The organism is Mesorhizobium sp. M0136 (assembly GCF_040322515.1).
GTDB lineage: Bacteria > Pseudomonadota > Alphaproteobacteria > Rhizobiales > Rhizobiaceae > Mesorhizobium.
Map to the genome: position 1 here is coordinate 282695 of NZ_JAMYTP010000003.1, position 56933 is coordinate 339627.

At 62.8% G+C, this 56933-nt stretch carries 55 protein-coding genes (1 of these 55 cut by a window edge); 24 read left to right on the plus strand and 31 right to left on the minus strand.

What is annotated here, in order from left to right; translation table 11 throughout:
• Positions 1-448: the final stretch of a M20 aminoacylase family protein gene (locus tag NKJ35_RS05095; protein ID WP_352645404.1), read on the plus strand. The gene continues 734 nt to the left of window position 1, outside the view; 448 of the gene's 1182 nt are visible here — the last part of the coding sequence; its start codon lies off the left edge, out of view; the stop codon is at positions 446-448.
• A gap of 124 nt (positions 449-572) precedes the next feature.
• Here NKJ35_RS05095 and NKJ35_RS05100 read toward each other — a convergent pair whose 3' ends face one another.
• The 9 genes from NKJ35_RS05100 to NKJ35_RS05140 form a co-directional block, all read right to left on the minus strand.
• On the minus strand, positions 573-2219 hold the full coding sequence (locus NKJ35_RS05100; protein WP_352645406.1) for a hypothetical protein: 1647 nt from the start codon (positions 2217-2219) through the stop codon (positions 573-575).
• Positions 2220-2377: 158 nt separating this feature from the next.
• Positions 2378-4360: an ABC transporter permease gene (locus tag NKJ35_RS05105; protein ID WP_352645408.1), complete on the minus strand. Its 1983-nt coding sequence runs from the start codon at positions 4358-4360 to the stop codon at positions 2378-2380.
• Positions 4357-5433, minus strand: a complete 1077-nt coding sequence (locus tag NKJ35_RS05110) for a quaternary amine ABC transporter ATP-binding protein (RefSeq protein ID WP_352645410.1) — start codon at positions 5431-5433, stop codon at positions 4357-4359. Before NKJ35_RS05110 ends, NKJ35_RS05105 begins: the two co-directional genes overlap by 4 nt.
• 74 nt (positions 5434-5507) lie before the next feature.
• Complete coding sequence (locus tag NKJ35_RS05115; protein WP_352645412.1) at positions 5508-6479, minus strand: ABC transporter substrate-binding protein; 972 nt, start codon at positions 6477-6479, stop codon at positions 5508-5510.
• A gap of 414 nt (positions 6480-6893) precedes the next feature.
• The gene (locus NKJ35_RS05120; protein WP_352476591.1) at positions 6894-7679 is read right to left on the minus strand and encodes an SDR family oxidoreductase; all 786 of its coding nucleotides are present in this window, start codon (positions 7677-7679) and stop codon (positions 6894-6896) included.
• A gap of 8 nt (positions 7680-7687) precedes the next feature.
• A complete protein-coding gene (locus tag NKJ35_RS05125; protein ID WP_352645414.1) occupies positions 7688-8452 on the minus strand; it encodes an SDR family oxidoreductase in 765 nt (254 codons plus the stop codon).
• 126 nt (positions 8453-8578) lie between these two features.
• On the minus strand, positions 8579-10087 hold the full coding sequence (locus tag NKJ35_RS05130) for a sugar ABC transporter ATP-binding protein (RefSeq protein ID WP_352645416.1): 1509 nt from the start codon (positions 10085-10087) through the stop codon (positions 8579-8581).
• Between the two features lie 33 nt (positions 10088-10120).
• The gene (locus NKJ35_RS05135; RefSeq protein ID WP_254820381.1) at positions 10121-11059 is read right to left on the minus strand and encodes a sugar ABC transporter substrate-binding protein; all 939 of its coding nucleotides are present in this window, start codon (positions 11057-11059) and stop codon (positions 10121-10123) included.
• Between the two features lie 148 nt (positions 11060-11207).
• The gene (locus tag NKJ35_RS05140; RefSeq protein ID WP_302897181.1) at positions 11208-12191 is read right to left on the minus strand and encodes an ABC transporter permease; all 984 of its coding nucleotides are present in this window, start codon (positions 12189-12191) and stop codon (positions 11208-11210) included.
• A 308-nt stretch (positions 12192-12499) separates the two neighbouring features.
• Between NKJ35_RS05140 and NKJ35_RS05145 the strand changes: the two genes are divergently transcribed.
• The gene (locus NKJ35_RS05145; protein ID WP_352645418.1) at positions 12500-13462 is read left to right on the plus strand and encodes a sugar-binding transcriptional regulator; all 963 of its coding nucleotides are present in this window, start codon (positions 12500-12502) and stop codon (positions 13460-13462) included.
• Here the strand turns inward: NKJ35_RS05145 and NKJ35_RS05150 are convergent.
• From NKJ35_RS05150 to NKJ35_RS05180, 7 genes are all read right to left on the minus strand, one after another.
• The gene (locus tag NKJ35_RS05150) at positions 13459-14952 is read right to left on the minus strand and encodes a xylulokinase (RefSeq protein ID WP_352645420.1); all 1494 of its coding nucleotides are present in this window, start codon (positions 14950-14952) and stop codon (positions 13459-13461) included. The two genes, NKJ35_RS05145 and NKJ35_RS05150, sit on opposite strands and share 4 nt — an antisense overlap.
• A 20-nt stretch (positions 14953-14972) precedes the next feature.
• A complete protein-coding gene (locus NKJ35_RS05155) occupies positions 14973-16295 on the minus strand; it encodes an NAD(P)H-dependent oxidoreductase (protein ID WP_254820384.1) in 1323 nt (440 codons plus the stop codon).
• Positions 16296-16509: 214 nt separating this feature from the next.
• Positions 16510-17616, minus strand: a complete 1107-nt coding sequence (locus NKJ35_RS05160; protein WP_352645422.1) for a mandelate racemase/muconate lactonizing enzyme family protein — start codon at positions 17614-17616, stop codon at positions 16510-16512.
• A 56-nt stretch (positions 17617-17672) separates the two neighbouring features.
• A complete protein-coding gene (locus NKJ35_RS05165; RefSeq protein ID WP_352645424.1) occupies positions 17673-18404 on the minus strand; it encodes a GntR family transcriptional regulator in 732 nt (243 codons plus the stop codon).
• A 282-nt stretch (positions 18405-18686) separates the two neighbouring features.
• Positions 18687-19841 (minus strand): efflux RND transporter periplasmic adaptor subunit, encoded by a 1155-nt coding sequence (locus NKJ35_RS05170; protein WP_254820387.1) that lies wholly within the window; start codon positions 19839-19841, stop codon positions 18687-18689.
• Between the two features lie 16 nt (positions 19842-19857).
• Positions 19858-23037 (minus strand): efflux RND transporter permease subunit, encoded by a 3180-nt coding sequence (locus NKJ35_RS05175; RefSeq protein WP_352645426.1) that lies wholly within the window; start codon positions 23035-23037, stop codon positions 19858-19860.
• On the minus strand, positions 23031-23306 hold the full coding sequence (locus NKJ35_RS05180; RefSeq protein ID WP_352476600.1) for a hypothetical protein: 276 nt from the start codon (positions 23304-23306) through the stop codon (positions 23031-23033). The genes NKJ35_RS05175 and NKJ35_RS05180 overlap by 7 nt, the downstream gene beginning before the upstream one ends.
• Before the next feature lie 251 nt (positions 23307-23557).
• Between NKJ35_RS05180 and NKJ35_RS05185 the strand changes: the two genes are divergently transcribed.
• Positions 23558-24139 (plus strand): TetR/AcrR family transcriptional regulator, encoded by a 582-nt coding sequence (locus NKJ35_RS05185; RefSeq protein WP_031211029.1) that lies wholly within the window; start codon positions 23558-23560, stop codon positions 24137-24139.
• Positions 24140-24674: 535 nt separating this feature from the next.
• Here the strand turns inward: NKJ35_RS05185 and NKJ35_RS05190 are convergent.
• From NKJ35_RS05190 to NKJ35_RS05215, 6 genes are all read right to left on the minus strand, one after another.
• Complete coding sequence (locus NKJ35_RS05190; RefSeq protein WP_352645428.1) at positions 24675-25697, minus strand: LacI family DNA-binding transcriptional regulator; 1023 nt, start codon at positions 25695-25697, stop codon at positions 24675-24677.
• A 57-nt stretch (positions 25698-25754) separates the two neighbouring features.
• The gene (locus NKJ35_RS05195) at positions 25755-26549 is read right to left on the minus strand and encodes an ATP-binding cassette domain-containing protein (protein ID WP_254820391.1); all 795 of its coding nucleotides are present in this window, start codon (positions 26547-26549) and stop codon (positions 25755-25757) included.
• Between the two features lie 3 nt (positions 26550-26552).
• Positions 26553-27539 carry an ABC transporter permease gene (locus NKJ35_RS05200; RefSeq protein WP_254820392.1) on the minus strand — a complete coding sequence of 329 codons (987 nt, stop codon included), beginning with the start codon at positions 27537-27539 and terminating at the stop codon, positions 26553-26555.
• Positions 27540-27645: 106 nt separating this feature from the next.
• Positions 27646-28578 carry a sugar ABC transporter substrate-binding protein gene (locus NKJ35_RS05205; protein WP_254820393.1) on the minus strand — a complete coding sequence of 311 codons (933 nt, stop codon included), beginning with the start codon at positions 28576-28578 and terminating at the stop codon, positions 27646-27648.
• A 252-nt stretch (positions 28579-28830) separates the two neighbouring features.
• Complete coding sequence (locus NKJ35_RS05210; protein WP_352645431.1) at positions 28831-29625, minus strand: SDR family oxidoreductase; 795 nt, start codon at positions 29623-29625, stop codon at positions 28831-28833.
• Positions 29626-29702: 77 nt separating this feature from the next.
• Positions 29703-30860 carry a fumarylacetoacetate hydrolase family protein gene (locus NKJ35_RS05215; RefSeq protein ID WP_352645433.1) on the minus strand — a complete coding sequence of 386 codons (1158 nt, stop codon included), beginning with the start codon at positions 30858-30860 and terminating at the stop codon, positions 29703-29705.
• Positions 30861-31082: 222 nt separating this feature from the next.
• Between NKJ35_RS05215 and NKJ35_RS05220 the strand changes: the two genes are divergently transcribed.
• The 8 genes from NKJ35_RS05220 to NKJ35_RS05255 all read left to right on the plus strand — a co-directional run bounded on the left by NKJ35_RS05220 (position 31083) and on the right by NKJ35_RS05255 (position 38449).
• Positions 31083-32366, plus strand: a complete 1284-nt coding sequence (locus NKJ35_RS05220) for an NAD(P)/FAD-dependent oxidoreductase (RefSeq protein ID WP_352645434.1) — start codon at positions 31083-31085, stop codon at positions 32364-32366.
• Between the two features lie 83 nt (positions 32367-32449).
• Positions 32450-33337 carry an ABC transporter permease gene (locus NKJ35_RS05225; protein ID WP_352645436.1) on the plus strand — a complete coding sequence of 296 codons (888 nt, stop codon included), beginning with the start codon at positions 32450-32452 and terminating at the stop codon, positions 33335-33337.
• Complete coding sequence (locus NKJ35_RS05230; protein WP_352645438.1) at positions 33334-34212, plus strand: ABC transporter permease; 879 nt, start codon at positions 33334-33336, stop codon at positions 34210-34212. Before NKJ35_RS05225 ends, NKJ35_RS05230 begins: the two co-directional genes overlap by 4 nt.
• A complete protein-coding gene (locus NKJ35_RS05235; protein ID WP_352645440.1) occupies positions 34197-35267 on the plus strand; it encodes an ABC transporter substrate-binding protein in 1071 nt (356 codons plus the stop codon). Before NKJ35_RS05230 ends, NKJ35_RS05235 begins: the two co-directional genes overlap by 16 nt.
• A 175-nt stretch (positions 35268-35442) precedes the next feature.
• On the plus strand, positions 35443-36051 hold the full coding sequence (locus tag NKJ35_RS05240; RefSeq protein ID WP_254820400.1) for a cupin domain-containing protein: 609 nt from the start codon (positions 35443-35445) through the stop codon (positions 36049-36051).
• Positions 36041-37126 (plus strand): ABC transporter ATP-binding protein, encoded by a 1086-nt coding sequence (locus NKJ35_RS05245; RefSeq protein ID WP_352645442.1) that lies wholly within the window; start codon positions 36041-36043, stop codon positions 37124-37126. Before NKJ35_RS05240 ends, NKJ35_RS05245 begins: the two co-directional genes overlap by 11 nt.
• Before the next feature lie 219 nt (positions 37127-37345).
• Positions 37346-37894 carry a 2'-5' RNA ligase family protein gene (locus NKJ35_RS05250; protein ID WP_352645444.1) on the plus strand — a complete coding sequence of 183 codons (549 nt, stop codon included), beginning with the start codon at positions 37346-37348 and terminating at the stop codon, positions 37892-37894.
• Positions 37895-38095: 201 nt separating this feature from the next.
• Positions 38096-38449, plus strand: a complete 354-nt coding sequence (locus NKJ35_RS05255) for a SnoaL-like domain-containing protein (RefSeq protein ID WP_352505266.1) — start codon at positions 38096-38098, stop codon at positions 38447-38449.
• A gap of 91 nt (positions 38450-38540) precedes the next feature.
• Here the strand turns inward: NKJ35_RS05255 and NKJ35_RS05260 are convergent, their stop codons facing one another.
• Both NKJ35_RS05260 and NKJ35_RS05265 read right to left on the minus strand, forming a co-directional pair.
• Entirely contained in the window at positions 38541-39020 is a 480-nt protein-coding gene (locus NKJ35_RS05260; protein ID WP_352645510.1) for an SRPBCC family protein, read from the minus strand.
• Between the two features lie 2 nt (positions 39021-39022).
• Positions 39023-39373, minus strand: a complete 351-nt coding sequence (locus NKJ35_RS05265) for an ArsR/SmtB family transcription factor (protein ID WP_254820403.1) — start codon at positions 39371-39373, stop codon at positions 39023-39025.
• A gap of 174 nt (positions 39374-39547) precedes the next feature.
• Between NKJ35_RS05265 and NKJ35_RS05270 the strand changes: the two genes are divergently transcribed.
• Positions 39548-39901, plus strand: a complete 354-nt coding sequence (locus NKJ35_RS05270) for an ArsC family reductase (protein ID WP_352645446.1) — start codon at positions 39548-39550, stop codon at positions 39899-39901.
• A gap of 62 nt (positions 39902-39963) precedes the next feature.
• Here the strand turns inward: NKJ35_RS05270 and NKJ35_RS05275 are convergent, their stop codons facing one another.
• The 3 genes from NKJ35_RS05275 to NKJ35_RS05285 form a co-directional block, all read right to left on the minus strand.
• Positions 39964-40329 (minus strand): DUF488 domain-containing protein, encoded by a 366-nt coding sequence (locus NKJ35_RS05275; protein WP_352645448.1) that lies wholly within the window; start codon positions 40327-40329, stop codon positions 39964-39966.
• 39 nt (positions 40330-40368) lie between these two features.
• Positions 40369-41625, minus strand: a complete 1257-nt coding sequence (locus NKJ35_RS05280) for an aminopeptidase (RefSeq protein ID WP_352645450.1) — start codon at positions 41623-41625, stop codon at positions 40369-40371.
• Between the two features lie 81 nt (positions 41626-41706).
• Positions 41707-42621, minus strand: coding sequence for a LysR substrate-binding domain-containing protein (locus NKJ35_RS05285; RefSeq protein ID WP_502904609.1), 915 nt, complete (start codon positions 42619-42621; stop codon positions 41707-41709).
• Between the two features lie 96 nt (positions 42622-42717).
• Between NKJ35_RS05285 and NKJ35_RS05290 the strand changes: the two genes are divergently transcribed.
• From NKJ35_RS05290 to sbmA, 3 genes are all read left to right on the plus strand, one after another.
• On the plus strand, positions 42718-42936 hold the full coding sequence (locus NKJ35_RS05290) for a hypothetical protein (RefSeq protein ID WP_352645452.1): 219 nt from the start codon (positions 42718-42720) through the stop codon (positions 42934-42936).
• A gap of 105 nt (positions 42937-43041) precedes the next feature.
• Positions 43042-44196 (plus strand): YbfB/YjiJ family MFS transporter, encoded by a 1155-nt coding sequence (locus NKJ35_RS05295; RefSeq protein ID WP_352645454.1) that lies wholly within the window; start codon positions 43042-43044, stop codon positions 44194-44196.
• Positions 44197-44311: 115 nt separating this feature from the next.
• Positions 44312-45589 (plus strand): peptide antibiotic transporter SbmA, encoded by a 1278-nt coding sequence (gene sbmA / locus NKJ35_RS05300; protein WP_352645455.1) that lies wholly within the window; start codon positions 44312-44314, stop codon positions 45587-45589.
• A gap of 28 nt (positions 45590-45617) precedes the next feature.
• Here the strand turns inward: sbmA and NKJ35_RS05305 are convergent, their stop codons facing one another.
• Positions 45618-46610: a polysaccharide deacetylase family protein gene (locus tag NKJ35_RS05305; protein WP_352645512.1), complete on the minus strand. Its 993-nt coding sequence runs from the start codon at positions 46608-46610 to the stop codon at positions 45618-45620.
• Between the two features lie 205 nt (positions 46611-46815).
• On the opposite strand from NKJ35_RS05305, the gene NKJ35_RS05310 reads away from it, so the two are divergent.
• Both NKJ35_RS05310 and der read left to right on the plus strand, forming a co-directional pair.
• Positions 46816-47481, plus strand: a complete 666-nt coding sequence (locus NKJ35_RS05310) for a tetratricopeptide repeat protein (protein ID WP_352645457.1) — start codon at positions 46816-46818, stop codon at positions 47479-47481.
• 6 nt (positions 47482-47487) lie between these two features.
• A complete protein-coding gene (gene der, locus NKJ35_RS05315) occupies positions 47488-48921 on the plus strand; it encodes a ribosome biogenesis GTPase Der (RefSeq protein ID WP_352645459.1) in 1434 nt (477 codons plus the stop codon).
• 14 nt (positions 48922-48935) lie between these two features.
• Here der and NKJ35_RS05320 read toward each other — a convergent pair whose 3' ends face one another.
• Complete coding sequence (locus NKJ35_RS05320) at positions 48936-49109, minus strand: hypothetical protein (protein ID WP_502904610.1); 174 nt, start codon at positions 49107-49109, stop codon at positions 48936-48938.
• A 42-nt stretch (positions 49110-49151) separates the two neighbouring features.
• Complete coding sequence (locus NKJ35_RS05325; protein WP_352476622.1) at positions 49152-49907, minus strand: SDR family NAD(P)-dependent oxidoreductase; 756 nt, start codon at positions 49905-49907, stop codon at positions 49152-49154.
• A 188-nt stretch (positions 49908-50095) separates the two neighbouring features.
• Here NKJ35_RS05325 and NKJ35_RS05330 point away from each other — a divergent pair, with 188 nt between their 5' ends.
• The 6 genes from NKJ35_RS05330 (at position 50096) to NKJ35_RS05355 (ending at position 54188) form a co-directional block, all read left to right on the plus strand.
• Positions 50096-50668, plus strand: coding sequence for a L,D-transpeptidase (locus NKJ35_RS05330; protein ID WP_352645461.1), 573 nt, complete (start codon positions 50096-50098; stop codon positions 50666-50668).
• A 199-nt stretch (positions 50669-50867) separates the two neighbouring features.
• Complete coding sequence (locus NKJ35_RS05335; RefSeq protein ID WP_254820414.1) at positions 50868-51002, plus strand: ABC transporter; 135 nt, start codon at positions 50868-50870, stop codon at positions 51000-51002.
• A gap of 148 nt (positions 51003-51150) precedes the next feature.
• Positions 51151-51723, plus strand: a complete 573-nt coding sequence (locus tag NKJ35_RS05340; RefSeq protein WP_254820425.1) for a hypothetical protein — start codon at positions 51151-51153, stop codon at positions 51721-51723.
• Between the two features lie 200 nt (positions 51724-51923).
• Positions 51924-52511: a protein-S-isoprenylcysteine O-methyltransferase gene (locus NKJ35_RS05345; protein WP_352645514.1), complete on the plus strand. Its 588-nt coding sequence runs from the start codon at positions 51924-51926 to the stop codon at positions 52509-52511.
• A gap of 10 nt (positions 52512-52521) precedes the next feature.
• Positions 52522-53301: a hypothetical protein gene (locus NKJ35_RS05350; protein ID WP_352645516.1), complete on the plus strand. Its 780-nt coding sequence runs from the start codon at positions 52522-52524 to the stop codon at positions 53299-53301.
• Positions 53301-54188 carry an SDR family NAD(P)-dependent oxidoreductase gene (locus NKJ35_RS05355; RefSeq protein WP_502904613.1) on the plus strand — a complete coding sequence of 296 codons (888 nt, stop codon included), beginning with the start codon at positions 53301-53303 and terminating at the stop codon, positions 54186-54188. The genes NKJ35_RS05350 and NKJ35_RS05355 overlap by 1 nt, the downstream gene beginning before the upstream one ends.
• Positions 54189-54556: 368 nt before the next feature.
• Here the strand turns inward: NKJ35_RS05355 and NKJ35_RS05360 are convergent, their stop codons facing one another.
• Complete coding sequence (locus NKJ35_RS05360; RefSeq protein WP_352645465.1) at positions 54557-55474, minus strand: LysR substrate-binding domain-containing protein; 918 nt, start codon at positions 55472-55474, stop codon at positions 54557-54559.
• Positions 55475-55595: 121 nt separating this feature from the next.
• On the opposite strand from NKJ35_RS05360, the gene NKJ35_RS05365 reads away from it, so the two are divergent.
• The gene (locus NKJ35_RS05365) at positions 55596-56915 is read left to right on the plus strand and encodes an MFS transporter (protein ID WP_352645467.1); all 1320 of its coding nucleotides are present in this window, start codon (positions 55596-55598) and stop codon (positions 56913-56915) included.
• Positions 56916-56933 lie beyond the last annotated feature (18 nt).

Genomic DNA, 56933 nt, shown 5'->3' on the forward strand with positions numbered 1-56933 from the left:
CATTCACGGCGGCACGGCCTCCAACGTCATCCCGGAACACGCCGAGATCACGCTGAGCGTCCGCTCTTTCTCGGCCGAGATTCGCGACACGCTTGAGCAGCGTATTCGCAGTATCGCAGCACTTGTGGCGCAGGCGCATGGCGCAACGGTCGAGATCGATTACGAGCGCGGCTACCCGGTGGTGATCAATTCCGAGGGCGAGACGTCCTTCGCGACAGACGTCGCTGTCGAGCTCGTCGGTCAGGACAAGGTATCCGTCTGCCCGTTGATCCCCGGCAGCGAAGATTTTTCTTATTTCCTCGAACACAAACCCGGTTGCTTCCTGCGCCTCGGAAACGGCGAGGATTCAGCCATCCTGCACAGCCCGAAATACGATTTCAACGACGGCAATCTGACCGTCGGCGCAGCGCTCTGGGCTCGACTGACCGAGAGATTCCTGGCCATTTGATTCACACCTGCGGCTTGGATTGTCGATCGGCCGGTCGAGCAGAATTGGGGCGACCGGCCGCGCGACTATCGTCAACGAACTCTCACCGCATTCCGCCTCTTCGAATTGGATAAGAGTTTCGCTCTCAGACGAACAAAAAGTCGCTCGTCGTCAGCGTGTTCGTAAAGTTTGCGAGAGTAACTTGATCGACTCCCGCGGTAATGATGGTGTCGGTTCCAGTTTGCGCAATAGTGAGATCATCGAACGATTGCACGCCCTCCACGCCGCTAAACACGATAGTGTCGCCTTGGGTCTGGCTGAAGTCGTAAATGGTGTTTTGGGTTCCGACCGTCATTGAACCATCGTCCTTGAATATGAATTGGTCTCTGCCGCCCTGAGCCAACTCGCTCAGATGCCCGTCGCCCCACATGTCATTGATGACCGTGCAGCCGGGTGCCGCGCTCCCGGCGTACAGGGTATCGTTTCCACCCTTGGCCGAACCGGACATTTGCAGGGCGTCGCCGCACAGCAAGTTACGGACTTGGCCGCTTTCGCTGTTCTGGCCCCCGGTAAGAATGTCGTTGCCGCCCTGGGCGGAACCGGACATAGCGCGCGCGTCGCCGTATAACTCGTTTAGAACATCAGGGAAGGCGCTTTTGTCCCCGCCAGTCAGGGTATCATTGCCGCCCACAGCGCTGCCGAGCATCGTGACCGCATCGCCATACCCCAAATTATGAGTGCCTTGCAACACGGCCACGTCGTCGCCCCCAAGCGCGTGATCGAACATACTGCCGCCCGCGTCGCCGTAGAACGTTATCTCCGAGCCACCCGCGCTCGTGAAAGTGTCGTTGCCGCCCGCGGCGAAACCGGAAAGATCACCGCCCGCATCGCCATAAAGAGTTTTGCTCCCGATCTCCCCACCCGTGTCCGTATAGTGGTCGTCGCCGCCCTGAGCATGGTCAGACATGTTGCCGCCGGCGTCACCGAAGAAGGTGTTGGTGGAAAAGAAGCTACCCGTGAAGGTATCGTTGCCACCCTTGCTGTAGGCCGACATATCGCCGCCGGCATCGCCGTAGAAAGTGTTGAAGGAGTCGGTCCTGCTCGTGAAATTATCGTCGCCGCCTTGCGCATTGCCGGACATGTTGCTGCCCGCGTCACCGTAGAAAATGTTATTGGCTTCTATCGAGCCCTGGAAGGTGTCGTTGCCGCCCTTGCCATGGTCGGACATCTCGCCGCCCGCGTCACCGTAAAAGGTGTGATCGGCTCCTTGTCGAGTGCTGGTCACGAAAATGTCGTCGCCGCCTTGAGCAAAGCCGAACATGTCGCCGCCGGCGTCACCGTAGAATGTGTTGTCTACCCGTCTACCCACTTCACTGCTCAACGTATCGTTGCCGCCCTTGCTGTGGTCCGACATATCGCCGCCGGCATCGCCGTAAAAAGTGTTGAAGGAGTCGCCCTCGGCCCTAAAACTGTCGTCTCCGCCCAGAGCATGAACGAACATGTTGCCGCCGACGTCACCGTAGAAGACGTAGGTGCCCAGCGAGGCGCCTGTGAAACTGTCGTCGCCGCCCTTGCTGTGGTCCGAGCCATCCTCGCCGGCATCTCCGTACGCAGTGGTGGTGGAGGATGGCGATCCCGTGAAGATGTCGTTGCCGCCCCTCGAGAAATCTAGCAGGCTGCCGCCAGCATCGCCGATTAAGATGTTTGTATTTAGATCGCCTGCGAGGACGTCATCGGTGCCCCGTTGACGATCTACTAGATCACCGGGAGTAAAGGGAACGCGTATAGCCATTGTTCGCTCTCCTGTTGAGCCTGCCCGTCCGATGACAGCCGTACGATTTGAGGTAACAGCGAGCAATCATCCCGAATGGCTATATCTTTAGGCGTAGGGATCGGTGCCTCGTTAACGGCGCGCTTGGCGGCAGCTTCCTGAGGCCGTCCTATTCCGGACTATCCCAGCCTTGCGCGAGCCTTCGCCGTCCAGGCGTTGAACAGCCGGTCTGCGACGATGCCAATGAAGGCAATGGCCAGGCCGGCGACGATGCCGCGGCCGGAATCGGCCTTGGACAGCGCTATGAACACCTCCTGGCCGAGATCGCGGGTGCCGACCATGGCGCAGATGATGATCATCCCCAGTGCCATCAGGATCGTCTGGTTGACGCCAAGCATGATCTCTGGAAGGGCCAGCGGCAGCTGCACGCGAAAGAAGGTCTGGCGCCTGGTGCAGCCCGAAACCTTCGCCGCCTCGATCAGCGCCGGCGGCACCTGCCGGATGCCGTGATTGGTGTAGCGGATCGCCGGCACCACGGCGAAGGCGACGGTGGCGATCATCGCGGTGACGTCGCCGACCCTGAACAGCATCACCACCGGAATGATGAAGCAGAACGACGGCAGCACCTGCAGCGTGTCGATGACCGGCGTGACGGTCTTTTCGAAGCGGTCGCTGCGCGATGCCATCAGCCCGATCGGAATGCCGATGAGGCAAGCGATAAAGGCCGAGATGCCGCACAAATAGACCGTCGCCATGGTCTTTTCCCAAAGGCCGGTGACGGCGCAGAACGCTGTCAATGCCGCGACCAGGGCGGCGAGGCGCAAGCCGCCGAGCTGGTATCCGGCAAGGCCAAGGAGACAAACCGCGCCCAGCCACGGAAAGCTCTCGCAGAAGGCGCGCACCGGGTTCAGCACGTTGAGGATCAGCGCCACGCGGAACGCTTCGATCGTGTCGAAGAAGTTGATGGTGATCCAGTTGACCGCCGCCTTCCACAAAGGCGCGGTGGTGAAGGTGATCGCTTTCGGCACCGCGGCGAAGGCCGGCACGAACAGGCCGAGCAGCGTGGTGACGGCGAGAATGGCGACGGCCACCGTCAGGTTGGGATAACGCCGCCAGAAGCTGGTGCCGGCCTGATGGCGGACATTGCCCTTGGCGTGATTGTGCGCGATCGCCTGGCTCAGCCGGTCGAGTGCAATCGCCAGTGCGACGATGGCGAGGCCAGCTTCCATCGCCTCGCCGACCTTGAGCGCGCGCAACGCCAAAAGCACGTCATAGCCGAGCCCACCGGCGCCGATCATCGAGGCGATGATCACCATATTGAGCGCCAGCATGATGACCTGGTTGACGCCGACCATCAATGTCGGCCGCGCCGACGGCAACAGCACCCGCCACAGCTTCTGCCGTGCCGTGCAGCCGGCCATCTCGCTGAAATCGTCGATCTCCGACGGCACCCGCGACAGGCCGAGCATCGTCGCCCGCACCATTGGCGGCGTCGCGAAAATTGCCGTCGCGATCATTGCCGAGACCGGGCTGTTGCCGAACAGAAGCAGCATCGGGATGAGATAGGCGAAGGTCGGGATCGTCTGCATCAGATCGAGGGCAGGGGAGATCAACAGCCTCTCCGCCCAGGGCTTGCGCCATGCCCAGATGCCGGCGAACAGCCCGGTGACGATGCAAAACGGCACAGCGATCGAGATTAAGCCCAGCGTCAGCATGGCGCTGGTCCACTGCCCGAACAGCGCGATGTAGAGAAAACAGCCGCCGGCCAGCGCACCCAGCTTCCAGCCGCCGGCGGCGCGTCCGGCAAGGTAGGCGGCAGCGCAGACGCCGACCCAGGACAGGCGCGGCAACACGACCATATCGGCGCCATGGCCGATCTTGAAATTCTTGGCCAGAAGAGCGAGCGCGAAATCGAGCGGCACGCCGAGCACCGCGGTGATCGAACGGGTCAGCCAGGAGAAATTCGACTTCACCCAGTTCATCAGTGCACCGACCCAGTCTGCGACAGGAACGATCGCGCCGGCCGGGTAATTGACCGCCCAGGGCAGGCTTTCCTGCAGCAGGAAGACGACAAGCACGGCGGCGAGCGCGCAGGCCCAGATCGCCAGCCAGGTTTGAACCGGCCGGGGCCTCGCTGTGCTGGCGCTTGCCGTGACCGTCATGCGCCGGCCCCACGACGTTCTATGCCGACGAGAAGATCGATCACCGCCTGCGGCGTGACCTCGCCGATCGGCTTGCCGGTGCCGTTGACCACCGCGAAGGGCTTGCCGGCAGAGACGATATCAGCCGAAAAACTTGATATCTTGGCATCCGGCGCCACCGTGCCGCCGTACTCGGCGCCGTCGCAGGCGCGCATCAGGCTGCGCGCCGATATCACTTTGGCGCGATCGACATCGCGGGTGAATTCGGCGACATAGTCGGTCGCCGGATTGACCACCAGCTCTTCCGGCGTGCCGATCTGGATGACCTCGCCGTCCTTCATGATGGCGATCCGGTCTGCCAGCCGGATGGCCTCGTCGAAATCATGGGTAATGAAGACGATCGTCTTGTGCAGCATGGTCTGCAGCCGCATCAGCTCGTCCTGCATCTCACGGCGGATCAGCGGATCGAGGGCCGAGAACGGCTCGTCGAGGAACCAGATTTCCGGCTTCGTGGCGAGGCTGCGGGCGATGCCGACACGCTGCTGTTGTCCGCCGGAAAGCTCGCGCGGATAGAAATGCTCGCGGCCGCGCAAGCCGACCAGCTCGATCACTTCCCGTGCGCGCGCCTCGCGCGTCGGCCGGTCCTGTCCCTGGATGCCCAAGGGAAAGGCGATGTTCTCCAGTACGTTGAGATGCGGCAGCAAGGCAAAATTCTGGAACACCATGCCCATACGGTGGCGTCGCAGCTCGATCAGCGCGGCATCGGAAATCTTGAGCAGGTCCTTGCCTTCAAACTCGACCTTGCCATGGGTCGGCTCGATCAGCCGCGACATGCAGCGCACCAGCGTCGACTTGCCTGACCCCGAAAGTCCCATGATGATGAAGATCTCGCCCTGGCGGATTTCGAGATCGACGGCGCGCACCGCCCCAACCAGTCCGGCCGCGGCGATGTCCGTCATGCTGGCCTTGCCGTCGCGCCGGCGGATGAAATTGGCCGCGTCCGCGCCAAACAGCTTCCAGACATTGCGACAGGCAAGTTTTATCGGGCGTGCATCGTTGCCCGCTTTCGCCGCCTGTTCAATCGTATCGCTCATTCAATCGTCCTTCTGGAATAGGGGATCGAGACCCGGCCCTGAGTGGCCGGGTCGTCGCGTTTCCAGTCAGACGGTCACTCGGCCCAGGCTTTCCAGTCGGCTTCGTGGGCGGCGATCCAGGCGGCGGCGACGTCTTCCGGCGTCTTGCCTTCGAGATCGATCTCGCCGCTCATCTTGTTGAGCTCGTCGGTATCGACCGTGTAGTTTTTCGCGACCTTGTAGGCGACCGGCCATTTGTCCTTCATGCCGGCCCAGGAATATTTCCAGATCTCGCCATGCGGCTTGCCGCAGTCATATTTGGCGTCGGGGTTCACGCCCCATTTCGGGTCGTTGTAGCATTCCGGCGTATAGTCGGGGAATTCGACCCATTCGCCCTTGTATTTAGCCGGCGCCCAATGCGGCGAATAGATCCACAGCATGATCGGCGCCTTGCGCTGATAGGCCGAGTCCAGTTCGGCGAACATCGCCGCATCAGTGCCGGCATGGATGACGGTGAAGGGCAGTTTCAGCGCCTCGACGCGTTCGTCGTCAAAACCTTCCCATGTCACGGGTCCGCCGAGATAACGCCCCTTCGGCGCGGTTTCGGCGGTCGAAAAGGCCTCGGCGCATTTCGGGTCTTTCAGCGCTTCCCAGTTAGGCAGGCCGGGGCATTTCTCTTTCATATATTCGGGAAACCACCATTCTTCCTTGGCCTTGGGTCCGAGCTTGCCGAGGCGTTCGGTCTGGCCGGTCGCGTCCGAGGCCTTCATCGCCTCGCCGGCCGTCGTGTCCCAGAATTCCAGGCCGACATCGATGTCGCCATTGGTCAGGCCGGTGGTCAGGCTGGAGAGATAGTCGGCGGTCGGATACTCGACGGTGTAGCCGAGCTTTTCGAGGATGCCGCCGAGGATCTTGGCGTTCAGATTGACGCTGGTCCAGTCGAACAGCGCGATCTTGATCGGGTCGTTGGATTCCGGCGCTGCCGCATAGGCCGAAGATGTCAGTGCGGCTGCGGCAAGTGTTAAGGCTCCCATTGAGAAACTCGAAATCATGTTCCGAAGTGACATGCTTGTTCTCCTGTCAAGCTCTGGTGAAGTTATCGTTCGTTCCCTTCTTGCGTCTTTTTTTGATTGTGTTGGAAAAGCTGGTCGTTGCGCAAGGGCGTTGGCGCCAGATTGCTGCCGGCGCTGAAGCGGCGCAGAGCGGATGGTGCCCAATTTTGTGAAAATGTGCCGGAGGGGACCGTGTCATGGCTGCCGATGGATTGCCGCCAAGGCAGTCCGCAGATCGATCGCCGGTCTGGCGGCGCTATGAAAGGTGCGAGCTATCAAGGTCCCATGATCTCAGCTGTCGGCCTGGCGAACCCATCTCGCCAGAGCCGTTTCATGGGATGAAATTATATATACCAACATTCATGTCTCGCAACGCGTAATGCCGTCACGGTCAGGCAATTCGGACCGGGCACTACCGCCCGAGTATCCTCAGGACATGATCAGGCCGCCATCGACATTGATGGTCTGCCCGGTGATGTAGGCCGCATCGTCGCTGGCGAGAAAGCTGACCAGGCCGGAGACATCCTCGCCGCTGCCGGCGCGGCCCATCGGGATGTTCTTCACCCATTCGGCCATCAGTTCGCCGGGCTTGTAATCGCCCATCAGCTTGCCCCACGCCGCGTCGTTATAGGCCCACATGTCGGTGTCGATGATGCCGGGGCAGATCGCGTTGACGGTGATCTTCTCCTTTGCCACTTCCTTGGCCAGGCTCTGGGTGATGCCGACGACGCCGAATTTCGAGGCCGCATAATGCGGCGTGTAGATAAAGCCCTGCCGCGCCTGGCCGGATGCGGTGTTGATCAGCCGGCCGCCGTCGCCGTGCTTGCGGATGCGCGCGATCGCCTCCTGGCAGCACAGGAACACGCCCTTGGTGTTGACCGCCATCACCTTGTCCCATTCGGCCTCTGTCATCGCCTCGACCCTGGCGATTGTGATGACACCGGCATTCTGTACGGAGATGTCGACGCGGCCGAACTGTTGCTCGGCCAGGTCATAGAGAGCGACGACCTCGTCCTTCCTGGTCACGTCCATGCGCAGCGATGCGACCCTGGCGCCCGCAGCCTTCAGGTCGGCGGCAACCTCATCGACGCGCGCGTCGATGGCGCTGACGACGACCGCCGCACCTTCCGCGGCGAAGCGCCTGGCCATTGCCGCCCCAATGCCGCCGCTGGCGCCGGTGATGACCGCCGTTTTTCCCTGGAATCGCTTCTGCATCTTTTCTCCTACCAGCAGACGAAGCCGCCATCGACGATCAGGTCGATGCCGGTGACGAAACTCGAGGCGCGGCTGGCCAGGAACACGGTCGGGCCGACCATCTCTTCCGGCGCCGCTATGCGGCCCATCGGGGTGTCGCGCTCGAAGATCTTGACCTGATCGGCGACCTCCGGCCGCTTGTTCATCGGCGTCAGCGTGTAGCCGGGGCTGACGACATTGACGCGCAGGCCGCGATCGGCCCATTCCATGGCCAGGCTCTTCGACATGTGGATGACCGCGGCCTTCGACGAATTGTAATGCGCCTGGGTCAGGCCGCGATTGACGATCGAGCCTGACATCGAGGCGATGTTGATGATCGAGCCTTTGCGCCGCGTCAGCATGGCGCGGGCCTCGGCCTGGCAGGACAGGAACACGCCGCTGACATTGACGTCGTAGAGCTTCTGCCATTTCTCCAGCGACAGCGTCTCCGCCGGCTCAGCTCCGGCGACGCCGGCATTGTTGACGGCGACCGTCAGCGCGCCGAGTTCCTTCTCCGTACGCTCGATCGCGGCCGCGAGATCGGCCTCTGACGTCACCGTGCCGTTCAGCACCAGCGCCTTGCGGCCAAGTGCCGTGATCCGGTGCGCGGTCTCCTCCAGCCCGCCTTTGGAGGCGTGGCCGAAGCAGGCTATGTCGGCGCCGGCCTCGGCCAAGCCGATGGCGATTGCTTGGCCGATGCCGCTGCCGGCGCCTGTAACAAGTGCCACGTCACCATGAAGTTCGAATAGTTTCATCGTCGGTCCCTCTGTTCCAACCGCCGTCCTCCGGAAATAAAGGGGCGCCAACTCTGTTGCTGGCGCCCCGCGCGGTCTGGTGCCCGGGAGGATACCACCTGCTGCGCTTTGTTTCGATGGGCCGTCCTAGCTCGTGGCGAGTTCCATCACGGCGACATTGCTCGCTTCGCTGCGGTCGAGAATGCCGCGTTGCCGGCCGCGGCTCAGCACCAGCACGCGATGCGACAGGCCGAGCACTTCCTCGAGATCGGAACTCACCACCACGACCGCCATGCCGGAACGGGCAAGGTCGGCGATGACATCATAGATCGCGGCGCGTGCACCGACGTCTATGCCGCGCGTCGGCTCGTCCAGGATGAACACCTTGGGCGGGCGCGACACCCATTTGGCGATGATCACCTTCTGCTGGTTGCCGCCGGAGAGCTTGCTGACCGCCTGGTTCGGCCGGCCCTTGACGCCGAGCCGGCGAATGCCGGCCTCGGCGAATTTCTGCACCGCCTTCGGGAACACCCAGCCATTCGGCGCGACATGGTCGAAATTGCCGATCGCCAGGTTCTCGCCGATCGTCTGGTCGAGCACCACGCCTTGCGCCTTGCGGTCTTCCGGTACGAGAACGACGCCGGCCTTGATCGCCGCCGCCGGGCCGTTGAGATGCACCGGCTTGCCGGCGACGCGCACCGAACCCGATGAGATCGGATCGGCACCGGCGATCGCCCGCACCAGCTCCGTGCGTCCGGCGCCGATCAGCCCGGCAATGCCGAGGATTTCGCCGGCCCGCACTGAAAAGCTGACATTTTGAAAGCTGCGTTCCGGCGAGGACAGGTTCTCGACTTCGAGCAGCGTGTCGTTGCCCGGCGCCGATACCGTAGGGAACATCCGCTCGACGCTGCGGCCGACCATCTGCTCGACCACGGTGCGGACCGGAATGTCGGCGCGCTCGTGCCGGGCGACGATGCGCCCGTCGCGCATCACCACCACGCGGTCGGCGATTTGGGCGATCTCGTCCAGCCGGTGGCTGATATAGATGAAGGACATGCCTTCCGCCTTGAGCTTGCGGATTTGCTGGAACAGGAGCTCCGTTTCCTCGCCGCCAAGGGCGGCCGTCGGTTCGTCGAAGATCAGCAGCTCGGCATTGAGCGTCAGCGCCTTGGCGATTTCGACCTGCTGCTGGGCGGCGATACGCAGCGTGCGCACTTTGCGCTCGGGCGAGACATCGAGGCCGAGGCGCTTCAACTGGGCCGATGCCCGTGCATTCATTGCCGCGCGGTCGATGCGGCCGCCGCGCATCGGCAGGCGCCCCACATAGACGTTTTCGGCGACCGACAGATCGGGCAAGAGCTTCAGCTCCTGGTGGATCATGCCGATGCCGGCGTCGATCGCCGCGGCAGGATTGGCGGGGGAATAAGGGTTCCCCCGCCAGGTGATGGTGCCGGCATCGGGTTTCGTCGACCCGGCGATGATGTTCGAGACGGTCGACTTGCCGGCGCCGTTTTCGCCAAGCAGCGCCACGACCTCGCCCGGCCGCACCTCGAAGCTCGCATCGGCCAGGACCTGCACGGGCCCGTAGCTCTTGCAGAGGCCGCTGACGACGAGCCCGTTATGGGGGCTGTGCGTGTGGCGAGGATCGGTGGACATCGTTGCGCTCGTTGACTGCCGGACTGGTCTTAATCAGGGATGCTTGGCGATGAACTGCTCGACATTGTCCTTGGTGGTCAAAGTCGCATCCTGCAGCTGTTCGGCGGGAATGGTCTCGCCGGCCACCAGCTTGATTGCCGCGTCGACGGCAAGCCGGCCCATGCCTTGCGTCTGCTGCGTTGCCGTCACGTCGAAGACGCCGTCCTTCAGTGCCTTGAGCGCCGCCACGTCGCCGTCGAAGCCGGCAACCCAGACCTTATGGCCGGGATTGGCGACCTTTACCGCCTGCGCCGCACCGAGCGCCAGCGCGTCGGCCTGGCCGATGACGATCGACACATCCGGATGCGACTGCAACAGATCCTGCGTCAGCTTGAAGCCTTCGTCCTGGTGCCAGCCTTCGCTCCACAATTCGCCGACCACCTTGATGTCGGGATAGCCCTTCAACGCTTCGCCGCAGCCCTTCGAGCGATCGACCTCGGGCGTCGTACCCTTCTGGCCGTGGATGATGATCAACTCGCCCTTGCCGCCGGCCTGCTTGGCGATGTAGTCGCAAACCGCCTTGGCAGATGCCACGCTGTTGGTGGCGATGAAGGTGTCGCCGGGTGCGCCGTCGGCGTTGCGATCGACATTGATGACAGGGATGCCGGCCGCCTTGGCCGTCTTGGTCGGCACGGTGGCGGCGGTGGCGCCCGCCGGAATGTAGATCAGCGCATCGATGTTCTGCGTGATCAGGTCCTGCACCTGGCTGACCTGGGTCGCCGAATCGCCCTTGGCATCGACGGTAACGACCTCGATGCCCTTTTCCTTGCCATAGGCTTCGACGGATTGCTTGATCTGGTTGAAGAAGTCGGCCTGCAGATTGGCGACGGCGAGGCCGAGCTTCTTGGCCTCCTTGGCCGAGGCCATATCGGACAGGCCAAGCAGCGGGATGACGGCCGCGGCGGCAAGCAGCAATGAACGTTTGGTCAGCATGTTATTCCTCCGTTGATGTTCGATCTGTCCTGCCCGCGCATCGCGGCGCCCCTTGGCCGAACAACTCCCAGTTTCGGATCACCGATCCGTTTTCGCCCGAATATCCGGGTGAATCTCATTGAGCCAATTCTTCATTGTGCCCCATTCTTCATTGTGCTCGGCGCCGCCAGGTGTCGGTGGCCACCGCCAGCGCGATCACCACGCCGATAACCACTTGCTGGATGAAGGGCGAGACACCGAGCAGGTTCAGCCCGTTGCGCAGCACGCCGATGATGAGGACGCCGATGGCGGTGCCGCCGATCGAGCCGACGCCGCCCGACAGGCTGGCGCCGCCGATCACTACCGCCGCGATGGTGTCGAGTTCGTAGCCGAGGCCGGAACTCGGCTGGACGGAATCGAGCCGCGCGGCAAGCACGATGCCGGCGAGACCGGCCAGCACGGCGCAGATCGCATAGACCCAGTTCGTCAGCGACTTGACCGGTATGCCGGACAGCCGGGCGACTTCGGCACTGCCGCCGATTGCGTACAGGCTACGGCCGGTGGCGCGGTAGTTGAGGAAGATTGCGAAAATGACGGCAAGCACGATCATCAGCCCGACGGTGACCGAGAGGAAGCCGAAATGCCGGATGATCGACAGGCTGGTGAACCAGTCGGGAAAGCCGACGATCTGCGAGCCGTCGGTGATCATGTTGGCGAGACCGCGCGCCACCGACATCATCGCCAACGTGGCGATGAAGGGCGGCAGCTTGGTGATCGTGACCAGCAGGCCCGAAACCAGGCCGCAAAGACCGGCGACGACGAGGGCCGCGGCGATGCCGGCGGGCAGGCCGAGATTGAGATAGTCCGGATGGGCGACGAAGCCCATCACCATGGAAGCCAGTGCCAGCACCGAGCCGACGGACAGGTCGATGCCGCCGATCAGGATGACCAGCGTCATGCCGATCGCCATGATGCCGAGCACGGTGACCTGGTCGAGCACGTTGAGGATGTTGCGGATGGTCAGGAACGTGTCGGTGGTCAGCGAGAGCGCCAGGCACAGCAGAACCAGCCCGATCAGCGGACCCATGGTTCCGGCAAAGACAGCTGAAAACCTTGCGCCCGCCGTAGCCTGCGCGCCAGAGCCTGCCTTCAACTCGCCTGCCTTCAAATTGCTTGTGTCGTTGCTCACAGCCACTTTGTCTCCTCCACAGCAATCCGGCGCTGCATCACCGGGCCACTTTGCTCACCAGGCTCCTCCCTGTGAACAATTTATCTTTAACATGCAATTTTGTTCAGCTAAACTGTTCGTCGGAAAATTGTCAAGGCCTGCCGCTTCATTCGAGGACGGGTTTGCGCTGTCCGCCGGTTTGCCTTACGCAAGGTCTCCGAAATCTTGGGCATTTCGAAGTCGCCGCATTGGAATTTCATGAGCAGAGCCGGCGGCTGCGGCAAGGCAAACAGATGACGATCGTAGAGAACGAAAGAGCCTCGCGCTTCCCCGACGCTGAACTCAAGGCCCGCGCCGCCTGGCACTATTACGTCGAGGGTCTTACACAGGAACGGATTTCCGAAATTCTCGGCATCGGCCGCATCAAGGTGCATCGCATTCTCTCCGCCGCCCGCGAAGAGGGGGTCGTCCAGTTTCGCATCCGCGACAGCGTCGTCGAATGCGTGATTTTGGAGGAAAGCCTGAAGCAGCGGTTCGGGCTCAGCCAAGCCGTGGTCGTGCCGTCGGCAGCCGACCGAAGCAATGCGCCGCTGATGATCGGCCACGCCGCTGCCGCCTACCTGGCCGACCATGTGAATGCCGGCGATGTCATCGCGCTGGGCTGGGGGCGGACACTGAAATTCGCCATCAATGAATTGCCGCGGCGGCCCATCGCCAGGACGACGGTGGTTTCGATGCTTGGCGGCCTCACCCATGCCCAGCCGCTCAACCCGACAGAAAGCGCCTGGGATTTCGCCGAAAAGATCGGTGCGGAGTGCTTCCTGCTGCCGGTGCCGGTCTATGCCGACAGGCCGGAGCAGCGCGACGCCTTCATGAGCCAACGCAGCGTTCAGGACGTCGTCTTCCGCGCACGCCGGGCAAACATCGCCGTGCTCAGCGTCGGCTCGTTTTCCAACGACAGCCCGATCGCCAATTATGGCTTCATCAAGCCAAGCGAACTGGAGGAATTGCAGGCGGCCGGTGCCGTCGGCGATATTCTGTGTCATTTCATCGACGCCGAGGGCCGCCCGGTCGACCACGAGGTCAACCGCCGCGTCTGCGCCTATCCGCTGCAGGATCTGTCAGATATCCCGAGCATCATCCTGGTGTCGGGAGGCAGCGAGAAGGTTGCGGTGATGCGGGCTGCGCTCGCCAACACCAAAGTATCGGTTCTGATCACCGACGAAGACGCGGCAAAGGGCCTGCTCAACCGCTAGATTTCGCCGAGAGCGCCGAGGCGGCTATGGATATCGCGCGTCGCTTGGTAAAGGTCGCGGTAGATTGCCTTGCGGTCGCGATAGGCGGCGACAAGCCCGTCGACCGGATCGACATGCCTGGTGGGAGCGGCAGCCATTACCTCTGCTGCGGCTTCCGGCGAGGCAAACCAGCCGATAGCCGCTGCCGCCAGCATCGCAGCGCCGAGTGCGGCGGCTTCGTTGACCGGCGAAACCGAGAGCGGCCGCTCGAGCACGCTTGCCATGATCTGCATGAGCAGCGCGCAATTGGTGCCGCCGCCGGCGGCAATCATCGCCGCCGGCCCGCCGGCCCGGGCTTCCATGGCCTCGGTGGCGACGGCCTGCTCGAAGGCGATGCCTTCCAGGACAGCGCGGAAGAGATGCTCCGGCCGGTGGTCCAGCGACAGGCCGACAATGGCGCCGCGCGCCGCACCGTCCCAATAGGGGCTCATGACGCCGGCCCAATAGGGCATGATGAGCAGGCCCTCGCTGCCCGCGGCAACATCCAGCGCAGCCTTCTCCAGCGCTGCCACCGACGGCGAACCGGTCGTGCGAACGATCCAGTCGACCAGCTGCATGCCCGAGCGCAGCACGGTCTCCAGCATGAAACCGGAGCCGGTCGGCGAGACCAGCGTTCGAAAGGCGTCCGAGGTTTTCACCTTGCCGGAATAGCAGCCGCTGACCACGCCGGAGCCGAGCGAGAGATAGCTCTTGCCTTCCCCGTAGACGCCCATGCCGAGGCCCATAGCTTGGCCGTCACCGGCGCCGGCAACGACCGGCGTGCCAGCCTTCAGGCCGGTCAGTTGCGCAGCGGTTGTGGAAAGCCCGCCGCAAATTGCGCCCGGCGCGGCCAGCTCGGGCAATTGCTCCATCTGCAGTCCGGCGGCCGCAACGAGGCGGGGATGCCAGGTACCTTTCTCGACGTCGAGCAGCCCGAGCGGATCCGCACTTGCGGTGCTGGTGACCAATCGCCCGGTCAGTCGCTGAACGAAGAATCCGTGCACGTCGACCAGCGCCGCTGCCTGGCGAAGCACTTCAGGCTGGTGCTCGGCAAGCCAAGCGACGGCGTAGAGTGCCGGCGTCGGGTCCGGCGGCTTGCCGCTCCAGTCGCGGATCGCTTCGCGGCCGAGTTCGGCCGAAAGCCTGATAACCTGCGGACGGGCGCGTTCGTCCAGCCACAGGATCGCCGGGATGAGTGCTTTGCCGGCGCTGTCCACCAAAGTGAAGGTCTCGCGCTGATGAGCGATGCAGATCGCCGCCACCCGCGCAGCGCCGACCGCCTCGGTGACCTGCTTCAATGCGCCAAGCAGCGCCCTCCACCAATGTTCGGCGTCCTGCTCGAAATGGCCGGGCTTCGGATTTGAAAGCGGGTACGGCTCGCGCGCCTGGAACAGCTCCTCGCCGTCGCGCGCGAAGGCAATTGCCTTCACGGCCGTGGTCGAGGCGTCGATCCCGATTACGACATCTTCCATCAGGCGGAGATCCGGCGGGGTCAGGCCGCGTTGGTGGCGAACCGTCCGTCTGACTGGTCGAGACGGCGGCGGATCTGGGTTATCACCATCGAATCGTCGGGTACACAATTTTCATAGGTCAGGAAGTCGCCGGTCTTGAGCGGCTTGACCACCTTGGCGCGTTCGGCAAGGCCGAGCGGCAGGGCGCCGCGGGCGCGCGCATCCTCCCAGGTCATGGCGAAGCCGCGATAGTCGTTCTCGCCGATCATGCCGAGAGATTGGCCAACGCCGAGATCGCTCTTGGCAACCGCCACCGCCTCGGCGACCGGATGGTCGAGCGGCTCCATGTCGGCACGCTTGTAGACCACCGCGCGCGCCGCCGACAGCGGCACTTCCAGGCTGGTCAGATGATAGGGCCGGAAGATCGTGAAATAGGGGCCTTGGCCGACCTTGAGGTCGATCATGCGCTCCAGCACACGCGGATGCCGGGTTTCGATGATGCAGAACACGCCGGGCGCCACACCCTTGCCGATCGAGTAATCGACAACGCCCTTGCGGTGCAGCACGCCGCCGTCCTCGCGCGGGCAAAGCACGCTTGCCAGCTCCTCCAGCGTCGCGGTCGGGCCGTGCATGCCCGGCACATCGGGCACCAGGCCGGTAGCATTGGCGATTGCCACCATTTCGATCGCCGTCTTCGAGCCGTCGACGAATTCGACCAGCATGCGCGCATTCATGTTGCGCTCGGCCGCCTCCTTCTCGTAGTCGGCCGGCATGGCGTCGATCTTCAGCGGATTGTTCTTGCCCTTGCCGGCGGCGATGATGTTGAAGCCGAGGCTTTTGGCAAAGCCGATGATCTCCAGCGTGCAGGCGGGCTCGTCGCCGGCGGCACCGGTATAGACGACGCCGGCCTTGCGTGCCTCCTCCTTGAGGAAGCGGCCGATGGTGATGTCGGCCTCGACATTGAGCATGACGATATGCTTGCCGTTCTTCATCACTTCGAGCGCAAACAGCGTCCCGATATTGGGATTGCCCGTTGCGTCGATGATGACGTCGATCCGGCCGGCCGCCGCCAGCGCATGCAAATCTTCGGTCACCGCGATCTTGCCCGCCTCGATGGCGCGGTCGATCGCCGCGGCATTGCCGGCCTGAACGATGTCGGAATGGTCATGGCCAGCGAGCAGCGCCGCGTCGATCGCTGCCTGCGGCCTGACTTCGGAAATGGCGCCGATCCGCATGCCCGGCATCAGCGCGACCTGGACGACGATGTCGGTGCCCATCTGCCCGGCGCCGGCAAGCCCGATGGTGATCGGCCCCTGCTGTTCAGCGCGCTGCAGAAGTTCCGCTGCAAATTGCGGATGGGACATGTCGCTTCCTCCAGTTCCTGACGCGCCGCAGCGTCCAAATCAACGTTTTGAACATTTCTATTTGCAAATGAAAAATATTTCAACCGGCAATTGGGCATTGCCGCTCTGCAATCGGTCGAAGACGATTGGATGAGCGGTCAATCCACACGGCCGTGCCTCCGCAGTCAGAAAGACGCGGCATATTCAGGTTGATTCGGTGCAGCCTTATTGCAGTTCAGCTGCCGATTTCGAAGAAGGGCGCACCGAGCAGGCCGGGAACGACATCGATGCCGAGGCCCGGCCCATCCGGAATGCCCATACGGCTTCCCGAAACCGGCGGCATGTTGGATGCGGTGCGCACCGTCACCCATTCGTGAAAGGCGATGGCGTGCAGCCGGCGCTCCTCCGGCGTCGACAGCGACAGATGCGCCATGGCCGATGTGTCGATCTCGGCGCCGCCAGTGTCCTCGACCGTGATCATGAAGCCGAGGTCGACGGCAAGGTCGCGGATCTGGCGCGTTTTGGTGACGCCGCCAAGGCGTGAGATCTTCAGCGTCAGCCCGTCGGCGGCCCCCTTGCGATGGATGTCGAGCATATCGTCCAGCGAGGCGACGGATTCGTCGAGCACCATCGGCTTGTCGAGCGAGCGGCGCACCGACAGGCATTCGTCGATCGTCGTGCAGGGCTGCTCGAACGTGTAGTCGATGTTGCGCGTCGCATCGGCGAACTGGCGCGCCTGGTAAGGCGTCCAGCCGGCATTGGCGTCGCAGAAGATGACGGTGCCCTTCGGCACGGCGGCGGCGACGGCTGTGACGCGTTCGATGTCGTCATGGACGTTGCCGCCGACCTTGACTTGCAGCCGGTGAAAGCCGTCGTTGAAGATGCGCTTGGCGAGTGCGGCCATCGCGTCGACGGTGCCGTGGGTGACGACCTTGTAGAGTTCGGCCGTCTCACTTTCGCGCCCACCGAGCAGGGTGACCAGCGGCACGTCGGCGGCGCGCGCCGCGAGATCCGAGCATGCCATGTCGAGCGCCGACTTGATGTAGGGATGGCCCTTGAACACCGTGTCCATCAGCCTGTTGATACTGGCAAGCCCGCGTGGGTCATGGCCAATGAGATGCGGTGCGATCTCGACGACGCCGGCGCGCGTGCCGGCGGCGAAGGCAGGCGAATAGAAGTTGCCGAGCGGCGCCATCTCGCCCCAGCCGGTGAGCCCGCTATCGGCGGTGACGGCGACGATCACCGCGTCGAACGCATCGGCGACGCGCCCCTTGGACATACGATAAGGCCCGTCAACGAAGGGCTGCACGACATGGTAGGCCTTGATGGTTTTGATCTGCACGTGTTCTGTCCGTTATCTTCGGTATTAAGGGTGGCCCGCCAAGCTTATCGGGCTCGTCACGCGGTTTCTGGCCGGCCGCGGGTCAGGCTTGCACGATCAGCGTCATTTGGGCGGCGTCGCTCCAGCCCGCGCGCATAGGCGAGCAATGCCTCGAAATCGAAATCGATGTGCTCCTTGGCGTGGCGCTGGGCAGCGCGCATGTCGCTGCCCTTGAGCAGCCGTACATAGGTCTCGTGAGCATCTTCGGCAGGCACCGGCTCGTTGCGCGCCCGCTGGTGCAGCGCGAAATACATCTGCAGCCGGCTGGTCAGCCGCTGCCACGTCTCGAGCAGCACCGAATTGTCGGCCCATTCGTGGATCAGGCCATGCAGTTGCAGCGCCGTTTCGATCTGCCGCGTCGTGTCCAGTTCGCGCGTCGCCTGCTTCACCGCCGCATGGCGCCGGTCGAGCTCGTCGAAGAAGCGCTGGTCGCGAAGCGGCCAGGTCCGCGCGATGGCGAATTCGTCGAGCACCTTGTTGAGCGAATAGGCATCGTCGATGTCCTTCGCGGTAACGTCGATGACGAAGGTTCCGGCGTAGGGGATGCTGGTCAGGATACCTTCCTGCACCAATTCGCGCATCGCCTCGCGCAGCGGCGCGCGGCTCACCCGCATCTGCTCGGAAATCCTGAGTTCGTTGAGCTTCTGCCCAGGTTCCAACTGGCCGGTCAGGATCGCCCGCCGGAGCAGCGCCACGATCTCGGCGCGTCTTGTGGTGTCGGCGATCGGACTGAAATCCAGCGTTGCCATTCCGGCTGCTCCAGCAAACCGGAAGGAAAAACAGATTGTCGACAATCTTACAAGAGGCGGGTCGTGGATTTCTTGACTTCCGCTTGGCCGGCGGCTTGCGGCGCAGGCAAGGCCGTCAGGCCGCACGGCCGCAAAAACCGACCCCGCTGAACATCACGCCGGCTTCTCGAAGCCGGCGTATGTAGCGCTTTCCCCAAGGAATTGCGTAAGACGGAACCTAGCAAAGCGGCGCCCTTGGCGTGGGAGCCGAGGGCGCCGCGGGACCGGACCTGATGGGGGTTATCAGGTGGCCGGTTTCTCGGGCAGCGGCGAGACCGGCATTCCCGGGCCGATCTTCTGCAGATTGCCGGTAATGACCCGGTCGCCTTCGGCCACACCGCTCAAGATGGCGACCTGATCGCCATTGGTCGGTCCGAGCGAAACGATACGCTGGTCGACCGTGTTGTCCTTGCCGACGACATAGAGGTATTTGCCGAGCTGGCCTGAGCCGAGTGCCGTCTGCGGTACCATCAGCGCATCGGGCTGCTCTTTGACGTGCAGCCGGACGCGGACATATTGGCCGGGGAGCAGCGTGAACTTGGCGTTGCCGATCGTCGCCCGCGCCGTGATCGTGCCGGTCGAGCGATCGATCGTGTTGTCTATGAAGGTAAGATCGCCCTTCTGGCGCGGTTCCGTTTCACCGGGAAGCAGGACGTCGACGCTGATCGGTCCTGCGGCCCGGGCTTCCTCGATCTGTGTCAGGTCGGTCTCGCTCGGATTGAAGGTGACGTAGATCGGATCGAGCTGCACCAGGGAGTTGAGCACGGTGCCGGCAACGCTGACCAGCGTTCCAACGGATGCCTGGCTGCGTCCGATGCGTCCCGCGAATGGGGCACGGATTTCGGTATAGCTCAAATTGAGTTCGGCGGTCCGCAAGGCGGCCTGGTTCACGGCGAGCGAGGCCTGAGCCTCACGCAAGGTGCTGGTGCGCTGGTCGAACACGTCCTTGGCGAGATAGCCGCTCTTGGCGAGCTCGCTGCCGCGCCCGAGATTGGAGCGCGCATAGTCGAGTGTTGCCGTGTCGCGCTGGATAAGCGCCTTCGCCTGCTCGAGGGCAGCCTGGAAATCCTCGGGGGCGATCTTGTAGAGAAGGTCGCCCTTCGCAACGTCACTGCCGTCGATGGCGACCTGCTCCTGCAGGTAGCCCGGCACGCGCGCCTGCAGCGTGATGCTGCGGATCGGCTCCACCCGGGCGGCGTAGTCGAGATAGATCGGGATCGTCTTCTTGACGACGCTCACCACCGGCACCGGCATGACGAAGGCTTCCGGCTTGGGTGTTGCCGCCCCGGCTGTGCCGGCGTTGAGGCTGAGGCTGCCCATGTCGAGCAGGTGAACGCTCGCCACCGAAATCGCCCCAAGGGCGACGGCCGTTCCCAGCGCGATTTTCCATTTACGCATGATCAATTCTCCAGTCCTATTCAGCCGCTTCGGCCAAGGGCTCGAAGGCGGGTTCGGCAGTTGGTTGTTCGGTCGCTTCGGAAACCGGTTCGCTCTCGCTGCGGCGCTCGCGCAGCTGCTCGATCACCGCATAGAAGACCGGCACGAACACCAGCGACAGGATCGTCGCCGCGACCATGCCGCCAAAGACGGTGGTGCCGATCGACTGCCGGCTTGCGGCACCCGCACCTGTGGCGAACATCAGCGGCAGCACGCCGAGGATGAAGGCGAAGGCGGTCATCAGGATCGGCCGCAGCCGAAGCCGCGCCGCTTCCATTGCGGCGTCGACGATGCTGAGGCCTTCTTCGCGTCGGCGCCGGGCAAACTCCACGATCAGAATCGCGTTCTTGGCCGCCAGTCCGATTAGCATGACGAAGCCGATCTGCGAATAGACGTCGATCTGCATGCCGCGCAGCCACAGCACGACGAACGCACCGAACAATGCGAGCGGCACCGCCAGCAGCACCATGAACGGCATCGCCCAGCTCTCATATTGCGCGGCCAGGATCAGGAAGACGAAGACGATTGCAAGGCCGAAGACGACGGATGCGATCGATCCTGCCTTGAGCTCCTGATAGGTGATGCCGGTCCATTCGTAGCCGAAATCTCTCGGCAATGCCGTGGCAGCGGCACGCTCCATTGCCGCCACCGCCTGGCCGGACGAAAAGCCGGGGGCGGCGCCGCCATTGATCAGCGCCGACGCATTGTTGTTGTAATGCGGCACAGTCTCGGGGCCGACGATCGGCACAAGCTTGCCCAACGTGCTCAACGGCACCATGCCACCCGACGCATTGCGGACATAGAGCCGCGATATGTCGGCCGGACCGGCGCGAGAGTCCTTGTCGGCCTGGATCGTCACCCGGAAGGTGCGGCCGAACAGGTTGAAATCGTTCACATAGAGCGAGCCGAGATAGATCTGCAGCGTGTTGAAGACGTCCGGCAGGTTGAGCCCGAGCAGCTTCGCCTTGGCGCGATCGAGATCATAGTTGAACTGTGGCGTCGAGGTCGAGAACGACGAGAACAATTGCTGCGGGTTGAGCTCCGGCTGCTTGCGCGCCTCGGCAATCACGGCTTGCGTCGCATCGTTGAGCGCCACGCTGCCGCGGCCGGTCAGGTCCTCGACCTGGAACTCGAAGCCACCGGTGGTGCCGATGCCCGGGATCGACGGCGGGTCGAAGCTCAGCGCAAAAGCCTCCGGAATTTGCAGCAGCTTGTTGCGCACGTCGGCGACGAGCTTCGAGGCGCTCTGGTCGGGGCCGCGTTCGTCCCATGGCTTCAGGATCGCGAATTCGACCGCCGAGTTCGACTGCGCGGCACTGGTCAGGAAGTTCAAGCCGCTGATCGAGCCGACGATGTCGACGCCGGGCGTGTTTTGCAGGATGTTGCGCGCCTTTTGCGCCACCGCATCGGTGCGTTCCAGCGAGGCCCCGTCGGGGAGCTGGATGACAACGAAGAAATAGCCCTGGTCCTCGACCGGAAGGAAGGTCGACGGCAGGCGCTGCCAGACGAAATAGGTCGCGACAAGTCCGGCCGCAAACACGCCGAGCATGATCCAGCGCAGGCGGATGAGAATGCGTACGCCATTCGCATAGGCATGCGCCAGCCGTTCGAAGCCCATGTTGAACCAGCGGAACAGCACGAACTGTGTTTCCGGCCGGTGGCGCAGGAAGGCGGCGCTGAGCGACGGGGTAAGCGTCAGCGAGACGAAGGCCGAGATGCCGAAGGAGATCGCCACCGTCAGGGCGAATTGGTTGTAGAGTCGGCCGGACACGCCGGGAATGAAGGCGACCGGCACGAAGACGGCCATCAGCACGGCGGTCGTGGCGATGATCGGGCCAGTGACCTCGGCCATCGCCGTGCGCGTGGCAGCCAGAGGTTTGAGGCCGGCCTCAAGTTGGCGTTCGACATTCTCGACGACGACGATGGCGTCGTCGACGACGAGGCCGATCGCCAGCACCATGCCGAGCAGGCTGAGCATGTTCAGCGAGAAGCCAAGCATATGCATGACGGCCAGCGTCGTCACCAGCGACACCGGAATTGCGATCGTCGGGATGATCGTGGTGCGCCAGCTTTGCAGGAAGATGAACACCACGGCGACGACCAGGACCAGCGCTTCGCCGAGCGTGATCAGCACGTCGTGCATTGAGGCCGAAACGAAACGTGTCGTATCGTAATGCATGGCGTAGCTGACGCCCTTCGGGAAACGGGCTGACAGCTCCTGCATCTTGTCCTTGACGCGCTGCTGCAGATCGAGCGCGTTGGAGCCCGGCATCTGGTAGACCGCGAGCACCACCGTCGGGTCCTTGCCGAAGAAGGCCGACGACGAATATTGCAGCGCACCGAGTTCGATGCGCGCAACGTCGCGCAGCCTGACCAGCGAGCCGTTGGCGGTATTGGCCCGCACGACGATGTCGCCGAACTCCTTGGGATCGCTCAGCCTGCCGACGGCGTTGACCTGCATCTCGAAGGCAGTGCCGGCCGGAGCCGGTGATTGCCCGATCTTGCCGGCCGCCACCTGGACGTTCTGCTCGGCGACGGCGTTCTGCACGTCGACGGCAGTAATGCCGAGATTGGCGAGCTTGTCGGGGTCGAGCCAAATGCGCATCGAATAGCGCCGCTCGCCGAAGATCTGCACGTCGCCGACGCCGGGCAGCCGCTTCAGCGGATCGACCACCTGCAGATAGGCGAGATTGCTCAGCGCGACCGGGTTGACGGAACCGTCCGGCGAGGTGAGGTCGACGATCAGGACGAAGTTCGGGTTCTGCTTCTTGATCGTCACGCCGCCCTGATTGACGATGGCCGGCAACGAGGAAGCCGCCTGCGAAACGCGGTTCTGGACGTCGACGGCCGCCGTGCTCAGATCGTAGCCGACGTCGAAGGTGATGGTGATCGTCGACGAGCCGTCATTGGAGCTCGACGACGACATATAGATCATGCCTTGGACGCCGTTGATCTGCTGTTCGAGCGGTGTCGTCACCGTGTCGGCGACGACCTGCGCGCTGGCGCCCGGGTAGTGAGCACTGACCACGACCTGGGGCGGCGTGATGTCGGGAAATTGCGAGACCGGCAGAAGGAAATAAGAGATTCCCCCGGCGAGCACCATGATGATGGCGATCGCCGACGCAAAGATCGGACGATGGATGAAGAAGTTTACCATGAGATGCACGCCTCGCCCGATGCTCTGGCCCGGCCGAAGGCCTTGGCCACCCTGGACAGTCGCCGGCTGCGCGTTGAGCCGGAATCTTCGAGAAAGCCGAAATCTTGCAGGGGGCGACGCGGCGCATTGCGGCGCTCGGCCTGCTCGTCCGCCAGCGCACGCAGCATCGCCTCGAAAGACCGCGGGTCGACGCGGTCGGCTTTCATCAGCATGCGGATCATCGGATCCCTCACGACTTCATCGATCGTCAGATCATTGCGCTGCGACATCGAAGCGGCTCCTGGTTTTGGCGATCCGCGGCAAGCCGCGGATCTGGTGTTTTCTTGCTCGCCGGCCGAGGCCGTGAGGTGCGGTTCGTCCCCTTGCCGATTGGGGCGGGGCTGATGACCGGCACTTGCGAGTTTGACATAATGCAATGCGGGTGTTACAGGTAAGTAACATCTCTAACGTTACAGACCGGTAACACCCTAGTCAAGAGGTGCACCGAGGGAATTTCGGAAACGCAATCACGGAGGTTTTGATGACAGACGGTGTTGTGGAGCGTGTTCGCCCCCGGGACAGGATCCTGGAGACGGCACGGGACATGTTTCACAAGCATGGCATTCGCGGCGTCGGCATCGACGCCATCACCGAGGCCGCCGGCACCAACAAGATGACGCTTTACCGGCATTTCGAGTCCAAGGACGACCTGATCATCGAATGTCTGCGGGCGACCGCTTGCAGCGCCAACGCGATGTGGGAGAAGTTCGAGGCCGAGAATCCGGGCGACAAGCTGGCGCAACTGCACGCCTGGGTCCGGATGGCGGCCGATTGCCTGATGTCGGATCGCCGCGGTTGCGACATGGCCAACGCCGCCATCGAGCTGAGCGAGGCCGATCATCCGGCAAGGCAAGTGATCAAGGAACTCAAGGAAGCGCAGCGCGAGCGTCTGGTCTCGCTGTGTCGCGATGCGGGTATCGGACAGGCCGAGCTTCTCGCCGATACGCTGTCGCTTCTGCTCGAGGGCGCCCGCGTCAGCCTGCAAAGCGTCGGCGCCGAGGGCCCGAGCGCGCAGTTCGTCCGCATGGCGGAAGGCCTGATCACTTCTTTCAGGGCCAGATAATCTCGCAAGCGGCGAAACGATCCGCGGCGTTTCGATTGCGCGCCGTGCCGCCGGGTGATGTCTCGTCCATCGCGATGTGCCATCTCGCGTCTCCCTTGCCCCAACAGCATTGCTGGCGCGGCGTTGTTTGCTGGTCGTGAGGCAGGATAGGGCCGCTGGCGAACCGGTGAGAGTGACAAGTGTGACAGGATTCTGCCCGACAAGCCGCGGCGAAGCTCAACGATTTGCGGATCAACAGCCGTGTCCGATGCTAGTAACGACCCCAAGCATCGCCCCCTATCCCGGCGCTGGAACAAAAAAAGCCCGCTGCCGGGAGGAGGTGGCAGCGGGCTCGATTTCGAATACGGCACGGGAGGAGGTGTACCGCACTCAGCGTCGGCATCGCATCTGGGAGGAGTAGATGGCCGACACCTGCGAAACTATCAATTGCCCAATGATTCGGCAACCAAAAAAGTTGCATAGGTGATGTGCAGATTTGCGGTATCAACCGAATTTTAACGATCGAGGCCCGAGCGACCACCGCCCCCGCACGACATCACTGCACCGGGACATTTTCCTTGAAGATCAGGCGCGGCTCGATGAATTTCCGCGTCAGATAGGGCGCCGACGAGGCGATCGAGCCGAGCAGGCGAATGACCGACTGTTCGGCGATCAGCCGCGCATTCTGGTCGATGACGACGTCGAGCAGATCGTCGACCAGATAGCCGCGCGTCTCGCGCGTCAGGTCATGGCAGATGAACACCGGCTTCGTCCGCGGCCTGGCTTCGAGCAATGCTTTTGCCACGCCCGAGCGCCCGGCCCCGACACAGTAGATCCCGAGCAGCTCCGGCTCGTTGTGCAGCGCCTTCATGGTCGCGGTATAACTGACCTCCGGCTCGTCGTTGATCTCGACGGCGCTGGTGACGGTCAGATTGGGGAACTCCTCGCCGAGCACCGAGCGAAAGCCCATCTCGCGTTCCTCGTGGCCGCGATAGGAACGTGAGCCGACCACCATCGCCAGATGGCCTTGGCGGCCGCCGAGGAACCGTCCCATCAGCAGCGCCGCGGTGCGGCCGGCCACCCTGTTGTCGATGCCGACATAAGCTGAGCGCGGCGCGCCGGGAACGTCGGACACCAGCGTGACCAGGCGGATGCCGGCCTCGACGATCTCGCGCAAGATGTTGCGCGTTCTCGGATGGTCGATGGCGATGACGCCGACACCGTTCGCCTTGAGCGAGAGGTTTTCGACGGCCATCTGCAAGGCACTCGGCGAGATGCCGGCGAGCTTGTGGATGCGGCAGGAGGCGACCAGCGGCAGGCGCGCCGCATAATCCTCGATGTGCCTGGCCAGATCGGCCATGAAGGCATTGCTGCCCATCGGCAGGAAGAATTCGAGATGTGCCGGCCGCGAGGGCAACGCGACCTGGTCGACGACCGGCAGATAGCCGAGCTGCTTGGCCGCCTCCATCACGCGCTGCCGGTTGGCGGCACTCGCCCCCGGCCGGTTGTTGAGCACACGGTCGACCGTCGCGGTCGACAGGCCGCAGCTCCTGGCAATATCCGAAACGGTGGCTTTCATGTCGCAACCATGTGGCGATGCGATCCAGTGCCTCGACGATAAGCCCGGCCCGGCTGCTCAGCCGGGCCGTTGCGTGCCCTCGGCCAGCGCGTCACGGATCTCCTTGTCCGACATGCCGGTGATGACGCGCTCGACTTCGGCGACGCTGGTCTTCTTCGGGTCGATATCGTCGGCGACCACCTTGCCGCGGCGCATGACGACGATGCGGTCGACCACCTGGAAGACATGATGGATGTTATGGGCGATGAAGATGCAGGAATGGCCGGAATCGCGGGCACTGCGCACGAAGCTCAGCACCCCTTGCGTTTCGGCGACGCCGAGATTGTTGGTCGGCTCGTCGAGGATGATAAGGTCGCTGTCGAAATGCATGGCGCGTGCAATCGCCACCGCCTGCCGCTCGCCGCCGGAGAGTGAGCCGATCGGCGTCGTCGGCGGGATATTCTTCGAGATGCCGACCTGCTTGAGCAGGTCACGGGCAACCACGTTCATCGCCTCCTGGTCCATGCGGTTGAGGAAACGCGGCGGCTTGATCGGCTCGCGTCCAAGGAACAGGTTACGGGCGATCGACAGCTGCGTCACCAACGCGGAATCCTGGTAGATCGTCTCGATGCCATGGGCGATGGCGTCGCTGGTACTGCGCAAATTCACCTTCTTGCCACGGATAAAGATGTCGCCGCTGGTCAGCGGGACCGCGCCCGACAGCACCTTGATCAGCGTCGACTTGCCGGCGCCGTTGTCGCCGAGCAGTCCGACGATCTCTCTTTCGTTGACATGGAAGTTGGCATCAACCAGCGCCTGCACGCGCCCATAGGACTTGCGGATATTTTCCATGCGGACAAGCGGTTCGGCCATGGTTCAAGTCCCTGCCTGATGCCGGCGTTCCAGCCATGAGTGGAGCGCCATCATGCCGAGGATGATGGCGCCGATGAAGATGTTGTAGGCAAGGCCGGGCACACCGATCAGCACGATGCCGTTGCGCATCACGCGCAGGATCAGGATACCGAGCACCGTGCCGATGATTGTGCCGCGCCCGCCGGTCAGCGCCGTGCCGCCGATCACTACCATGGCGATGACTTCGAGCTCGTAGCCGGTGCCGCTGTTGGGGTTGGCCGCCGAGGTGCGCAGCGAGGAGATGACGCCGGCGAGCGAGGCCAGGATCGACGACAGGATGAACAGGCCGATCTTGACGCCGCTGACATTGACGCCGCGCGCCCTTGCAGCACTCGGGTTGCCGCCGGCCGCCTGGATCCAGTTGCCGGTCCGGCTCTGCGTCAGCACGTAGCCGAGCGCGATTGCGGCGGCGATGAACCAGAACAGCGACATATAGATACGGAACGGCCCGATGAAGAAATCGCCGACCAGGGCTTCCGCCAGCCAGCTGCCCTCGGCACTCCAGGTCCGCTGCGGAAACCCGCTGGTGACGAACAAAGCGGTGCCGCGCACCACCAGCAGCATGCCAAGCGTCACCAGGAAGGACGGGATCTTGAGCTGCGTCACGAACCAGCCATTGACCAGTCCGATGAAGGCAGCGACCACCAGCGCAACGACGAAGGCGGCTTCGAGCGAGGCGACGCCGCTGTTGAACAAGGTCCACATCAGGACCGGCGAGAAGCCGAAGACCGAGCCGACCGAGAGGTCGAATTCGCCTGATGTCATCAACAGCGTCATCGCCAGCGCGATCAGCCCGAGTTCGACCGTGAAGGCCAGCGTGTTCGAGATGTTTTGCGGCGACAGGAAGTCGTGGTTGATGCCCCAGAACACGGCGATCTCGATGACGAGCAGCACGAACGGCCCGAACTCAGGCCGCGCGATCGAGCGTTGGATAAGAGAACGATTTTCCACCTTGGACCCGCGATAGGATTGGATTTGGCCGAGACAGCAAGCGGTTCGGCGGAATGATGAGACGGTCACGGCCGCCGAAGCGGCCGTGACCAACTCGATCGCGGACCTATTTGCCGGACAGGATCTTGTCGTATACCGCGGCGGTGTCCTTCTCGTAGAGCGCGCCGGTGATCACGTCGAAGCCTGGCGGAATACCGCTTGCCGCCATGTTGGCGAGCGAGAGCGCGACGTAGCTGGTCGCCTGCGGATCCTGCCACTGCGCGGCATTGACGTAGCCGTTCAGCACTTCCTGGGTGGTGTCGAGCGAGTTGCCCCAGCCGACGACCGGGATTTCGCCCGGCTTGACGCCGACCTGGTCGAACACCCGCTTGATCGAACCGGTGACCAGGTCGCCGAGGCCGATAACCGCCTTGACCTTGGCCCTGTTGGCGGTGAGGTAATCGACCATGCGGTTGATCACTTCGGCCTGGTCGAGCGTCGCTTCGGTGATCTCGTAGGTGATGCCGAGCGGCTCGAACACGCTCTTGATGCCTTCCTCTTCCTGGACGCCATAGGTGGCGCCGGGAACCTCGACCGGCATCCAGACGAAGTCGCCCTTCTTCACAAGGCCCTTGTCGACCAGATACTGCGCCCAGTGCTTGCCGAAGGTGACGTTGTCGCCGCCGACATAGGCGTTGAAGTCCGCCTTCGGGTCGGGCGTGTTGAAGTTGATGATCGGGATGTTCGCCGCCCGCGCTTCCTTGACGATCTCGACAAGGCTGCCCGGATCAGGGCTGGTCGTGGTGATGCCGTCGGCCTTCGCGGAAATCGCGGCGCGAATAGCCTCCTGCTGCGACGCCACGTCGCCATTGTGGAACGATGTGTTGACAGTGTTTCCGGTGTCCGCCGCCCATTGCTTGGCGCCGGCAAGGAAGTAGGTCCAGACCGGATCGGCCGGGCCGCCATGCGAAATCCAGTAGAACGTCTTGGCCTGTGCCGCGGCCGGAATGGCCAGCGCCACTACCAAGCCAAGTACAAGCAGTCTTAGCCTCGTCAGCATTTGATTTCCTCCCATTTGAACCGAACTCCTCCTCCGACGACGATCACCGCGAAAAGCCGTGCGCGGCCAAAACGGTGGTCGCATTTTGCCAGCGTCGACCTGGGCGCATTAGAGCATTCCCTTTTTCGATCGATGGCAAGCCTCCATCCGCCAATGGACGTTGGCGCAATGCACGACGCCATCAGCAATCCCATCAGATTGCATCAGTTTGGCTGATATTTTCCAGGCGGCCGACGATCGGCCCTGCGACCGTCACGCAATGCCGCGCGGCGGCGCGCCGAGCACGGATTGCTCTAGGTCGATAAGCGTCCCGGTCATCAGCCCGGAGGCGTCGCTGAGCAGGAACAGCGTTAGCTGGGCGACTTCGTCCATGGTCAGCAATCGACCAAGCGGCAGGCCGGCGGCGGCGATCTTTGCCCAGTTTTCGCCCTTGCCCAGCGTGCGCGCCTGCATCTCTTGTTCGGCCGGCGTCGCTACCCAGCCCATGTTGATGCCGTTGACGCGGATGCGATCGGAAAGATGCGCGTTGGCAATGTTTCTGGTCAGCGTCGAAAGCGCGCCCTTGGTGGCGGAATAGATGGCAAGGTCCGGCGCACCGCAATGCGCATTTACCGACAGTATGTTGACGATGGCGCCCGCCGCCCGCCGTCTCTTCATGTCGGCTACGGCCGCCTGCATGAGAAAGAACGGCGCGCGCGCATTGACGGAAAACAACCTGTCCCAGTCGTCGATTGTGCCAGTTTCCAGCGAGGCCCGGTCGGTGAGGGCCGCGGCGTTCACCAGACAATCGATGCGGCCGAGTCTTTTGATCGCTTCCGCCATGACAGCTGCAGGCGCGGCCGGATCTCCAAGCTCGGCCTGGATGAAGACGACGGGCCGGCTTGGTCGTGAAAGCTCTTCGGCGATGCGTACGCCACGCTCGGCATTGCGGCCGACAATGGCGATCCCTTCGCCGCCGCCGGCTGAGGCCAACCGGGCGATGGTCTCGCCAAGCCCTTGCGTCCCGCCGGTAACGACGAGGGTCTTGCCCTCAAGAGCGACGATCAATGGACTCTCCCGAATGCCGACGAGCAGGTAATTTCCAATCAGAGAATTCTAGATCTATCGGATGTTAGGCTGGGGGACTAGATGAGGTCGGCCCTTGCGAGGTCGCGCATCAGATGGCTGGCGCCATAGGTCCAGTGTGGGCAGTCGGGCGACAGCCGCACGCGGTTGACCAAGGCGCCGAATTTCTCCGACGAGATGGTGACGATGTCGCCGACCTTGTGGGTAAAGCCCTTGCCTGTTTCGCCGCGATCCTTCGACGGCACGAACATCGTGCCGAGATAGAGCGCCAGCCCGTCCGGGTATTGGTGATGTGGCCCCATGGCGGCGGCGACCAACTCTTCTGGCGAGCGGCTGATCTCGGCCATCGAACTGGCGCCTTCCAGCGAGAACCCATCCTCGCCTTCGACTTTCAACCGTACGATCGCCTGCTTCACGTCGCCGTTGGAAAATGTCTCATCGAACAGCCGGATAAACGGGCCAAGTGCTGCCGAAGCGTTGTTGTCCTTGGCTTTGCCGAGCAGCAGCGCCGAGCGCCCCTCGACGTCGCGCAGGTTGACGTCGTTGCCGATCGTCGCCCCGACGATCCTGCCGCTGCTCGCGGCGATCATGGCGATCTCCGGCTCCGGATTGTTCCATGTCGAAACCGGATGCAGGCCGACATCGGCGCCGAAGCCGACCGAGGCCATCGGCTGGCATTTGGTGAAGATCTCGGCATCGGGGCCTATGCCGACTTCCAGATATTGCGACCAGGCGCCGCGCGCAATCAGCTTGGCCTTGATCTCCATCGCTTCCGGCGAGCCGGGCTTGAGCTTCGACAGATCGTGGCCGATCAGCCCGGCGATGTCGGCGCGAATGGCGTCGGCCTTTTCCGCCGAACCGCGCGCCTGCTCCTCGATCACCCGTTCGAGCAGGCTGACGACAAAGGTGACGCCAGACGCCTTGATGGCCTGCAGGTCGACGGGGGACAGCAGGTATGGTTTCCCCGGATCGCGCGCTGTCTCGAAACTGTTGGCCGCAATGGCATCGAGCGGGCCGATCGGCCGCCCCTTTGCCGAGCGGACGTGCGCTGCCGGATCCGGCAATTCGCAAACGTCGCGTACGGTCGGTGCCACATTTGACGTGATGTCGAAGACCGTGCCGTCACGCACCGTGACCACCAGCGGATGGGAAGCATCGCTCGCCCGGGCGCGGCCCACGAAGAGGCCTTCGGCGGGCAAATGTGTGGCGTTCGTCATGGCTTGTATTTCCTGTTGTCTTGTCCTTCGGCCGCGGCACTTTCAACAAATTCCCGCCAAAGGTCTATCCCGCTTGCAGGGCGAGCTTTGTCAATTCTTTGGGTCTTCGCATCGCTGGACCTTGATCGAGCCTGACGTGCGCCAACGGCGACGGAAAACGCTCTTTCAAAATAATGAAACCGTCGCTAGGGTTTTTCACCTACTGAAGTCTCCAGGTGACGCTTGCTCTTACGGTTTTCCGACCCAATCTGGCAGAAGCCGCGGACAGCCACCGCGTTCCAGTCGCTTTTTCCAGCCGGCCAATGCGTCGATGTCGTCATCGTCGGCGGCGGCATCATGGGGCTGTCAACGGCCTTGCACGCTGCCCGGCTCGGCCTTGCGGTCCAGGTGCTGGAGGCCGGCGAAATTGGCAATGGCGCGTCCGGTCTGAACGGCGGTCAGGTTATTCCTGGCCTGAAATACGATCCGGACTGGCTGCTGGAGCATTTTGGTCTCGAACGCGGTGAGGCGCTCGTCAACTTTGCCGCCTCGACGGCGGACGCCGTCTTCGAAATGATCCGCGACGAAAGACTGGCGGTGCCGTTCGTCCGCAATGGCTGGATCCAGGCCGCACACACCGAGACCGCGCTGAAAGCGGCGGCGAATCGGGATCGGCAGTGGCGCGCCCGCGGCGCCGATGTCCGGTTGCTGAGCGGGACGGAGATCGCGACGATGACCGGCGCGCAAGGCTATCTCGGCGGCTGGCTCGATCGCCGTGCCGGCGTCTTCGATCCGCTCGCCTACACGTCGGAACTGGCGCGCGTCGCCGCAGCGGCAGGCGTGAAGATCGCCGAGCGCCAGAACGTGATGCAGATCAGCAAGAATGCCGGCAATTGGCACGTTTTTACGGAAAGCGGCGCCGAACTCAAGGCCAAGGCGATTGTCCTGGCGACCAACGCCTATACCGGCGGCCTGCTTCCCGGCCTCGCCGAGACGATCGTCCCGCTGCATTCCTTTCAGATCGCGACAGCGCCGCTATCGTCCAATCTCGCGGCGGCGATCCTGCCGGAGGGGCAGGCGGTTTCGGATTCGCGCCGCATCCTCGTCTATTACCGCAAGAGTGCCGATGGTCGGCTGGTGCTTGGCGGACGCGGCCGCATGGCCTTGCCGAACAGCCCGGCCGACTGGGCGCATCTGGAACGCGCGCTGCTGCGGCTCTACCCGGCGCTGTCCGACGTGGTCATCGAAAAGCGCTGGTTCGGCCGGGTGGCAATGACGCCGGACCATCTCCCGCATATCCACGAGCCAGAGAAGGGTCTGCTGGCGGTGGTTGGCTGCCAGGGCCGCGGCATCGGCCTGATGACCGCGCTTGGCGAGCGCATTGCCTCCTATTTGTCGAGTGGCGACACCAGGCAATTGCCGTTCCCGGTCTCGCCGATCCGGCCGATTCCGTTTCACGCCTTTCGGCAGGTCGGCGTTGCCGCGACCATCGCCTGGTACCGGATGCTGGACGCCTTCGAACGCTGACGTTCATTCCCAAACGTCAAACAGCTTGACAGCTTCACGAATATGAAAAAAGCTTAGTCGATTTCAAATACCATAGGCAGTCGATGTCGACCATCGCCGCAACGCAGCCGCTGCCGGAAACCCGGTCTTCGCCGGGTTTCCGCTTCGCCATGCTGCTGCCGGGCGGGCTCGTCACCTTTGTGCTGATCCTTTTCGCCTTGGGGCTGGTGTTCTTCCTGGCCTTTCGCGGCAATGACGGCTCGCTGCTCGGGACTGGTTTCACCCTTGCGAATTTCGTCACGGTGGCCACCGATCCGCTGTACTGGACGGTGACGCTGCGCTCGCTGAGCATCGCCGGCCTGGTGACGCTGGCAACCGTCGTCACGGCGTATCCTGTCGCCTATTATCTGGCTTTCCATGCCGGGCGGCGACGCGGGCTGCTGCTGCTCCTGCTGACCCTGCCGTTTTGGACCAGCTATCTGCTGCGCGTCTTCGCCTGGAAGATCGTGCTTGCCTATAATGGCGTGCTCAACTCGGCGCTGATCGAAAGCGGCATCTGGTCGGAGCCGACATTGGCCTTTCTCAACACACCGGCAGCGGTCGTCGTCACGCTTGCCCACGCTTATGCCCCGTTCGCCATCCTGCCCATCTATGTGGCACTGGACACGATCCCGAAATCGCTGCTCGAAGCCGCTTCCGATCTCGGCGCAAAACCGTTCACCAGCTTCCGCCGCATCGTGCTGCCCAATTCGATGCCGGGCGTGCTGGCGGCGGCCCTCGTCGTCTTCGTGCCGACCGTCGGCGACTATGTCACCCCGGCGTTGGTCGGCGGCCCGGCCAGCACCATGATCGGTACGCTGATCCAGGCCGAGTTCGGCAAGGCAAATGACTGGCCGTTCGGCGCCGCACTCGCCGTCGCCGTCATGCTGGTCATCCTCGCCGTGGTGCTGGTGGTGCGCTTCGCCGACCGCCGATACGGCAGCCGCACATGAACGCGGCGCGTGTCGATGCAAAACAGGGCGGCGGCTGGCTCGGCGCCTATGTCCTTGCCTATCTGGTGTTCCTGTATCTGCCGATATTGCTGATCCCGCTGTTTTCCTTCAACAATTCGATCCAGGCGGCGTTTCCGCTGCAAGGCTTCACGCTTGAATGGTACGGCACGCTTTACGGCAATTCGGCGCTGTCCGGCGCGCTTGCCACCAGCCTCGTCATCGGCGCAATTGCTGCCACTGGCGCAACACTCTGCGGCGTGACCGTGTCCTATATGGACCTCTACGGCCGCTCGCCGCTGGCCGCCACGATCAGTGCCATTGCGCGGCTGCCGATCCTGATCCCAGGCGTCATCGTCGGCATATCGCTGCTCATCCTGGTCAACCTCGCCGGCGTTGGGCCGTCGCGCATTGCCATTGTGCTCGGCCATGTGTTGGTGGCGCTGCCGACGACGGTGGTGGTCATGCGCAGCCGCTTCGCCGCCATCCCGAAGACCATCCGCGAGGCAGCGCTCGACCTCGGCGCTTCCGACTGGACGACCTTCAGACGGGTGATGCTGCCGCTCAGCCTGCCGGCCATTATTTCGGCGTTCATGCTGGCCTTCCTGACCTCCTTCGACGAGTTCATCGTCGCCTTCTTCCTTGCCGGCACCGAGCCGACGCTGCCGCTTTATATCTGGAGCCAGCTGCGCTTCCCGAAATCGCTGCCGACCGTCATGGCGCTCGGCACTTCGATCCTGGCCGTGTCGTTCCTCATCGCCGCACTCGCCGAAATCCTTCGCCATCGCGGGCTTGCTGCCACCCGGCGGTCAGCGCCCGCCAACCTGTCAAAACCAGAAGAAACCGAAGGAGGAGAACTGCAATGGCATTCGACCTGAAATCGATAACGGCAAAGACAGCGAAAACCGGACTGGCTGCGTTCGCGCTGGCGCTTGCGTCGACTATCGCCTTTGCCGGCGACAAGCTGCAATATTTCACGTGGTCGGGCTATGAACTGCCCGACTTCAACAAGAGCTTCCTCGCCGCGCACCCCGATGGTGTCGAAGCTTCGATGTTTGGCGACGACGATGACGCTTTCACCAAGGTCAAGGCCGGCTTCCGCCCCGATGTCGCGCACCCATGCTATGACAAGGTGGCGCGCTGGAACAAGGAAGGCCTGCTGCAGCCGATCGACACCAAGCGCATCAAGAACTGGGATTCGATCTTCCCGGTCTTCAAGAACCTGCCCGACCTGCAGGCCGGCGACGGCAAGGTCTGGATGGTGCCGTGGGACTGGGGCAACACCTCGATCCTCTACCGCACCGATCTGGTGAAGAACCCGGAAGCCAGCTGGAACCTGCTTTGGGACAAGCAATATGCCGGGCGTATGGCGACCATCGATGCCGTCCACGACACACCGGTGGTGGCGGCCCTTCTCGCCGGCGTCAATCCATTCGACATGACACCGGAACAGATGGACAAGGTGGCAGAAAAACTTCGCGAGCAGCGCCCGCTGCTCTCGAACTACACCGCCGACATGACCTCGGTCGAACAGGCATTGGCCAGCGGCCAGTTGGTCGCGGCCATGACCTGGAACGCCTCGGCCACCTCGCTGAAGAAGCAGGGCGTGCCTGTCGAGTTCATGAAGCCGAAAGAAGGCATGCTGACCTGGGCTTGCGGCTTCGTCATGCTCAAGGACGCCAAGAACGTCGACCTAGCCTATGACTTCATCAACAGCCGGCTGGAGACGGATTCCGGAAAGTATCTGATCCAGGCCTACGGCTATGGCAGCTCGATCAGCTCGGCTTTCGCCGCCGTGCCGAAGGAGGAGTTGGAGAAACTGCAGCTGCCTTCCGATCCCGAGGTGATGCTGAAGACCACGATCTTCACCGGGCCGATGAAACAGAATGACGAACTCGCCAAGATGTTCGAGAAGGTCAAGGCAGGCGGCTGAGTTCGCACTTCCTTCTCCCCTTGCGGGAGAAGTGTCGCCGAAGGCGACGGATGAGGGTGTTCCAGATGGCACCGACGGCACTCCGGCCAACACCCCTCATCCGTCTCGGCGCTTCGCGTCGATCCACCTTCTCCCACAAGGGGAGGGAAAAACCTTACCAAATAAGGACGAACGAATGGACATGCTGGACGAAGCGGCTGAGAAGCCGAAGGATGACGCCGACGTCAGGGTCGGCCGGCGCGTGCGGGCGCTCAGGCTGGAGCGCAATCTCTCCCTGGCCGAACTCGCCGCCAAAGCCGGCGTCTCGATCGGTGCGCTGAGCCAGATCGAGCGCGGCATGTCGTCATTGCGGGTGCGAGTGATCTGGCCGCTTGCCGCCGCCCTCGACATCGAGCCGTCGGCGCTGATTGTTGATGGCAACGATGCCGGCAACGATCTTTATTGCGTTCGCGCCAACAGCCGGCGTCAGATCCCGGTCAAGTCGGAAGGCATCGCCAAGGCGCTGCTGTCGCCGCCGGCTGCCACGCTGACCGGCATGCTGGTGACGGTGGAAGCCGGTGGCGGCACCGCCGAAGCCTACGCCCATGCCGGCCATGAATTCGGCTTCGTCCTGTCGGGCGAGGTCGAGCTGGTGGTCGATTCGACCAGATACGGGCTGAAGGCCGGTGACAGCTTCGCCTTCAAGAGCACCTTGCTGCATGCCTTCCGCAATCCGGGCAGCGAGCGCTGCCAGATCCTGTGGGTCAACACCACCAAGCCGTCCGAGGTTCGCGATGGCGCCTGATCCGCTCGTCCGGCTGGACAAGGTCTCCAAGATTTTCCCCGGCGGCATCGTCGGGCTCGACACCGTCGATCTCAATATTTCGCGCGGCGAGTTCCTGACCCTGCTCGGACCGTCCGGCTGCGGCAAGACCACCAGCCTGCGGGTCATCGCTGGTTTCGAAGGCCCGTCGAGCGGCAGGGTCCTGCTCGAAGGGCGCGACATCACGGGGCTCAGGCCCTTCGACCGCCCGGTCAACACCGTATTCCAGGACTACGCGCTGTTTCCGCACATGAACGTCGCCGAAAATGTCGGCTTCGGCTTGTCGCTGCGCAAGCTCGCGGGTGCCGAACAGGCGAAGCGCGTCGGCGCAGCGCTCGACATGGTCGGCCTTGCCGACAAGCTCGGCGCCCGCGTGTCCGAACTGTCGGGTGGCCAGCGCCAGCGCGTCGCGCTTGCCCGCGCCATAGTCTGCGAACCGCGCGTGCTGCTGCTCGACGAGCCGCTGTCGGCGCTCGATGCGCATCTGCGCGAACAGATGCAGGTCGAATTGAAGCGCCTGCAGTCGCGCCTCGGCACCACTTTCGTCATGGTCACGCACGACCAGACCGAGGCGCTGTCGATCTCTGACCGCATCGTCGTCATGAACAAAGGCCGCATCGAGCAGACCGCGCCGCCGGCGACCCTCTACGACCGGCCCGCCACCAAATTCGTCGCCAGCTTCATCGGCACGATGAACCTTCTGCAGTCGCGCTTTGTCGGCCGCGACGGCGAGCGCTTGCGGTTCGCCGCCGGCGCCCTGCCGCTGGAAGCCGTTTCGGAGACGGGCGAACTGCCTGGCGAGGGCACGGTGCGCACCATCGGCGTGCGTCCGGAGGATCTTTTGGCGACGACCGAGGCCACGGCCGGCACTGTACCGGTGCGGGTGAACAGCATCGTCTTCCACGGCCGCACCTTGCGCCTTCATGCAGAGCTGGGGCAGGGGACACAGGTGGTGATCGACGCGCCACGCCCGACAGAGGGTTTTCAATTCAGCGTCGGCGATGTGGCGCATATCAGCCTGCGCCGCGGCGCCAACTGCCCTATGCTGCCCAGCTAGTCTGATTTTCAACTTCCAGAAAACCGGAGTGTTCCCACATTTATCGGCAACGGGGCGCAGACTTCGAATTCCTGCTCGGCAGGGCTTCCTCGACCGCTGAAATCGCGGGTGTTGGCGCGGAAAGCATTCAGCCCCCGTTGCGTTTCCACTTGACGAGTTCTTTGTTTGTTCTGATTTTCTCGGTCGGATACAATTTGCCGGACGAGAGATCAATCAATTATGAGTGGGCAACCTGCATTCGGAACCGCGAACAACGGCCAGACCTTTTTCCGATGGGAGGGGTCCAAGCGGCATTTCGACGACCGGATATTCTTCGCCATTTTGGCTGAGAGCGCGGTCGCTGGTCCCCTGGCGCGAAAGGCTATCGCCTTGAATCGAGAGTTAGGGCTGCAAGGCTGGTTTGTTCCGGAAAGCCACATCCATATCTCGCTCGTCGGCCTCGGTGACCATGATGGGTATCCGGAAAAGCTGGTTGAAATCGCTCGGCATATCGGCTCGATGATCGTTGCAAAACCGTTCGATGTTTCTTTCGATCGCCTGACGGCTTTTGGTGGTGGTTCGCTGGTTGTGCGCAACGGTGACAGCAATCCAGCGCTCCAAGAATTCTGGCGCAATCTCACCGCTCTGATTTCCGACAGCCCGCTAAAGCTCTTTCTCACGAAGTCCATTGAACCGCATGTTACGCTGCTTCGTGACGAAGTCCGTGCCCCAGGATTCGCGAACGGTCGATTGATCCAATTGGCTGGACAGTCCGGGATTTTGTGCTGATCCACAGTGTAATCGGCAAGGGGATTTACCGCGAGAGCGCACGTTGGCAATTGAACGGCCAAGACGATGCCTTGGCCGGGATGTAGAGCCCCCGCACGATATTCATCATCCTGACATGGCATGTCAGCTGTCTCGGGATTGACGATGGCAGGCCAGCACGCGACCCGCTACTTCCAATGCGTCTTAACAGGAGGAACCCCCATGACGATCACGGAAATTGCCAAGGATTTCACCGAGCTCCTCAAGCAGGGCGATCACCAAGGTGCTGCTGAGAAGTACAATGCCGATGACGTCGCCAGCTACGAAGCCATGGAGGGGCCGATGGCCGTCTCCCGTGGCAAGGAAGCTCTGAAGCAAAAGAACCAGTGGTGGCAAGAGAACAACGAAGTGCATGGCGGTTCGGTCGAGGGCCCATATGTCAACGGCGACCAGTTCGCAGTGCGCTTCAAGTTTGACATAACGCCCAAAGCTACCGGCGAACGTGCCACCATAGATGAGGTTGGTCTGTACACGGTCAAGAACGGCAAGATCACCGAAGAGCGGTTCTACTATTGATGCCGGAAATACCACCGGCTTCCGGGAGCCGCTGCAAGGTTGAACAATAAGCATGGCGGCCGGGAGGATGACCTGGCCGTCTTCGAGAAGCTCAGATCGTTTTGACATAGCCCGCCAACTGATCCGCCACCGTGCCCCAGCCGTCGTAGAAGCCCATCTCCTCGTGGCTGTTACGCGTGGCTTCGTCGCGGTGGATGGCGGTCGCGGTGTAGCGCGTCGCCTCGCCCCCCGATTGCAGCGATATGACGGCTGTAATGAACGGGTCGCCTGACGGCCGGTAGCCTGGCAGCAGCGCATCGGTCCACACCAGCCGCTCGTCCTGGACGATCTCGAGGTAGCAGCAACGCCTGTCGTTGACCTCCTTCCCGTCGGGCGACTGCATGCGGGTGCGGAACAGGCCGCCGGGCCGCAGGTCGATCTCGCAATCGGTGATGATCCACGGCTTCGGCGTGAACCATTGGCGGACATGCTCGGGCTTCGTCAAGGCCATCCACAGCAGTTCGCGCGGCGCCTCGATCGACCGTTCGAGCACGAGGTCGAGCTTCGGATCGGGTTGGAACAACGGAGCCATGTTCATCTGTCTTTCTCCTTGAGTTTCAGCACGTAGTCGTCGAACTGGTCGAGACGGCGCTCCCACAGCGCCCGCTGCTCGGCCAGCCAGTTTTCCGCGAGCTTCAGCGGCTCCGGCGCGAGCCGGTAGGTCCTGACGCGGCCTGCCTTCTCCGAATGCACCAGCCCGCAGCCTTCCAAAACCCTGAGATGCTCGATGAAGGATGGCAGGGCCATCTCGAACGGCTGGGCAAGCTCGCTGACCGAGGCGGGGCTTCGGTTCAGTCGCTCGACCACGCGTCGCCGGGTCGGATCGGCGAGCGCCCGGAAAATGCCGTCGACGGGCGGGGGGCTTTCGGTCTGCAGGCTCGTCATAGTCGTTTCCTTGCCTCGGCCATTCCGCGTGACCAGAGTTGGCTTAGAAACACTTAGGGAAATTCCTTACTATTGGCAAGGGCGAAAATCATGGATGGCCGGCAAGCCGCTGGAAAACTGAGAGGTGCGGTTTTAGGGTGCAGTCAGATTCGACCGGTCCGAGGATCCCTTTTTTTGACGATCACCATGTATGGCATCACCAATTGCGATACGATCAAGAAGGCCCGTTCCTGGCTGGCGAGCCATGATGTTGCCTATCGCTTTCATGACTACAGGGTCGACGGGCTGGATGCGGATCGGCTGAACGGCTGGTCAGGCAAAGTCGGCTGGGAAATTCTGCTCAACAAGGCGAGCACGACGTTTCGCGAACTGTCGGAGGAGGACAGGATGGGCCTGGATGAAAGGAAGGCCAACGCGCTGATGCTGGCAAAGCCGACGATGATCAAGCGTCCGGTGCTGGAACTTGGCGATAGGATTCTCGTCGGGTTCAAGCCCGATATTTATCAGCAGGCGGTTGGCGGGAAGTAGAACCGACCGACCGCGATCCGTCGCGCGCCCCCTCTGTCCTGCCGGCATGCATATCGATCGTATCAGACGCTTGAGGTTTTCCCACGCAAATAGCTCGCCAGCGCGACCGCGTTATTATGGGCCTCGTCATGCGCGCCGTAGAGCAGCGTCACCTTGCCCTCACGGAGCAAGGCGCGCAGTTCCGCCACCGCCTCGCCGTTCCGGTCGAGCTCATCGCTGTATCGCCGCTGGAACTCCGCCCAGCGCGCCGGCTCATGGCCAAACCATTTGCGCAACGCGTCGCTTGGCGCGATGTCCCTCAGCCATAGCGTCAGCGCCGCGTCCTGCTTGGCGATGCCGCGCGGCCATATGCGGTCCACCAGCACCCGCTGCCCGTCATAGGGCGCCGGCGGCTCATAGATGCGCTTGACCGCGAGTTCCATTGCCAACCCCGCATGCGTCACAGGCGCGGCTGCGTGCTGGCGCTCTTAAACCCACTCGCCCTTGCGCATCACCGGCACGCGGCTGCTGTCCTTGTGGACGCCGTCTATATCGATCTTGTCCGAGCCAATCATCCAGTCGATGTGGATAAAACTCTTGTTGCCGCCGCGCGCCGCGATCTCGTCCTGGCTGAGCGAGGCGCCGTCGACAAAGCACTTCGAGTAGCACTGGCCAAGCGCGATGTGGCAGGCGGCGTTCTCGTCGAACAGCGTGTTGAAAAACAGCAGCCCGCTCTTGGCGATCGGCGAGGAATGCGGCACCAGCGCCACCTCGCCGAGACGGCGCGAGCCTTCGTCCGTATCGAGCACCTTCTGCAGCACATCCTCACCCTTCGAGGCCTTGGCCTCGACGATGCGGCCCGCCTCGAAACGCACCGCAATGCCGTCGATCAGCGTGCCCTGGTAGGACAGAGGCTTTGTACTCGTGACATGACCTTCGACGCGCCTTGCATGCGGCGTGGTGAAAACCTCCTCGGTAGGGATGTTCGGGTTGCAGGTGATGCCGTTCTTGGCGGTCGAAGCGCCGCCCATCCACTCGTGGCCGTCGGCCAGCCCGACGGTCAGGTCGGTGCCGGGACCAGTGAAATGCAGCGCGTGGAAATTGTGGCCGTTCAGCCATTCGGTGCGGCTCTTCAACGCCGCATTGTGCGCCGTCCAGTTGCCGATCGGGTCTTCGACGTCCACCCGCGAGGCGGCAAAGATCGCGTCGGCGAGCTTGGCTACGGCGACGTCTTCGGCATCGTCCGGGAAAACCTGCTTGGCCCATGCCTGATCAGGATAAGCCACAATGTTCCAGTTGATGTCGAAGCCGGTGATCTTCTCCAGCGCCGGCTGATAGGCCATCGAATTCGCCTTGTTGGCACGCGCCACCTTTGCCGGGTCCTGAGAAGAAAGCAGCGAGGGATCCTCGCCGCGCACGGCAAGCCTCGCCGCATTGTTGGCGAAGGCTTTTGCCATGCCTTCATAGAGCCAGCCGGCGGCGCGGTCGAAACCGGCGTCGGCGCCGTAGCGGAAGCGCGCGAGAGTGATCTCGTCGTCGTTGAAGATCGGCGTCACCAGGCCGGCACCTGCCTTGTAGGCGTGCTCGACGATCCGCCGCGTCAGAGGCAGCGCGGCGATAGACGAGGTCAGCACCAGATCCTGACCCGGCTGCAATTGCAGCCCGACCTTGACGGCGACCTCCGCCAGCCTGTCGAGCTTCACCGGGTCGATGGTTGCGGAAACGCCGCGCGAATGTGTGGTCATGATCCTGCCTGCCGTGATTGGGGACTGTGTCTTACATAGACCGGCGCTACCGACCTTTCCACTCCGATCACGCCGGCAGGTCTAGCTGACGCTCTCGAGCGACCTGAACTGCGCCATCGTCGCCTCGATCTCTTCGCGCACCCAGATCTTGAAATCCCTGACCTTGCGGCTTTCGCCCTTGCTGGCCGAAGTCACCAGCCAATAGCCGAGCCCGCTCTGGGCGCGTATGCCGAACGGCGCAACGAGACGGCCGTCGGCCAGCGCGTCGGCGGCCAGCAATTGCCAGCCGAGCATGACGCCGTGACCGGCAATCGCCGATTCCAGGCACAGCATCGGATCTGTGAAGCGCGCGCCTTTCATGAAGGTGACCGGCTCCACCCCGGCCGCTTCGAACCAGCTCTCCCAATTGATCATCGATCTTTCGTCTGTGATCGCACAGGTCAAAGCAAGGTCCTCGATCGATTTCAGCTTGCTGGCGATCACCGGTGCACAGACCGGAAACACCTCTTGCGCCAGCAGCAATTCGGCCCGCCCGCCCGGCCATTTGCCGTCGCCGAGCCGAATGGCGACGTCGATGTCCGAACGATCGAGATCGGCAAGCCGCACCGAGGCATCGATGCGCAGGAGCACGTTCGGATGCCGGGCAAAATGCCGCGACAGCCGCGGCAGCAGCCATTTCGAGGCGAACGCCGGCGCCACCGAAACCACCAGCGTGCACTCCGAGCTTTCATCGGCAAGCGCTACCGCCTGTGCAAGTTCGCGAAACCCGGCGCTGAGCCGCGCGGTAAAGACGGTGCCGAATTCGGTCGCCACCAGGCCAGCTGGCGTTCGTTCGAACAGCGCCCGGCCGAGCTGCTTTTCTGTCCGGTTGATCTGCTGGCTGACGGCGCTGACCGAAACATTGAGCTCGGCGGCCGCCGCCGCGAGCGAGCCCAGGCGCGCGACGGCTTCGACGGCGCGCAAGCCGTTGAGATGGACGCGGTTCAAAGTAGCCATACAGTTTTTCTAAACTCGGACGGCTGAAATCTCAATTGCCAGACACTGCAGGATGCCGGATTCTAAGGGCGCTACTCAGAGTGACGAGGCAATCTGATGAAGATTTTGTCATGGCTCGGCGCCTTTTCCCCGATCGGAACGCAGCCACACCGGCATGACAGCGAGGCCATCAGCTGGGTGACCGATCCGCTGTCGCACCCGGTGCTCGACACCATGTCGGAGCGCGAACTCGCCGACATGCCGTTCAGGCTGACCGCGCGTCGTACCCGCTACGAGACGGCCTTGACGAGGACCTGCTGCGGCAGAGTCTCCTGAACGAAGCACCTCAGGCGAGCCAGCCGCCGACGCGGCTGCGCAACCCCTTCTGGCCCAACAAAAGGCGGATTGTCTCGCGAGCAGGCGCACTTATTGTGCACCGCGATGAACATCGCTTCGCCCTTGCGCCTGGCAATCGCCGGCATGATCGCTCTGGCCGTCGCCATGGGCATCGGTCGTTTCGTTTATACGCCGATCCTGCCTGGCATGATGGACGAGCTCGGCCTGTCGCCGGCTGATGCCGGCTGGATCGCATCGGCCAATTATCTCGGCTACCTCGTCGGCGCGCTTGCCGCCACCGGCGGCTGGGCGCAAGGCCGCGAGCGCCAGCTGATGCTGGCCGGCCTTGCCGCCACTGCGATACTCGCCGGGCTGATGGGCCTGACCGGCACGATGGCCGCCTTCCTCCTCATACGCTTCCTTGCCGGCCTCGCCAGTGCGTTCGTGCTGGTCTTCATGACCAGCATCGTTTTCGGTCATCTCGCCGCGACGGGGCGAAACGACCTGCAGGCGCTGTATTTCGGCGGTGTCGGCCTCGGCATCGCGGCATCTTCGGCGCTGTTGGCGCTGCTCGTTACCAAACATGCCGGCTGGGCGGCGGGCTGGCTGTGGTCGGCGGCGATTTCGGCCTGCGGCGTTGCCGCCGTCGCCTTGCTGGCCGGCGGCACCTCGGCCGCGAACAGCATCACCGGGAGCGAGCCGGCATTGCCGAAGCACCGGTCGCTGGTGAAGATCATCGTCGCCTACGGCCTTTTCGGCTTCGGCTACATCGTCACGGCAACGTTCCTGGTCGCCATTGTCCGGCAAGGCGGCGGTGGCCGGGTCTTCGAGGCCGTGGTTTGGATGGTCACCGGCCTTGCCGGGTTCCCCTCGGTCTGGCTGTGGCAGAAGCTTACGGCCAGGATCGGACTCTATGCCACCTACGCCCTGGGGTGCCTCGTCGAAGTGGTCGGCGTCAGCGCCAGCGTCGGCGTGGGCGGGCGCATCGGGCCGCTGCTCGGCGGCCTGCTCGTCGGCGGCACCTTCATCGCCATCACCGCGCTTGGCCTGCAGGCCGGACGGCAGCTTGCCCCGCAGGCACCACGCCGGATGCTGGCGGTGATGACGGCCGCCTTCGGCCTTGGCCAGATCATCGGCCCGATCGTCGCCGGGCTGCTCGCGCAGGCCTCGGGTAACTTTTTCCTTGCCTCGATCGTGGCCGCCGCCGTGCTGCTGGCCTCGGGCGCGATCGCCTGGTCGGCTGCGCCAAAATCGCCATGATTATGGTCTTGCTCGGCGCCGGGCGTCGGGCACGGGCATTTTCTTTCCCACTAATGTGTGACCTTATGCCCGCTGAACCCCGCTGATTTGCGCATCGACCGAGGATTTCCCCGCAGTGTTCGTATCCTTCTTCCCGCAGCCGAAGCTCTTCTTCTCTTCGGTAGCCGTCTGGAGCCTCGCGGCCGTTCTGTTCTGGTTTTTTGGAGGAGAGCAACTTGGCGCAGTGTTTGGACTGCCCCCGATGGCCGCTGGCGTCGACAAGATCATTGGCGTGTCGCTCTTTTGGTCGAAGCCATTTCTCTGGTTCTACATATATTTTGCGGCTGTCGTCCTCATTTTCTACGGCTTTTGGGCCTGGTACCGACCTCATCCATGGCGGAATTGGTCGATCCTTGGCACCTCACTGATCCTCTTTGTGATCTATTACCAGGTTCAGGTAAATGTCGCCTTCAATGACTGGTATGGCCCTTTTTATGACCTTATCCAGAAGGCTTTAGGCACACCGTACTCTACGACGCCGTGGGACTTCTATATCCAACTGCTGACAATTATGTGGATTGCGCTTCTGGCTGTGACAGTTGGCGCCCTCAACCGGTTTTTTGTAAGTCATTGGATATTTCGTTGGCGTACCGCAATGAATGAATACTACATGACCAACTGGGAAAGATTGAGGCGCATCGAAGGTGCATCCCAGCGTGTTCAAGAGGACACGATGCGTTTCTCCAGCACGATGGAGGATCTGGGCGTAAGTTTAGTCGGGTCCATCATGACACTGATAGCGTTCCTTCCGGTGCTGCTGCATCTCTCTCAGAACGTCACGGAACTGCCGATTATAGGCACGGTGCCTTACTCCCTGGTCGTTGTGGCAATCCTTTGGTCGCTCTTCGGGACTACTTTCTTGGCAGTGGTAGGAATCAAGCTACCGGGTCTCGAGTTCCGCACCCAACGTGTCGAAGCAGCCTACCGAAAGGAATTAGTCTATGGTGAGGACGATGCAGATCGCGCGCAACCGCCAACTGTCGCTGACCTTTTTAGAAGTGTAAGAAGCATCTATTTTCGTAAATACTTTCATTACTTATATTTTAACGTTGCTAGAATATTCTATCTCCAAATTGACAATATATTTCCATACATCGTTCTTGTTCCTACGATGGTCGCGGGGAAAATCAAGCTCGGCGCTCTGAACCAGATTCTCAACTCCTTTGAGCAGGTCCGATCTTCATTTCAGTATCTGGTGAATGCCTGGCCGACGATCGTGGAACTAATCTCGATCTACAAACGCCTGCGCGCCTTCGAGGCGACGCTCGAGGGCGAGCCACTGCCCGAAATCGACCAGCGCTATCTGGAGCGTGAGCAAGCCGGCTTGCGCCCTGAAGATCAGCCGGTGAGCTAACGGGTAGCGGGCGGCGATCCACTTGGGCTCAGCCGCCCACCGCCGCCTGTCTTTCGCCTCGCCGCGAGACGTAGTCGCGAAAACTGATGCACTCGACATCGGACCTAGTGCAGACCTCGCCGGCAAAGCGCTCCAGCGCGTTCCAGTAGGCGCCATCGTTCATCAGCGTGAAGTGGAAGCCGAGCTCCAGCGGAATGCGCTTGCCCTGGTATTGCGCATCGAAGGCGGCGCGGAACGCGTGATAGGTCCGGTCAGCGAACTCTTCTGCCATGCTCGGCCGCTCGAAGCCGCCGGAATGCCTGACATAGAGATTGTAATCCATGGCGATCACCCGCCTTGAGCTCGGCCCTTCCGGGATCTGCGGCAGCGAAAAGCGCGTGATGCCGTTGACGGTCGGCGGCTCGACCGGCCCACGCGAAACGCCGCTTGCGTCGAGCAGGAAGCCGGCCGCGGGCAGCGCCTCGTAAAGCGCCCTGTTTGCCGACAGGTAGGGCGCGCGAAACCCGACCACTGCCCTGCCTGCGAAATCGCGCCAACCCTTTGGTTCGGGTGCAATGCCGTTGATCGAATAGGCGTTTTGGAGAATATGCTTGAACGAGCCGAACTCGCTCAGCCAGTCGGCCTTGCTCCAGTCCTTGCCATCGAAATGACCGCAGCCATGGCTGCCGATGTCGTGGCCTTCCCTGGCGGCGAGGTTGATCTGCTCGAGCCGCTCGGCAATTTCCTGTTTGGAGGCGGCAAAGCCGATATTCGATTTGCCGGCCGTTTTGCCTGGCGCGGTGTATTCCTTGCGCGTCTCGGGTGACAGCAGGAACACGCAGGAGACAAAATACGTGAAATGCGCACCGGTGCGCGCGGCCAGCGCCCGGCTGCGCTGCCACTGCGAAATATCGCGGGCGCTGTCGAACGAAATGATGACCGTCTGCTTCGGTTTTGCCGGCGCCGCCGGCGGGTCGGCAAAAGCCGCGCCGGTAGCAAGCGCGGCAATCGAAAACGCAACAACGCGGGACAAACGGGGCAAAGGCATCTGACCGGATCAAGGAATGTAGAAGCACCGCCTACCGGCGAAATATGGCACGGATACGATCGACCTGCGCGGCCGCCGGTGGCGGCGACTGCCTCGTGAATGGGCGATTTTCCTGCGGAACCCCTTCCATGCCGGCAAAATTTCGCTAAAACGCGGGCTCATCAACCGCCCCGGCCGGGGGCATGAATGGTTTTGATCCATGTCGGACGACAGTTTTATCCGCGAAGTCAACGAAGAGATTCGTCGCGACCAGGCGCATGCGCTGTGGGACCGTTTCGGTCCCGCCTTGCTCGTGCTGGCCGTGCTGGTGGTGTTGGGCACCGCTGCCGTCGTCGGCTACCGCTATTGGGACGAGACCCGCGCCAACCGCTCGGGCGATGCTTTTTCGCAGGCGCTGAAGCTTGCCAATGAGGGCAAGAACGACGAGGCGCTTGTCGCTCTGGAGGCGCTGGAAAAGGACGGTTACGGCGCCTATCCGCTTCTCGCCCGTATGCGCGCGGCAACCGTCAAGGCGGACAAGGGCGACGTCGATGCTGCCGTCAAGGACTTCGACGAGGTCGCCGCCGACACCAAGATCCCTTCCGGCATTCGCGACATGGCGCGGCTCAGGGCTGCGCTGCTGCTGGTCGACCATGGCTCTTTCGCCGATGTCTCCAGCCGCGTCGAGTCGCTCACCGCCGACACCAACACGCTGCGCCATACGGCGCGCGAGGCGCTTGGCCTTGCCGCCTGGAAAGAAGGCAAGGCGGCGGATGCATTGAAGCTGTTCGACCAGATCGCCGCGGACGACGGCGCCCCGCGCAACACGCGCGAGCGGGCGACGTTGATGTCCGAGCTGATCCGCGGCTCGGGCGGCGTGTCGTAACAACGGATGACCTTCAAAGTCGCCATCATCGGCCGGCCTAACGTCGGCAAATCGACCCTTTTCAATCGGCTGGTGGGAAGGAAGCTAGCGCTTGTCGACGACACGCCTGGCGTCACCCGCGATCGACGCGTCCATGCCGCCAAGCTCTACGATCTGCATTTCGACGTTATCGACACCGCCGGCTTCGAAGATGCTGCTGCTTCGACGCTGCCCGGCCGCATGCGCGCCCAGACCGAGATCGCTATCCGCGAAGCCGACCTGATCTTTTTCACGATCGATGCCAAGTCCGGGCTGATGCCCGACGACAAGACCTTCGCCGAGATCGTGCGCAAATCCGGCAAGCCGGTTGTCGTCGTCGCCAACAAGGCCGAGGCGCGCGGCGCCCAGGGCGGCATGCTGGAGGCATGGGAACTCGGCCTTGGCGAGCCGATCCCGGTCTCGGCCGAACATGGCCAGGGCCTGCCCGATTTGCGCGATGCGGTGATCGCCGCACTGGGCGAGGCGCGCGCCTTCGGCGAGGACGAAGAGGCCGGCGAGGAGGAGATCGCCGCCAGCGAGGTGCTGATCGGCGAAGACATCACCGACCCGGACGCCGAGCCGAGCTATGACGATACCAAGCCGATGCGCATCGCCGTAGTCGGCCGTCCCAACGCCGGCAAGTCGACGCTGATCAACGCGCTGATCGGCGAGGAGCGGCTGCTGACCGGCCCTGAGGCCGGCATCACTCGCGATTCCATCTCGGTCGACTGGGACTGGCATGGCCGCCGGCTAAAACTGTTCGATACCGCCGGTATGCGCCGCAAGGCCAGGATCCACGAAAAGCTCGAGGTGATGTCGGTGCAGGACGGCTTGCGCGCCATCCGCTTTGCCGAGATCGTCATCATCGTGCTCGACGCGACTATTCCCTTCGAGAAGCAGGATCTGCAGATCGCCGATCTGATCATCCGCGAGGGCCGTGCCCCGGTAATCGCCTTCAACAAATGGGACCTTGTCGATCATCCCCAGGAGCTGCTGGCCGAGCTGCGCGAAAAAACCGAGCGGCTTCTTCCCCAGGCGCGCGGCATGCAGGCGGTGCCGGTGTCAGCCGAGACCGGCCGTGGCCTCGACAAGCTGATGGATGCTGTCATCAAGACGCATCGAGTGTGGAACAGCCGCGTCTCGACCGGCAAGCTCAACCGCTGGCTGGAGGGCATCCTGGCGCATCATCCGCCACCCGCCGTCGCCGGACGCCGGCTGAAGATCAAATATGTAACGCAGGCCAAGACGCGCCCGCCGGGCTTCGTCGTCTCCTGCTCACGGCCAGACGCGATGCCGCAATCCTATGTCCGCTATCTTTCGAACAGCCTGCGCGAGGCTTTCGACATGCCTGGCGTGCCGATCCGCATCGCCTTGCGCACCTCGGACAATCCTTTCGCCAGCAAGGCAAAGAAGCGCCGCTGAACGCCGCTTCTCCTTTACGCCACGTTGCGCAAGACAGCCGTCGATTGCGTCTCCGGCAACGCTTCCAGCGCCGCCTGCAGCAGGATGTCGCCAAGCCGCGCCGCTATCGGGTCCGGCTCGGCCTCCTTGCGATGCAGGAACAGCGCCATCTTGGGCAAGGCGGGCAGCCCGGCGATCTCCGGCGTCATCGCCCTGACGCTGGCCGGCGCGAGTGGGGGCCGCCTCTGCACCTAATGGGCGGTGTAAGCTCCATCCACCAGATGGTAGCTGCCAGTGATAAAGCTGGCCTGGTCGGACAAGAGGAAGCATACAAGAGCCGCTACCTCTTCCGGTTTCCCGCGCCTGCCCATCGGCTGAAGACCTGCCATGCGCCGGCTGGCTAATGCCTCCATTTGCTCCGATAAAAGAGGCGTTTCGATCCAGCCGGGGCCGACGACATTGATCCGGATGCCCATCCTCGCATATTCAATCGCCGCAACCTTGGTTAATCCAACGACCCCGTGTTTCGCTGCCGTGTAAGCGGACGCAGTTGGCAAGCCGACGGAACCGAGAACGGAGGACATGTTCACGATGGCGCCTCCGCCTCGATCCAGCATCGCGGCGATTTCGTACTTCATGCTGTAGAAAACGCCATTTAGATTGACGTTTATCAGCTTGTGCCAGTTGTCGAGCGGATAGTCTGCCGTGGCTTTTCGAATGCCGTCGATACCTGCATTGTTTACCGCCATATCCAGTCCGCCACATTTCTGGACAGTGAACTCGATCAGCTTTTCCACGGCTGCCGCATCCGTGACATCTACCGCAAAGTCGTAGGCCCTGCCGCCTTGCGAGCTTATTTCGGCGGCTCTGCAGTGCGCGGCCTCGGCATCAAGGTCGGCGACAACAATCTCGGCTCCTTCTTGCGCGAGTTGCCGTGAAACAGCCGCCCCTATTCCGGAGCCTGCGCCGGTCACAATCGCGACTTTACCATGGAAGTCAGGCTTCATCGTCTCTGTCCTATGCCAATTTTGACATAACCGAACAGAGGCAGACGGTTATCGCAAGAAGTTTCGCTCCAATTCGCTTGTCAATCCTGTGAATTCATTTTGCCACCACACAGCGAGACTTGGCGCGCAGGCCTTGGAATGGTAGAGACGAGGGCGGCGGTAGATGACCAGTTTCCTAGCAGGTACAAATGGAAGAACACCACATTGCGCGCCGGGGGCTCGTGCTGGGTAGTCTGGCTCTGATGGTCTCCGGATGTACGTCGATTTCATCCGCGTTTGGACCAAGGCTTGGCCTGAATCCTCGTTACCGACGGCAGCATCTGCGGTACGACGGAAACGAGCCGGCCGGAACGATCGTCGTCGATACTTCGCAACGTTTTCTCTATGCCGTCGAGACGGACGGGTGGGCGACGCGCTACGGCGTCGGCGTCGGCGAGCAGGGACTTTCGTTCAAGGGTACAGCGACCGTCGGCCGCAAGGCGGACTGGCCGTCGTGGACACCCACCGCCAGCATGATGCAGCGCAAGCCGCGCCTGGTGAAGTATGCAGGGGGGGTCCCTGGCGGACCAAACAACCCGCTTGGTGCGCGTGCCCTTTATCTCTATCAAGACGGGCGCGACACCCACTTCCGGATACATGGTACAAACGAGCCATGGACGATAGGCACAGCGGTATCGAACGGGTGCATCCGTATGATAAATGACGACGTCATTGACCTCTACGACCGTACTCCGTTGGGCACGACGGTGGTGGTTGTTTGATGGTGGGCAGGCCTGATCTCCGTTGGATGGTGAACCCTGCCAGCACGTCACCGCAAAGGTGCCGCCGGCAACTGGGTGCCAACTGTGTCATTTCTGCACTAGGCGTTGGTGTAGATCGCAGCTAACTTGGTGGGGCTGCATATCGTTTTAGTTGTGGCGATTCTATAGGCTATTCCGCCCCCGGGGAAAGGATTGCTTGATGAACAGGATATTGGTTGCAATGGTTGCTGTGCTCGCCGTTGCCAGCCTGAGCGGCTGCGCGAACGACTGGATCGGCAAAGGAAAGGGTAAGGCTCCGGCACCCGCTCCGGTAGAGGAACCAGTGATTAAGTAAGGACCGGCTTGTATGGGGAAGGGGTGCCAAGCCCTTCCCCATACATACGCAGCCGGGGCTTTGGCCGGCTTCATAGCGTACGGCGCGGTTGGCGGGCATAGGCCGTTATTAGGTCTGTGCATTGTGAAGTTCGGGAATGGACGCGGCGATGACGCTTGTAAGTAGCCGTCTCTTGCTTGTGGCGTTGGTGGCCCTCCCGGCAGCGGCATGTCAGACGAAAGACCTGCCGCCCCAGCCGAATTTCGTATCTTATGCCGATGGCGGAGCTGCGCCTAAAAAAAACGACGAGCGGTACTTCATCGAGTTCCGCTCCCGCTACGCCCTAAGCTACGGCCACACCTACGCAGTTTTTGGGCGCCTGGACCGGGCCGGGAGAATGATCGATCCCCAAGTCGCGGGCCTTCACCCGGCTTCGAACAGTGCGGTTCCCTATGTTCTGGGCCATATCGTGCCGGTGCCAGCCGAAACCGGGTGGAGCGACGGTGATCTGGAAGAACCATACAGATCCGCAAGCTGGCGAATCATATTGACCCGGGCCGAATACGACAAAGTCGTTGCCTACATCCGCAAGCTGCAGGCGAGCTCGCATGTCTGGCAGGCGACGGTCTTGAACTGCAACGGCTTCGTGGCGGACATCGCTCATTCCATGGGATATAAGACTCCCGCCATTCAGCTCCGGCCGCAACAATTCATAACCGAGCTTCGGGAGATGAATACATAACCAAGATTCGAGGGATGAATGGGACCGAATGCGATCGGTACTGCCCCTCCGGCTTTCGCGTGTGCGGACTAACTCGGAGAGGATCGCTGCGCCTGAAGGTCGGCCGGTGACGAAATCGAGGCGATGGGTGAAGTGGCCATACTCAGGGGCAGCTGCTACAGTCGCGATCGCAGAAAGGGCGCTGGTGACCTGAAGTGACCATTGCTTTAGCCTCACTTGGCGAGATCATATGGGTGATCGGCATCGTCGCTTGGTACGTGATCCGGTATCCCTTCGAGCGCCGGGCAAGGCGCGTGCGAATAGTAGCTGGCGGCCGCTCAAGTTCCGACACCGTCGGGCTTGCATCGGCTCTCTTTGGCCTGGCGATCCTGCCTGGCTTCTATGTCGCCACCGGCATCCCCGCAGCGGCTGATCATCCGGCCAGCGTGTGGTCGGTGGCGCTCGGAACCATCATCTTCTGCTCGGCGCTGTGGATTTTTCGCTTATCCCACAAGGAACTTGGCCGTAACTGGTCGATTACGCTCGAGATTCGCGAACGGCATGAACTGGTCAGCGCCGGGCCATATGCCTTGGTCCGTCACCCTATGTACACCTCTTTCCTGCTTATGGGGCTCGGCCAGCTCTTTCTGCTGCCGAACTGGGTTGCGGGCATATCGGGTTTGGTTGGTTTCGCAGTCCTTTTCCTGCTGAGAGTGGATAAGGAAGAGCGTATGATGCTGGAGAATTTAGGCTCGCAATACCGTGTCTATATGGAAAGGACCAAGCGAATATTCCCTTATCTTTATTAGAGGTCGTTTTATGCGAGGCCGAGCCCTCAAGCTTTCCGCGCCCCGGCGCCTTGTTGGCGACCTGATGAGGTTTTCGATCGGCGTGCCACGGGTCGCGGTGCAGCGTCAGATGAATCTCGGCCCACTCGTAAGGGCTAGAATGGCGCAGCAGACCAGGCCCTCGTGGACCGCGATCTTCCTGAAAGGGTATGCGCTTCTTGCCCTAGAGATCCCGGAGTTGCGGCGCGCCTATGTCAAGTTGCCCTGGCCGCAGCTTTACGAGTATCCGGCAAGCGTAGCCTCGATTGCCCACGAGCGCGAGTATGATGGCGAGCCGGCCGTTCTGCTGAGCTGCATCAAATGCCCGGAGCGCTACTCCATCACGGAACTTGAGCGATCCATCCACGCGGCTCGATCACGGCCGATCCAGGAGGTCCCGGAGTTTCGGCGTGCCTTGCGGATGGCAGGTGCGCCCGCGCCAGTCAGGTGGCTGCTTATGTGGCTAGGGTTGAACATCGCCCGGCAAAGGGCAAATTACTTCGGTACCTTCCAACTGTCCGTCTATTCTGGTCTCGGCGCGGAATCACTCAATCCGCTGACACCACTGACCACCCTTCTAAACTACGGTCCGATCGGCAAAGACGGATCGGTGAATGTCCGCATCCACTACGATCACCGGGTCATGGATGGAGCGAACGTCGCACGAGCACTGGAGAGATTCGAAAAGATTCTGAACGGCACTGTCGCCAATGAAGTGGTGCTGCTCGGTCAAGGTGTTTCCGCTCCTGCAAGACAGAGGAACGCGACGTGATTTCGCACTGTGAATTCCGGCCAGCTATCGTCGTGATTGGCGGCTCGGGTGGAATTGGCCGGGCGATTGCGAGCGTCGCTGCAAGGGAGCGCGGTGCGGTTGTGCTGGTTGCCCGCTCGCCTGACGGTTTGGCCGCCGCGGCGTCTGAGGTTAGGGAGGCGGGCGGCGAGGCATTCACGCTCGAGTTGGATCTCGTGGCAGGCGATGCGCCAACGCGCCTGGAGGGCTTTCTGTCCGCACACGGCCTGGTCTGTGATGTCCTGGTCAACAGCGCCGGCTATGGCCTGCGGGGCGCGACGACGGCGCTGCCTGTTGATGGTCAACTCGGCATCATCGATCTCAATATACGTTCCCTCACAGAACTGACCCTTCACTTTCTGCCGGGAATGGTGGCGCGCCGACGGGGCGGGGTGCTCAATCTCAGTTCCGTGGCCGGGTTCGTTCCCGGGCCTTATATGGCTCTGTACTTCGCTAGCAAAGCTTTCGTGCGCTTCTTCTCAGAGGCGCTTCACCAGGAATTGCGCCGAACCGGTGTGACGGTCACATGCGTTGCACCAGGCCCGGTGTCCACGGAGTTTCTCGCAAGATCAGGCGCCAATCAGACGGTGCTCTTCAACATCTTGCCCAAGGTGGATCCGAAGTATGTGGCCGAACAGGCATGGCGAGCGTTCAAATCCGGTCGTCGCCTCGTCGTACCGGGAATCTCGGGTAAGTTGGCTGCCCTCGCGGCAGCGCTCCTGCCTTCCGCGGCGCTGCTGCCCCTGGTCGGCCGGCTGCAGCGCGGCGGCAATGATCAATGTCCTTGCGGTTCAGGTATGAAGTTCAAGAAATGCTGCGGTACCCGCCAGATTCAGCTACGCCGGGGCCCTCGGGGAATTATCCCCTGAACCGGACCAGCACGTCACCGATAAACCTCATTGGAACAAGAGACCGCTCGCCGATGACGGGCGTAAAGTAAGCATGTTGGTAGCATAGAGGCGAGGCTTTCGACATGCCCGGCGCGCCGATCCGCATCGCTTGCGCACCTCGGACACCTGTTCGCCGGCCGGGGGAGATTGGCCGTTCCCTCCGCTTTTAGCCAATCTCCGACGCCGAAAGACGGGTGGGACGGCGAAGCTGCTAATCTCCCCCTCGAGCGGCCCTCGAGGGGGAGATCTCCGGCAGGACAGAGGGGCGCGCGAGGGATCGCCAGCATTACTGCTTCTTCGACCGACTAAGTTATGGAGCGCGCTGCGGCCCTTTCGGCTCGTCTGCGCTAAGCCGCTTTCCTCAGACCATCCGCGTCGCCACTTCCCGGCAACGCTTCCAGCGCTGCCTGCAGCAGGATGTCGCCAAGCCGCGCCGCTATCGGGTCGGGCTCGGCCTCCTTGCGATGCAGGAACAGCGCCATCTTGGGCAAGGCGGGCAGCCCGGCGATCTCCGGCGTCATCGCCTTGACGCTGGCCGGCAGGCCGATATCGGTGCGGATCGTCAGTCCGAGCCCGGCGGCAACGGCTGCCCAGATGCCGCCAAGGCTCGGGCTGGAGAAGGCCATCCGCCATGCCAGGCCGGCGCGGTCCAGCGTTTCGGTCGCCACGCTGCGCAGCAGGCACGGCGCTTCGAGCGCCACCAGCGGCAACGGCTCGCCATCGCGCAGGCAGGTCTCGATCTGTTTTGCCGGGCCGATCCAGCGCATCTGGACGTCGGCGACATGCCGGCTGTAGGGCAGCGTCGCGCCATTGTGCCAGGCAAGCGCGATATCGAGGCTGCCCGAAATGATCCTTTCGGCAAGCTCATGGCTGCGTGCGATCCTGGCCTCGATCTTGACCTTGGGATGGGCGCGGGCGAAGCGCCCGAGCACCTCCGGCAGCACCGCCTCGCCGAAATCCTCCTGTAGCCCAAGCCGTACCCAACCCTCCAGCTCGACATCGTGGATGGCGGACGCGGCCTCGTCATTGAGCTCGATCAGCCGGCGCGCGTAGCCGAGCATGGTCTCGCCCGCGTCCGTCAGCGCCAGGCCACGCCCAGATTTGCGGAAGATCGGCGTCGCCGCCTGCTCCTCCAGCTTCTTTAATTGTGCACTGATTGCCGAGGTCGAGCGGCCGAGCCGGTCGGCGGCCTTGGCGAAGCTGCCCAGCTCCATGCCGGCAACGAAGCTGCGCAGAACGTCGAGATCGAATGTCACGCCTCGCATAGCAATAATCCTGATATTTGGGACATTACGTGAAAAACTTCCTGATATTCAGTACGAAGTTATGGCGGTAGAGACAGCGCGTCAAGAACCGAACGCAACCAGCCCATGCAGGAGCTGAACCATGTCCGCTGTCGCCACACGAGCAGATTGCAAACCGCGTCGCCCGGCCGCCGTTACCACCCTGTCAGAGGCGGCGGTGCTTCGACCCAATCATCGCTGGAAGGTGCTGGGCATCGGCGTCGCCGCCAACGCCTGCTTCTCCGCGACATTCTCCGGCATTCCGGCTACGGCGGTGTTCCTGCGCTCGGGCTATCATCTCTCCAATGGCGAGCTCGGTCTGGCGCTTGGCCTTCTCGGCTTGGGCGTGGCGCTGAGCGAGTTGCCGTGGGGGCTGCTGACCGATCGCTGGGGCGACCGCCGCGTGCTGCTGACCGGGCTCGGCGCAACCGCGGTGTGGCTGCTCGTCATGGCCGCGCTGGTCGTGCCGTCACCAGCCCAAATTCCCGGCGTCGCGCTTCTCGCCGCTGCCCTGCTGGTCACAGGATTGCTCGGCGGCAGCGTCAACGGCTCGAGCGGCCGCGCCATCATGGCCTGGTTTGGCGAAGGCGAGCGTGGCTTTGCCATGAGCATCAGGCAGACGGCGGTGCCGCTTGGCGGCGGGCTTGGCGCGCTGGTGCTGCCGTCGCTCGCTTCGGCCCATGGCTTCACGGCGGTCTTCGGATTTCTGGCGGCTGCATCCGCCGTCTCGACCTCACTCGCCTGGCGCTGGCTGCATCAGCCGCCGGCGCACGACGATGCCCATTCGAGCAGCGCGGCAAAGCCGGCCGGCCCCGCGCCGCTGCGCAACCCGGCCGTCTGGCGCATCGCGACAGCCATCGGCCTGCTGTGCTTCCCACAGGTGGCAGTGCTCACCTTTGCTTCCGTCTTCCTGCATGATTTTGCCGGCATGGGAACAGCCGTGATCAGCGCCAGCCTGGCTGCCGTGCAGGTCGGCGCCATGGTCATGCGCGTCTGGAGCGGCCGCTACACCGACCGTCACGGCAACCGCCGGTCGTTCCTGCGTCTGTGCAGCATGCTGAGCGTGGCCACCTTCACCGTGCTTGCGGCGCTCGTCTTGTTTTCGGGCCAATACTTGTCAGGCCAAGCGCCGATGCTGTCGCCGGCGATCGTTGCGATGCTCGTCGTGGCCGGCATCTGCGTCTCCTCCTGGCATGGCGTCGCCTACACCGAGCTTGCGACTCTGGCCGGCGCCAGCCAGGCCGGAACGGCGCTCGGCCTTGCCAACAGCCTGGTCTTCATTGCCTTCTTCCTGGTGCCGATCGCCATTCCCGGGCTTCTCGTGCTCTGCTCGTGGGCAGGCGTCTGGCTGGGTGCGGCTATTTGCGCGCTGATCGCCTGGCCGATCTTTCTTCCGCCAACGGACAGCCGCAAAAGCGCCTGACTTCGACACGAGATGGGA

Coding starts and splice junctions, on each gene's coding strand:
- NKJ35_RS05100 (WP_352645406.1), bottom strand. CDS start 2,219: ATGGCTATACGCGTTCCCTTTACTCCCGGTGATCTAGTAGATCGTCAA.
- NKJ35_RS05105 (WP_352645408.1), bottom strand. CDS start 4,360: ATGACGGTCACGGCAAGCGCCAGCACAGCGAGGCCCCGGCCGGTTCAA.
- NKJ35_RS05110 (WP_352645410.1), bottom strand. CDS start 5,433: ATGAGCGATACGATTGAACAGGCGGCGAAAGCGGGCAACGATGCACGC.
- NKJ35_RS05115 (WP_352645412.1), bottom strand. CDS start 6,479: ATGTCACTTCGGAACATGATTTCGAGTTTCTCAATGGGAGCCTTAACA.
- NKJ35_RS05120 (WP_352476591.1), bottom strand. CDS start 7,679: ATGCAGAAGCGATTCCAGGGAAAAACGGCGGTCATCACCGGCGCCAGC.
- NKJ35_RS05125 (WP_352645414.1), bottom strand. CDS start 8,452: ATGAAACTATTCGAACTTCATGGTGACGTGGCACTTGTTACAGGCGCC.
- NKJ35_RS05130 (WP_352645416.1), bottom strand. CDS start 10,087: ATGTCCACCGATCCTCGCCACACGCACAGCCCCCATAACGGGCTCGTC.
- NKJ35_RS05135 (WP_254820381.1), bottom strand. CDS start 11,059: ATGCTGACCAAACGTTCATTGCTGCTTGCCGCCGCGGCCGTCATCCCG.
- NKJ35_RS05145 (WP_352645418.1), top strand. CDS start 12,500: ATGACGATCGTAGAGAACGAAAGAGCCTCGCGCTTCCCCGACGCTGAA.
- NKJ35_RS05150 (WP_352645420.1), bottom strand. CDS start 14,952: ATGGAAGATGTCGTAATCGGGATCGACGCCTCGACCACGGCCGTGAAG.
- NKJ35_RS05155 (WP_254820384.1), bottom strand. CDS start 16,295: ATGTCCCATCCGCAATTTGCAGCGGAACTTCTGCAGCGCGCTGAACAG.
- NKJ35_RS05165 (WP_352645424.1), bottom strand. CDS start 18,404: ATGGCAACGCTGGATTTCAGTCCGATCGCCGACACCACAAGACGCGCC.
- NKJ35_RS05170 (WP_254820387.1), bottom strand. CDS start 19,841: ATGCGTAAATGGAAAATCGCGCTGGGAACGGCCGTCGCCCTTGGGGCG.
- NKJ35_RS05175 (WP_352645426.1), bottom strand. CDS start 23,037: ATGGTAAACTTCTTCATCCATCGTCCGATCTTTGCGTCGGCGATCGCC.
- NKJ35_RS05180 (WP_352476600.1), bottom strand. CDS start 23,306: ATGTCGCAGCGCAATGATCTGACGATCGATGAAGTCGTGAGGGATCCG.
- NKJ35_RS05185 (WP_031211029.1), top strand. CDS start 23,558: ATGACAGACGGTGTTGTGGAGCGTGTTCGCCCCCGGGACAGGATCCTG.
- NKJ35_RS05190 (WP_352645428.1), bottom strand. CDS start 25,697: ATGAAAGCCACCGTTTCGGATATTGCCAGGAGCTGCGGCCTGTCGACC.
- NKJ35_RS05195 (WP_254820391.1), bottom strand. CDS start 26,549: ATGGCCGAACCGCTTGTCCGCATGGAAAATATCCGCAAGTCCTATGGG.
- NKJ35_RS05205 (WP_254820393.1), bottom strand. CDS start 28,578: ATGCTGACGAGGCTAAGACTGCTTGTACTTGGCTTGGTAGTGGCGCTG.
- NKJ35_RS05215 (WP_352645433.1), bottom strand. CDS start 30,860: ATGACGAACGCCACACATTTGCCCGCCGAAGGCCTCTTCGTGGGCCGC.
- NKJ35_RS05225 (WP_352645436.1), top strand. CDS start 32,450: ATGTCGACCATCGCCGCAACGCAGCCGCTGCCGGAAACCCGGTCTTCG.
- NKJ35_RS05230 (WP_352645438.1), top strand. CDS start 33,334: ATGAACGCGGCGCGTGTCGATGCAAAACAGGGCGGCGGCTGGCTCGGC.
- NKJ35_RS05235 (WP_352645440.1), top strand. CDS start 34,197: ATGGCATTCGACCTGAAATCGATAACGGCAAAGACAGCGAAAACCGGA.
- NKJ35_RS05240 (WP_254820400.1), top strand. CDS start 35,443: ATGGACATGCTGGACGAAGCGGCTGAGAAGCCGAAGGATGACGCCGAC.
- NKJ35_RS05245 (WP_352645442.1), top strand. CDS start 36,041: ATGGCGCCTGATCCGCTCGTCCGGCTGGACAAGGTCTCCAAGATTTTC.
- NKJ35_RS05250 (WP_352645444.1), top strand. CDS start 37,346: ATGAGTGGGCAACCTGCATTCGGAACCGCGAACAACGGCCAGACCTTT.
- NKJ35_RS05255 (WP_352505266.1), top strand. CDS start 38,096: ATGACGATCACGGAAATTGCCAAGGATTTCACCGAGCTCCTCAAGCAG.
- NKJ35_RS05260 (WP_352645510.1), bottom strand. CDS start 39,020: ATGGCTCCGTTGTTCCAACCCGATCCGAAGCTCGACCTCGTGCTCGAA.
- NKJ35_RS05265 (WP_254820403.1), bottom strand. CDS start 39,373: ATGACGAGCCTGCAGACCGAAAGCCCCCCGCCCGTCGACGGCATTTTC.
- NKJ35_RS05280 (WP_352645450.1), bottom strand. CDS start 41,625: ATGACCACACATTCGCGCGGCGTTTCCGCAACCATCGACCCGGTGAAG.
- NKJ35_RS05285 (WP_502904609.1), bottom strand. CDS start 42,621: ATGGCTACTTTGAACCGCGTCCATCTCAACGGCTTGCGCGCCGTCGAA.
- NKJ35_RS05290 (WP_352645452.1), top strand. CDS start 42,718: ATGAAGATTTTGTCATGGCTCGGCGCCTTTTCCCCGATCGGAACGCAG.
- NKJ35_RS05295 (WP_352645454.1), top strand. CDS start 43,042: ATGAACATCGCTTCGCCCTTGCGCCTGGCAATCGCCGGCATGATCGCT.
- NKJ35_RS05310 (WP_352645457.1), top strand. CDS start 46,816: ATGTCGGACGACAGTTTTATCCGCGAAGTCAACGAAGAGATTCGTCGC.
- der (WP_352645459.1), top strand. CDS start 47,488: ATGACCTTCAAAGTCGCCATCATCGGCCGGCCTAACGTCGGCAAATCG.
- NKJ35_RS05320 (WP_502904610.1), bottom strand. CDS start 49,109: ATGACGCCGGAGATCGCCGGGCTGCCCGCCTTGCCCAAGATGGCGCTG.
- NKJ35_RS05325 (WP_352476622.1), bottom strand. CDS start 49,907: ATGAAGCCTGACTTCCATGGTAAAGTCGCGATTGTGACCGGCGCAGGC.
- NKJ35_RS05330 (WP_352645461.1), top strand. CDS start 50,096: ATGGAAGAACACCACATTGCGCGCCGGGGGCTCGTGCTGGGTAGTCTG.
- NKJ35_RS05335 (WP_254820414.1), top strand. CDS start 50,868: ATGAACAGGATATTGGTTGCAATGGTTGCTGTGCTCGCCGTTGCCAGC.
- NKJ35_RS05340 (WP_254820425.1), top strand. CDS start 51,151: ATGACGCTTGTAAGTAGCCGTCTCTTGCTTGTGGCGTTGGTGGCCCTC.
- NKJ35_RS05350 (WP_352645516.1), top strand. CDS start 52,522: ATGCGAGGCCGAGCCCTCAAGCTTTCCGCGCCCCGGCGCCTTGTTGGC.
- NKJ35_RS05360 (WP_352645465.1), bottom strand. CDS start 55,474: ATGCGAGGCGTGACATTCGATCTCGACGTTCTGCGCAGCTTCGTTGCC.
- NKJ35_RS05365 (WP_352645467.1), top strand. CDS start 55,596: ATGTCCGCTGTCGCCACACGAGCAGATTGCAAACCGCGTCGCCCGGCC.